A 55,471-nucleotide genomic window follows, 5' to 3' on the forward strand; every position below is an offset into this window, starting at 1 on the left:
GTACGGCGAGCGCGGCCAGCAGCAGCAGCCGCCGCGCTACGGGCAGCAGGACCAGCAGCAGTACGGGCAGCAGCAGTACGGGCAGCAGGACGACCGTCGGGCGGACTCCCCGACCTGGGGTGAGCACCAGGGCTCGCACCAGCCGTACGCGGCGTCGTCCGCCCCGGCCAGTGCCGGGGGCCCGCCGTGGCACCAGGCCGAGGAACCGAAGCGCAAGAAGAAGACCGTCGGCGTCGTGGCCTTCGTCCTCGGGCTCGCCTCGCTCGTCCTCGGCGTCGTCGGCGGGTACCTGATGGGCACCGCCCTCGCCAGCAGCAACGTCCTCGGCGAGATCGCCCGCAACGGCAGCAACGGCTCGGTGGAGCAGCAGCAGCAGCTCCAGCAGCAGCTCATGAGCGACCCCGCCGTGATGGGCCAGCTCGGCGGCGGCCTCGTCGTCGTCGGCATCGCCGCGATCCTCGGCCTCTGGGCGCTCGTGCAGGGCATCATCGCCGCCGTGGTGAACCGCGGCCGTGGCTGGGGCGTCTTCGCGATCGTCCTCGCGGTGGTCGCCACCATCGCGACCTTCGGCACGTACATCGGCGTCGCCGCCGCAGCGGCGGTGAACGGCGCGAACTGAGCGTCCGCACACGCGTCCCCGACGGCCCGTCCCGCAGCAGCGGGGCGGGCCGTCGATCCGTTCTCGTGCCCCCCGTGCGCGTGGCACCGCCCGCTCACGGGAGCACGCGGTTACCCTCGAACCGATGTCCCTCCCGCCCGACGACAGCCAGCAGCCCGACCGCGCCGACCGCGCCCGGGAACCCCGTCACGCCGCACCGGCCGGCTCGGCGCCCGTCACTGCGGGCGTGAGCCCGGGGAGCACCTTCGCGCCGATCAGCCTGCGGCCGGCGGTCGACGCCGACGCCGTGCAGCAGCGCCTCCGTGACCTCGGCCAGAGCCGGAGCACGGACGCCCTGGCCGAACGTGCGGAGCTGCTCCGACTGCTCGGCCGACTCGACGAGTCGCTCGTGGTCGCGGAGGAGGTCTTCCGCCTGACGATGTTCACCGGCGAGCGGTCGGACAAGGTCGCGGCCCGCATCCGTCGTGCGCACGTGCTGCACGACCTCGGCCGACACGAGCGCGCCGCCACCGAGGCCGCGATGGCCCGCGACACCGCGCGGACCGAGGAGTGGCCGGAGCTCGAGGGCGCCGCCGCCGAGCTCGAGGGCTGGTCGCTGTTCGAGCTCTCCCGCTTCGAGGAGGCCCGCTCCGCGCTCTCGCGGGCGTACCAGGCCTTCCGCCAGGCCGGCGCCCCGTCGGAGCGCACCGAGGCGCTCCGCACCGCGGTCGAGGCCGCGCTCCGGGCCTCGGTCGCCCAGCCGAAGGCAGCCGACGACCGGCCCCGCAGCGCCCGGGACGTCGCGGCACGCCGAGCCGAGGACGACGCACCGTCCGCGCGTGCGGCAGAACCCGTGCAGCAGGACCCGCCGGTCCGCCGTCGTGTGCTCGGCGCACCGGACGCGGCACGCACCGAGGCCGACCAGCTCTGGGGGCGCATCGCTGCCAAGGCCGCGCAGAAGGGCCAGGCGCCGCGCGACGACCCGGACGCCGACGGTCGGTGACCGCCCGTCCCGCGGCGGTCACCGCGCTCGAGCACGTCCGCGAGCGCGCCGAACAGCTGCTGGCGGTGCACCTCGGTCCGGGTGACTGGACCTTCGCGTTCGACCACGCCAAGACCCGCGCCGGCCAGTGCGACTTCGCCCGCCGGCGCGTCACGGTGAGCCGGCACATCGCGGCCCGGGTGTCGGCGGACGACGTCGAGCAGGTCCTGCTGCACGAGGTCGCCCACGCCCTGGCCGGACCCCGGGCCGGGCACGGACCGGTGTGGCGGCGGACGGCGGCGGCGATCGGGTACACCGGGTCCCGGCTGTACGACGGCCCCATCGCGTCCGAGCTCGCGCCGTGGGTCGGCACCTGCCCGGCCGGGCACGAGCACGTCCGCTACCGAACGCCCACGCGGCCGTTGGCGTGCGCCCGGTGCTCGCGACGGTTCGACGGGCGCAACCTCATCACGTGGCAGCGGCGGGGAGCGGCGACGGCCTGAGCCGCCGCGTCGGGTGCCGTCGTGCCGGCGGGAGCCGCTCGGTGCGGCTGCCGACACCGCACGGATACCGCTCGGTGCTGCCGCTGATACCGCACGGATGCCGCTCGACCGGGAGGCGCGCCGGAGAGCCGTTAGCCTGGACGGATGCACACGGGGCAGCACATCCGGACCGACAGCGGGTCGTCGTGGTTCTTCGACGCCGGCCGGATCGCGCTCGACTTCGCCCACACCGGCGGGTTCGCGGACGACCCCGACGCACGCCGCCCGCGGGCCCGCCTCGGTGAGCTGCTGGTGACCCCCGCCGACCTGGACGAGTGGCTCGGCGACCACACCGAGCCCATCGACCTCGGTGCGACGGCCCGTGAGCTGCAGGACGCCCGGGCGCTCCGCGCCGCGATCGGTCGGCTGGCGGTGGCGGCGGCGCCGGCACCCGCGGCCTCGACGGACCCGGCCGCGCGCACCGCGGTCGCCGCCGGACTCCGCGCCGGCACCGGTCGGACCCGTCCGGCACCGGACGACATCGACACCGTGAACCTGTTCGCCGCGCTGCCGGACGTCCCGCCGGCGCTGCCCGGCGGTCGCCGCCGCGCCGGGGCGAACCGCGTCCGGCTGGCGCAGGCGCTGTCGAGCGTGGCCCGCGACGCCGTGGCGTTGTTCACGGAGGTGGGGTTCGACGACCTCGCCGCGGACGGTCAGCCCACCCGCTTGAGCCGCTGCTCGGCCGACGACTGCGGCCTCGTGTTCTACGACTCGTCGCGCGGCGGGACCCGTCGGTGGTGCTCCATGCAGCGGTGCGGCAACCGGGCGAAGGTCCGCGCGCACCGTGCCCGTCGCGCTGCGGCCTGAGCGGAGCCGCGGGGACCGCTCGGGCGCCGACGACGCCCACGACTGCCCGGACGCTGGAGCCCGCCGGACGCGACGAGGGGCCCCGCGGTCGCGGAGCCCCTCGTGTGTCCGGTCGCGCTCGCGACCGGCTGCGGGTCAGAAGGCCAGGTCGGACTCGACCGACTTCGCCTTCATGCGGGCCAGGGCGAGGTTCGCCTTCGCGCGGTCCAGCACGTAGTAGATGAAGACCTCGGGGTGCGAGGCCAGCGGGCGGATGATGTGGAACTGCGACGACAGCGTGATGAGGATGTCGTCGATCGAGTCGGCGAGGCCGAGGGACCGGGCGGTCTTCAGCTTCGCGCGGACGACCTCGGTGTTGCCCGCGGCCGCGAGCTCCAGGTCGATGCCGCTGCCGGCGCCGCCGAGCAGCATGCCGGAGCCGCTGTCGACGACGGCGGCGGCCATCGCGCCGTCGACGGTCAGCAGGTCGTTGAGGGAGTCGTGCAGGGTTGCCATCTGGGGTTCCTTCTCGGGTTGTCCGGTGTGTCGGGTGTACGGGCAGGGGTCGCCGGGGCTGAGCCCCGGCGGGACGGGAGACCCGGGTGCGGTCTGCCGTGGTCCGGGTGTGGTGCGGCTGCGGTGCGGGTCAGACCAGGCCGGCGACGGCAGCCGCGCGGGCACCGGCTGCGGCGTGCGCGGCCAGCTGCTCGCCGAGGCGGGCTGCGGAGCGCCGGGACACGGTGAGGGCCTTGCCGAGCATCTCGTCCGTGTCGAAGAGCGCGGCGAGCACGATGGTCGAGCCGGGGATGCGCATCTGCACCAGGTGCCCGCGGTCGGCCGCGATGATGACGTACTCGCCCGTGCCCATCGGCAGCTCGCGGGCGACGGCCTCGCTCAGCGCCTGGATCGAGCTCGCCATGCTGGCGAACCGCGCGCCGTCGGTGGTACCGGCGGCACCCTCGGCGACGCGGACGACCTCGAAGCCGTCGTCGGTCAGGAGCGACGCGGTGAGCATCGAGCTCGACGAGGACCGGAGCGCCGCGAGTTCGGCGCTGCCGAGTCCGACGACGACGGGGTCCAGGTGCGGGGCGAGGGTCATCAGTGCACTTCCTGGGCGGCGGTCATCGCCGCACGCATCTCGATGTTGGCGACGAGGGTCAGCAGGACCGTCGTCATCTGGTCCGTCTGGCGCGGGTCGACCGTGAACACGGGGACGAGCATCTCGGGGTGCGCGGCCTGCAGGGCGTCGGAGAACACGCCGGGGCCGGGGCCGTCGACGACGTCCGAGCGGGTCACCCCGACGACCACGCCACCGCGGTCGTGCAGGTCGCTGAACTCGTCGAGGTACTCGAGCATGCTGGCGACCGGGTCGGGGGCGTCGGCGTTGACGAGCACGACGAGTCCGCGGGCGCGCTCCTTGAGGATCTGCCACATGAAGTCGAAGCGTCGCTGCCCCGGGATGCCGTACAGCCGCACCTTGTCGGAGTCGCCGACGGTGATCTCGCCGTAGTCGAGCGCGACCGTGGTCGTCGCCTTGTCTGCGGTCTCGCGGTCGGTGTTCGCCGCCTCGGTCCGGACGACGGGAACCTCGCTGAGCGCCTCGATCGCGGTCGTCTTGCCGGCACCCATCGGGCCGGCGAACAGGATGACGTGCTCAGCCATCAGCGGGCCAGCCGGTCGAGCAGGCGACGGAAGAGGCCGCTCCGCTGCTGCACGGGCGCCGCGGTCGGCACCGGCCGGTCGAAGGCCGGGCGCGCGAGGGTGATGTCGGGCGTCTGCGAACGGAGGATGCGCATGAGGCTGAAGGCGTTGATGAGGCGGCGGGCCTCGGCGGGCGCGACGTTCGCCTGCTCGGCGAGCTCGTCGACCGTCAGGGCGGCGTACCCGAGGAGCGAGGTCATCCGCACGTGGTCGGGGGTGTGCGCCAGCGTGGTGAAGTTCGGCCACCGCTGCAGGCGGTAGCGGTCGTCGCGCTGCAGCCACCAGGCCAGCTCGCCCGGGAAGGAGTGCAGCCCGATGTGCCAGAGCAGGCCGTGCAGCTCGTTGCCCGGTCCGAGGTCGACGGCGGCCTCGACGTCACGGTCCTCACGGCCGACGCGCACGTCCTCGGGGTCGATCGGCAGGTCGCCGAGCGGGGTGGACCACCAGTAGGAGTCCGAGGCGACGTCGATCACGAGCGGCCCGTGCCCGGCGATCTCGACGCGCAGCACCTCGCCGTGGGTCTCCCACAGCGGGCGGAGCGCCATCGCGACCCGGGTCCAGCCGAACCTCGGCATGGGTGTCGGGTCGATGGTCTGGGCCTCCGGGTGGACGAGCTCGTCCCCCGGTCGTCGCGATGCATCCATGCCTCGGTCACCTTCCTGGTACCGGTCCCCCGGCTGTCGTCCCGCGGCGGTTCACCGGCCGCGCGGACCCTCCGATCCAACTGGAGGCGAGGGTGCGTCAGGTAGCCCCCGTCTGGGCGGCACCTGTCGGGGAGGCATGCGCGCAAGTTCCGAAACCGAGGATTCGGCCCGCCGAATCCTCTGGCATGCTGGGCGGGTGACCGACACCGCAGCCAGCCGCCGACCCCGCTCCGGACGCCCGCACACGGCGCCGGACCGTGGGCCCGGCGGTCCCCGGCGCCGAGCGGCCGGCCTCACCCTGCTCGGTCCCGCGTTCGTCGCCGCGATCGCCTACGTCGACCCCGGTAACGTCGCCGCGAACCTGACCGCCGGTGCGCAGTACGGCTACCTGCTGCTCTGGGTGCTCGTCGCGGCGAACGCGAGCGCGGTCGTGGTGCAGTACCTCTCGGCCAAGCTCGGCGTCGTCACCGGCCGGTCACTGCCGGAGCACCTCGGGCTCCGCATGCGGCGCACGCCCCGGCTGCTCTTCTGGGCGCAGGCCGAGGTGGTCGCCGCCGCCACCGACGTCGCCGAGGTGATCGGCGGCGCACTCGCGCTGCACCTGCTGTTCGGACTGCCGCTCGTCGCCGGCGGCGTCCTGACCGGCGTGGTGTCGATGGCGATCCTGCTGCTGCACAGCCGACGCGGCACCCGCACCTTCGAGGCCGTCGTCACGACGATGCTCGCCATCCTGACCGTCGGGTTCTGCGCCGGGCTCCTCTTCGCACAGGTGTCCCCCGGCGAGCTCGTCAGCGGCCTCGTCCCCCGCTTCGAGGGCTCGCAGTCGGTCCTGCTCGCCGCGTCGATGCTCGGCGCGACGGTCATGCCGCACGCGGTCTACCTGCACTCGGCGCTCGCGCGCGACCGGCACGGCGACGTGCCCGCGGGTCCGGAGCGCCGACGGGTCCTCGTCGCGACGCGGTGGGACGTCGGACTCGCGCTCGTCGTCGCCGGCGGGGTGAACGTGTGCATGCTCGTGCTCGCCGCGGCGACGCTGCCCGGGGTCGCGGGGACGGACACCATCCCCGGCGCACAGCGGGCGATCGAGGCGAACGTCGGCCCGGTCGTCGGCGTCCTCTTCGCGGTCGGCCTGCTCGCGTCCGGACTCGCCTCGACCTCGGTCGGCTGCATGGCGGGCGCGGAGATCATGCACGGCCTGCTACACGTGCGCGTCCCGGTCGTCGCGCGGCGGGTCGTGACGCTCCTGCCCGCGGTGGCCCTGCTCGCCCTCGGGGTCGACCCGACGATGCTCCTGGTGCTGAGCCAGGTCGTGCTGAGCTTCGGGATCGCCTTCGCGATCGTGCCGCTGGTGGTCTACACGTCCCGTCGCAGCATCATGGGCACCGACGTCAACGCCGTGCCCACCCGCGTCGTCGCGGGGGTCATCGCATCGGTGATCGTCGCGCTCAACGTGGCCCTCGTGGTGCTGACCCTGGCCGGCTGACGGCGCCCGTCCGGGTGCCGCCGCCCGCCGGCCGGGTCGGCGTGCCGGGTGTCAGTCGACGACCCGGACGTCCTTCCAGAAGGCGTAGTAGCCCGAGTAGTCCTTGCCCACGCGGTCGAAGGACGACGGGATCGGGGTCGGGTACGACCACGCGCGGTCCGGCAGCGGCTGGCCGTCGACCGTGACGGTGTAGTACTGCGTGTCGCCCTTCCACGGGCAGTGGTACTGGGTGTCGCTCTCCGAGAAGAACTCCGGCTTCACGCTCGACGGCGGGAAGTACCAGTTGCCCTCGATCTGGATGAGGTCCTCCTGCGGGGCCTCCGCGATCACGGTGTCACCGACGACTGCCTTCATGACGTGCTCCTTGCGATCCACGGCGTCCAGGCGACGCCTGCGATCCGGAACGCTACGCCGCAGCGCTCGATTCCCGCAGGACGACCAGGTCCGGTCCCGCGGCGAGCGCCCCGCGCACCGTCTCGGGGTCGAGGTCCGACGCCCCCTCCGCCGCGCTGACCAGGTGCCGCACCGCGCGGCGCAGGCCCGTGTACGCCGCACAGGCCACCGCTGCCTCGGGCGAGGTGTGGTCGATGCCGGTGGCGATCAGGGCGTCGACGACCGCGCCGGCCGCGAGCAGGTCCTCCACCGTGCTCTCCGGCACCTCGGCGGTGTCCGTCGGCTCGCCGGCGTCGTCCGCCACGTCGGCTCCGCCACCCGTCGAGCGCCCCGCGGCCACGACCGCGACGACGCACCGGTCGCCCCGCTCGGCCTGGAGGCGCGTCACCCGGTCCGCCACCGCCGTCGCGTTGCCGAGGTGGCCGAGCACGACCTCCGGACCGTCCGGCAGCAGCGCTGCCGCGGCCCGTGCCAGCGCGGTGCCGTCGGTCCCGCGGGAGGCGGCACGGCCCGGCTCCGGGAGCACGTCGACCCAGACGACGAGGTGGGCGTCGCGGGCGATCCGCCCGGCGCCGCCGACGCCCCACGCGAACCGGACCTGGTACTTCCCCTGGGTGCCTGCTGCCACCCGACCACGATAACCGGGCACGTGCCCTGTCCGTCCTCACAGGTGGGCGTCGACGGGCGGTCCGGCCGGTGCCGCGACCGTAGGATCGAGGACCATGGAGATCGCCACCGTCCCCACCCTGACCGGCGACCGTGTCACGCTCGAGCCCCTGGCCGCCGAGCACGCGGACGACCTGCGCGCGGCGGTGACGGACGGCGACCTCTGGCGCACCTGGTACACCTCGGTGCCCGCGCCCGACGCGGTCGACGACGAGATCGAGCGCCGGCTCGGCGAGCACTCCGCGGGTCGCATGCTGCCCTTCGCCGTCCGTGACCGTCCGACGGGTCGCGTGGTCGGGTCGACGACCTTCATGAACGTCGACACCACGAACCGCCGCGTCGAGATCGGGCACACGTTCCTCGCCCGGGCAGCCCAGCGGACCGGCATCAACACCGAGGCGAAGCTGCTCATGCTCTCGCACGCCTTCGACACGTGGCAGTGCATCGCGGTCGAGTTCCGCACGCACTGGCACAACCACCAGTCGCGCGCGGCCATCGCGTCCCTCGGCGCGAAGCAGGACGGCGTCCTCCGCAGCCACTCGATCGGTCGCGACGGCACCCTCCGCGACACGGTCGTCTTCTCGATCACCGCCGCCGAGTGGCCCACCGTGCGGCTGGCGCTGACCGAGCGGCTGCGCACGCGCGACCGGGCCGAGGGGTCCCGACGTCGCGCAGCCCGGCACGCCTGAACCGCCCGCACGGCTGACGCACTCCGTCCCCCGCACGGGCAGCGACCCCTCGGTGCCCCGGGGTACCGTCCGGGGCATGCACGTCGGTCTCCGCATCGTCCTCGACGCCCCCGTCGACGCCGTCCGCGACGCCCTGCTCTCGCCGTCGGTGATGGTCGCCGTCACGAAGCCGTTCCTCGTCTACCGGTCACGCTCCCCCGAGGGCCTGCCCGAGCGGTGGACGCCGGGCGTCCCGCACCCGATCACGGCGGACGCCTTCGGCATCGTGCCGAGCGGTGACACGCACGTCGACCTCGACCTGTACGAGGTGGAGGGGGTCCCGGTGCAGCGCGACAACGGCGGCGGTGTCTCCGGCCTGTTCGGTCGCATGACGATGCGGCACCGGATGGCCACCGTGGACCTCGGCGACGGCAGGACCCTGCTGCTCGACCGACTGTCCTACCGGATGCGTCCCGCTGCGCTCGGCGCCGCGCTCTGGCCCGGCATGTGGGTCATCTGGCAGTGGCGTGCCCTGCGGATGCGCCGACTCGCCCCGTCCTGGCGCTAGTCCTCGCCGCGCGTGCCGAGCATCGGGTCGTACGACGTCGAGCCCGCCGACCTCCGGCGTCCGGTGGCGTGGGGCCTCGGCGCCGTCGCGACGCTCACGGGCGTCCTCGCGGTGATCGGGTGGCCGCTGCCCGTGGTGTCGCGGTACGGCAGACCGTCGGACGCGTGGGACCGGACAGTGTTGCTCGTGCAGGAGTGGGCGGCGCACGACGGGTGGCGGATGTCGGGAGCTTCCTGGCTCTGGGGCGGCCTCGCGGTCGCGGCGACCGTCGGGGCCGTCGTCGTGCGGGCCTCCCGGCCGGGACACGCGCTCAGCCGGCGGGCGTCGCTCGCGGTCCTGCTGCCCGGAGGGGTCACCGCGGTGACGGGACCGGTCGTGCAGGCCGCGCTGGGCGTCCCGTGGTCGAACTACTCGGCTCCCGAGGTCGACCGGCCCGCGGTCGTCGTCGCCGTCCTCGTCGTCGCGGGGGTCCTGGCACTCCCGCTCCTGCAGCGCCGGGTCGCCCGAGGACGTCCGTCGGCTGGGTCCTCCGCGGGTGAGCGGCACGGACGGGCACCCCGTCCCTAGGCTGCACCCGTGACGACCGTTCCCCCGCACCACCCCGCCGCCGAGGTCGAGCAGGCGCTCCTCGCCCTGAGCGACGGGACCCACCCCTTCGAGGTCCGGAAGGAAGACGACCGGATCGTCGCGGTCTGGCGCCACCGGCTCCAGGGCGCCCAGCTCGCCTGGGGCAAGGCCGAGTGGCGCTACCGCGTCACGCTCCTCGGCGACAGCGGGGAGTACACGACGAGCGTGGTGCAGAAGAACTGGGACGGGGAGAACACCGCCTTCTCGTTCCGGTCGAGCGACGTGACCGGACCGGTGGACGACGTCCTCGCCCGCGCCGGTTGGACGAAGCGACGGAGTGCGGTGGGACGGCTGCTCGGCAGGGTCCTCGGCCGCGACTGACACGGCCGGCTCCGTCCACGGACCGCGGCCGGTCGCTGGCGGGTCCGGAGGAGCCGGGCGTACGCTCGCCGTGTGAGCCAGACGCAGGAGCCGAGGACCCGGGACCGCGTGCACAGCACGCTCGCCACCGTGGACTGGCGCCGGATGACGTTCGACCTGTACCGCCGCGTGCGCGCCACGTCAGACCCCGAGACCGCCCACGCGATGTGGCGCGAGACCCGCGACGCGATGTTCGGCGAGCACCCGGCCAGTCCGCTGCTCGACGAGGACGCGCGCGACTTCGAGGCGCTGCCCGTGCCCGACTACGACCCGGAGTGGCGCTTCCGCGCCCGGATCGAGGACGCGGAACCGCAGGCGATGGACGTCGAGACCGGCACCGACGGGATCGTGCACTTCGACCGGCTCGGCGTCGTCCGGCTGCCGGGCATCGGCACGCTCGACGTCTGGTCGCACGGCGGGTACGCGGGCGGGATCTTCGTGCCGGTGAAGGACGCCAGCGCCGGCAGGGCTCGTGGCACGTACGGCGGCGGGCGCTACCTGCTCGACACGATCAAGGGTGCGGACCTCGGCGGCGACGACGGCGAGCTCGTCCTCGACTTCAACTTCGCGTACAACCCGTCGTGCGCGTACGACCCGGCGTGGGCGTGCCCGCTCGCACCCCCCGGCAACACCGTCGCCGTGCCGATCCCGGTCGGCGAGCAGTACGACTTCTGACACCGACCAGCAGACACGCAACGGACAGGACGCAACGGTGGAGCGCATGACGGGACTCGTGGCCCTCGACGTGGGCGGTCGAGTGCCGCCCTTCGAGCAGGTCCGCTCGCAGATCGCCGCGCAGATCGCGGCCGGCTACCTGGTGGACGGGGAGCGCCTGCCGAGCGTGCGGGCCCTCGCCGAGGAGCTCGGCCTGGCTGCCGGGACGGTCGCGAAGGCCTACCAGCTGCTCGAGGAGACCGGACTCGTGCACACCGCACGCGGCGCCGGGACCCGGGTCATCCGGCCCGCCGCGGTGCCGGACGCCGTCGCCGACGCCGCACGCGCCCTGGTGGCGGCGGCGAAGGAGGCGGGGCTCTCCGCCGACCAGGCCGCGGCAGCCCTGCGCGAGGCCTGGCCCGCCTGAGGCGACCACCCGGTCCGAGGCGACCGGCTCGTCCGAGGCGACCGCCCCGTCACGCGACGCGGGCGCCGGAGACGAGCCGGGCCTCCCGGCCGTCCGTCCCCACCGCACCGCCGCGGCGAGCGCTCAGCAGTGTTCCGAGACGTACGCGTCGTCCGACGGGGTGACCAGGTCGCGGTCCCGCAGGATCGTCATCGCCGGACGGTCCCGCAGCGCGCACACCGACGACCACGAGCGGTCGAGGGTGTCCGCGTACTCGATGTCGATCACGCGCTTCCCGTAGACCTCCGTGTAGGCCGAGCACTCCTGGTACTGCACGCACTCCTCGGCGACGACGAAGTCGAAGCCCGTCGTCTGCCGCCCGGCCGTCCCGAGCTGCGGCGTGTTCTTCTGCCCGACGGCGAGCCCGTGCGCGTGCCCGACCCGGACGAGCGACGCGGCGAGCGCGAGGTTCCCGGACCGGGTCAGCCGCTTCCCGGAGCGCGTCCACGAGTCGAGGTTGTCGAACTCGACCGCGTCGAACCCCCGGTCGGCACACCGGGCGACCGACCTGGTCAGGACCTTCGTGATCGCCGTCCGCTTCGCCGCCGTCCGGGTGTCGAGGAGCACCTCGTCCGGCCAGCCCGGGTCCGACACGGTCTTCCCCGCCGCGTCGCGGAGGAGCGCCGACGGTGCTGCGCGCTGCCACTCGGCCAGCGTGCCCGGCTGCGTCTGGAAGCCGTTGACGTAGCAGATGCCGTACGTCCCGGGCGCCGGCCGGTCGGTGCTGTCGCGCTCGACGATCGTGACGCCCCGAGCCGGGGTGTACCCGCCGCCGAGCTGGTAGTCCGGACGGCCCGACGTCGGCAGGTTCGCGTACGACGCCGCCGGTGCGGTGGGCGCGGTGGCGGGGGCGGCACCGGCCGCGCAGCCCGTGCTGCCGAGCACGGCGACCAGGGCGACCGCGGCGGTCAGCAGGACGGATCGGGTGTGCACCACGGGATCATCGCACGCGCTCGGCGAACGGTCCGGCCCGGATCCGGCACCCGCACGCTATGCTGGAGGTACTCGAGGCGCCGATCGCCTCGTGCGTCGTACGGACGCCCCCGACTCCCGACCCTCATCCGGTCGATGATCGCGCACCGACATCCCGGTGCCAGGCTCTCTGCTGCGGCGACCGCGTCAGCCTCTGCTGACGCGGGGTTCCCGCCCGCGCGCCACATGCCAGCGCGCCCACGGCCGGCACGAGCCGGCTCGAAAGGTCACCATGACCAACCAGGACATCCGTTTCACCGATCTCGGCGTCCCCGCGCCGATGGCCCAGGTCCTCGCCCAGCAGGGCAAGGAGACCGCCTTCCCGATCCAGGCCGACACGCTCCCCGACTCCCTGCAGGGCAAGGACGTGCTCGGTCGCGGCCGCACCGGCTCCGGCAAGACCATCGCGTTCGCGATCCCGCTGGCCGCCCGCCTCGCCGCGAGCCGCCGCCCCCGTCGTGCCGGCCGCCCCCGCGCGCTCGTGCTCGCCCCGACGCGTGAGCTCGCGACGCAGATCGACGCGACCCTCGCGCCGCTCGCGAAGTCGATGGGCCTGAACACCACCACGATCTTCGGTGGTGTCGGCCAGGGCCGTCAGGTCGACGCCCTGCGCGCCGGCGTCGACGTGGTCGTCGCCTGCCCGGGTCGCCTCGCCGACCTCATGCAGCAGGGCCACGTGCACCTCGGCGACATCGAGGTCACCGTCCTCGACGAGGCCGACCACATGGCCGACATGGGCTTCCTGCCCGGCGTGACGAAGATCATGCAGGCGACGCCCGAGCAGGGGCAGCGTCTGCTCTTCTCCGCCACGCTCGACAACGGCGTGGACAAGCTCGTCAAGAAGTTCCTGCACAGCCCGGTGATGCACTCCGTCGACGACGAGACCAGCCCCGTCGAGGCGATGACCCACCACCTGTTCGAGGTCGCCGACGCCGACGCGAAGAAGGACCTCGTCCGCGTGCTCGCCTCGGGCACCGGTCGTCGAATCATGTTCATGCGCACGAAGCACCACGCGAAGCGCCTTGCCAAGCAGCTCAGCTCGCAGGGCATCCCCGCGGTCGACCTGCAGGGCAACCTGTCGCAGGGCGCCCGTGAGCGGAACCTGGCGAAGTTCTCCTCCGGCGAGGCCCTCGTGCTCGTCGCGACCGACGTCGCCGCCCGTGGCGTGCACGTCGACCACGTCGAGCTCGTCGTGCACGTCGACCCGCCGACCGAGCACAAGGCGTACCTGCACCGCTCGGGTCGCACGGCCCGCGCAGGCTCCTCGGGTGACGTCGTCACCGTCACGATGCCGGCCGAGCGTCGCGACGTCGCGCAGATGATGCGTGCGGCCGCGATCAAGGTCACGCCGCAGCAGGTCACCGCGACCTCGCCCGCCGTCACGACGCTGGTCGGCGAGGTCGCCCCGATCCGCCACGTCGAGGAGGCCCCGGTCCAGCAGCAGCGCCAGCGCCAGCCGCGTGCGGCCGAGTCGTCCCGCTCCGAGACCGCGGGCAGCGGTCGTCGCCGTGGTCGCGGCGGACGGTCGGGAGGCGCGGCACAGGCCCCCGAGACCGCCTCGGCCGGTCGCGGCTCGGGTCGGAACGGCGGCGGTCGCGGTGGTCGTCCGGTCACCGAGGGCGCCGGCGCTGCCGGTTCCCGCGGCGGTTCGGCCCGTGGTGCGTCGGCGGGCGGTGCCGCTGCCGGCGGTCAGCGCCGTTCGGGCGGCAGCCGCCGGGCGTCGAGCGACGTCGTGCGCGGTGGGTCCGCTCCGGTGTGGTCGTCCGAGGGCGGCTACGCGGCGGGTCGTGGTGCCGGCTCCGAGTCCGGTGGCGGTCGTCGCGGCGGCTCGCGTCGCGCCTCCCGTCCGGCGGGGGCGGCCGACCGCCACTGAGGTCGCGCTCCACGCCGGGATCCGAACCTGGACGGTCGCTGCGCGCAGCGCGACTCCGGACGCGTACGTTCTGGTTCACCGAAGGCCGCGCGAGTGGCCGACGGGGAATCGTCCGTCGTTGGAAGGAGACCGTATGGCTGGCAGCGAAGAGAACCACACCGGCGAGAAGCTCGGCGGGAAGCTCAAGGAAGGCATCGGCAACCTGACCGGCAACGACAAGCTGAAGGCCGAGGGTCAGACCGACCAGGCCAAGGCGTCTGCCAAGCAGGGCGTCGACGACGTGAAGGACGCGGCGCACGGCGTCGCCGACAGCCTCCGCGACGAGAAGCACTGAAGCCGGTCCACGACCGCGCTGCGAAGCCCCCGGATCCGATCGGATCCGGGGGCTTCGTCGTGCGTGCGGTGGTGGCTAGTGCAGGGCGCCGACCGAGGCGAGGCCGGCGCGGAGCAGGGTGCCGCGACCACCCTCCATCTCCTCGGCGACGGCGTCGGAGGCCGCCTCCATCGGGCTCATCCACGTGAGCTCGAGGGCGTCCTGCCGCGGCTCGCACGTCCCGGTGACCGGGACGACGTACGCCAGCGAGATCGCGTGCTGCCGCTCGTCGGTGTAGACCGAGGCGCCGGGCAGCGGGAAGTACTCCGCCACCGTGAACGGCGTCGGGCTCGAGGGGAGCTGCGGGAAGGCCATCGGGCCGAGGTCCTTCTCGAGGTGCCGGAAGAGCGCCGTCCGGATCGACTCGCCGAACATCACGCGCCCGGAGACGAGCGTCCGGGCGATCGAACCGCTCGGGGACACCCGGAGCAGCACGCCGACCTCGGTCACGACACCGAGGCCGTCGGTGCGGACGGGGAGTGCCTCGACGTAGCAGATGGGCAGCCGACGGCGGATGTTCGCCAGTTCCTCGTCGGACAGCCAGCCGGAGTCGGGGTCGGGGGTGCGCAGCGAGGCCATGCACCGTGTCTACCAGGCACCGCGGCGAGTTCGACGCACGGCGCGGTCACTGTGGACGGCTAGCGTCGTGCACATGATCGATGCGGACGTCGTGCAGTGGACCCGATCGGCCGACGAGCGGGCCGGCACACCGCTGCTCGTCGCCCTGCACGGGGTGGGGTCGAACGAGCGGGACCTGCTCGGACTGGCCCCGGCGCTGCCGCCCGCGTGGACGGTCGCCTCGCTCCGCGCACCGATGCCGTGGGGGCCGGGGTACTCCTGGTACCCGCTCGGGACACCGGGGTCGCCGGCGCTCGGACCGGTCGACGCCGCGGTGGACGAGGTCCTCGACTGGATCGACGCCGTCGCCGCGGAGCACAACCGGGTGGGACTGCTCGGGTTCTCGCAGGGCGGGTCGATGGCGCTGCAGCTCCTCCGCGCCCGGCCGGAGGCCTTCGCGTTCGCGGTGTCCCTGTCGGGGTTCGTCGTGCCGGGTGTGACCGACGCACGCGACCAGGCCGTCGCCGCCGTCCGCCCGCGGGTGTTCCTCGGGCACGGCGACCTCGACCCGGTGATCCCGCCGGAGGCCACCGCCCGCACGCAGGTCTGGGCCGCCGCGCACACGGACGTGACCGACCGGTCCTACGCGGGACTGCCGCACGCGGTGTCGGCCGAGGAGCTCGGCGACGTGGCCGAGTTCATCGGGGCCGAGCAGTCGACCAGGTGACCGGACGACGGACGGGAGGCGCGTGGCGGGCCCGCCACGCGCCTCCCGTCCGTCGGTCGGTGCGTCGAGACGCGTGCCGCTAGTCGGCGAGGATCTGCAGCAGGTCCTTGCGGAGCTGGTCGATCTTCGCGGTCGCGGCCTTCGTCTGCTCGTCGTCCGCGTTCGACCGGTAGACGTGCAGCACGCCCATGGTCTTCCGGAGGGCCTCGACGAACTCGCGCTGCGTGTCGGGCATGCCCGGTGCTGCGTCGAACGCGGCGGTGATCTCCGCCGCCTTCGCCTCGGCCTCGGCCCGGCCGGCGTCGGTGAGTCCGAAGAGCGTCTTGCGGCCGTCACCGGTCGAGACGACGAGGTCTTCGTCGACGAGCTGCTGGAACGTCGGGTAGACCGAGCCGGGGCTCGGCTTCCAGGCGCCGCCGGTGCGCTCGGCGATGGTCTTGATCACGGCGTAGCCGTTCTGCGGCCCCTCGGCGAGGAGGCCGAGGATCGCGAGGCGGACGTCGCCGCGACGGCGACGCTCGCGGCCGAAGCCGGGGCCGAAGCCGGGGCCGAAGCCTGCGCCGGGTCCGAAGCCCGGGCCGAAGCCGCGTCCGGGGCCGAAGCCGCCCCGTCCGCCGTGGTCGTGGTCACCGCGGTCGCGTCCGGGGAAGCCGTTGCCGTGGTGCTGCCGCGCGCCGCCGAAGCGGGGGCCGCGCGGACCGGAGCCGCGCTGGCCGCGGCGGGGCGTGGTGCTGTCGAGGTCATCGTACGAGGGGCGCATGATGACTCCTTCCTGTCGGTGGTGAAGTGGGCTCGCGATCCGTTCCGTTCGTATCGCGATGCAGTAACGATAGATCGCTACCGATCGGCTTGTCAAGCGGTCGGTCGCACTCGGTCTGCTGTCGGTGGCGGCGGGCAGGATGGGACGGACCATGACGGACGTCCTCGAGCGCTTCTCCCCCGCGACCGCGGAGTGGTTCCGCGGCGCGTTCCCCGCACCGACCGCCGCGCAGGCCGGCGCCTGGGACGCGGTCTCCACCGGGCAGCACGCCCTGGTCATCGCGCCGACCGGGTCGGGCAAGACGCTCGCGTCGTTCCTCTGGTCGATCGACAGGCTCATCAGCGCGACGGACCGTCCGCCCGCCAAGCAGCGCACCCGCGTGCTCTACGTCTCCCCGCTCAAGGCGCTCGGCGTGGACGTCGAGCGCAACCTGCGCAGCCCGCTCGTCGGCATCACGCAGACCGCCCGCCGGCTCGGCACCGAGCCACCCGAGGTCACGGTGGGCGTCCGGAGCGGTGACACGCCCTCGTCCGACCGGCAGCGCCTGCTCCGCCAGCCGCCGGACATCCTCATCACGACGCCCGAGTCGCTGTACCTGATGCTCACGTCGAGCGCGCGCGAGACCCTGGTCAACGTCGACACCGTCATCGTGGACGAGGTGCACGCCGTCGCGTCGTCGAAGCGCGGCGCGCACCTCGCCGTCTCGCTCGAGCGGCTCGACGACCTGCTCGAGAAGCCCGTGCAGCGCATCGGCCTGTCCGCGACGGTGCGTCCGGCGGAGGAGGTCGCGCGCTTCCTCGGCGGCCGCGCACCGGTCACGATCATCGCGCCGCCGGCGCAGAAGACGTTCGACCTGCGGGTCGTCGTGCCGGTGGACGACATGACCGAGCTCGGCGCCCCGCCCGTCGGGGCCGACGCGACCGAGTCGCCGACGAACGGGTCGATCTGGCCCCACGTCGAGGAACGGGTGGTCGACCTCATCGAGGAGCACCGCTCGACGATCGTGTTCGCGAACTCCCGGCGGCTGGCCGAACGCCTGACCGCCCGGCTCAACGAGATCCACGAGGAACGGGTGCTCGCGGCCGCGGAGACCCCCGTCGCGGTGGCCGCCGGTGGGGCCCCGGTCACGCAGTCCCCGGGGCGCGCCTCCGCGCACGCACCGGTCGCCCAGCCGAAGCGCCCGCCGGCGCAGCTGATCGGGCAGTCCGGGCAGACCGAGGGCGGCGGGTCCGACCCCGCCGTGCCGGTCCTCGCCCGGGCGCACCACGGTTCCGTGTCGAAGGACCAGCGCGCGATCATCGAGGACGACCTGAAGTCCGGACGGCTCCGCTGCGTGGTGGCGACGAGCTCGCTCGAGCTCGGCATCGACATGGGCGAGGTCGACCTCGTCGTGCAGGTCGAGGCCCCGCCGTCGGTCGCCAGCGGCCTGCAGCGCGTCGGTCGCGCCGGGCACCAGGTGGGCGAGATCTCCCGCGGGGTGCTCTTCCCGAAGCACCGCGCCGACCTCGTGAACAGCGCGGTGACGGTCGAACGCATGGTGTCCGGGCAGATCGAGTCGATCTCGGTGCCCGCGAACCCGCTCGACGTCCTCGCGCAGCACACCGTCGCGGCCGGGGCGATCGACACCGTCGACGTCGAGCACTGGTTCGAGCTGGTCCGCCGCAGCGCCCCGTTCAGCTCCCTGCCCCGCTCGGCGTTCGAGGCGACGCTCGACCTGGTGACCGGTCGCTACCCGAGCGACGAGTTCGCCGAGCTCCGCCCGCGCCTGGTGTGGGACCGCGTGCACGGCACCCTGACCGGTCGTCCCGGCGCCCAGCGACTCGCGGTGACGAGCGGTGGCACGATCCCCGACCGCGGCATGTTCGGCGTGTTCATGGTCGGCGAGAAGGCGTCCCGCGTCGGCGAGCTCGACGAGGAGATGGTCTACGAGTCCCGCGTCGGCGACGTCTTCGCCCTCGGCGCCACGAGCTGGCGGATCGAGGAGATCACGCACGACCGCGTGATCGTCAGCCCGGCCTTCGGGCAGCCCGGACGCGTGCCGTTCTGGAAGGGCGACGGCATCGGTCGGCCCGCCGAGCTCGGCCGCGCGACCGGCGCCTTCGTGCGCGAGGTCGACGCCGCGTCCGACGACGACGCCCGGGTCCGCGTGGCCACCGCCGGCCTCGACGACCGCGCCGTCACGAACCTGCTGACCTTCCTCCGCGACCAGCGCGCGGCGACCGGACACGTGCCGAACGACACGACGCTCGTGGTCGAGCGCTTCCGCGACGAACTCGGCGACTGGCGGCTCATCCTGCACTCGCCGTACGGCATGCAGGTGCACGCGCCCTGGGCCCTGGCGGTCGGGGCGCGCCTGCGCGAGCGACACGGCATCGACGGCGACGCCATGGCGGCGGACGACGGCATCGTCGTCCGCATCCCGGAGACCGACGCGGAGCCGCCCGGCGCCGACCTGTTCGTGTTCGAGCGCGACGACCTCGAGGCCCTCGTCACCGACGAGGTCGGGGGCTCGGCGCTGTTCGCCGCACGCTTCCGCGAGTGCGCCGCGCGGGCGCTCCTCCTGCCGCGCCGGAACCCCGGACAGCGCTCCCCGCTCTGGCAGCAGCGCCAGCGGGCGTCGCAGCTGCTCGAGGTCGCCCGGAAGTACCCGACGTTCCCGATCGTGCTCGAGACCGTGCGCGAGGTCCTGCAGGACGTCTACGACGTGCCGGCACTCCTCGACATCTCGGACCAGATCGCCGAACGGCGCATCCGCCTGGTCGAGCGCGAGACCGAGCAGCCGTCGCCGTTCGCGCGGTCGATCCTGTTCGGGTACGTCGCCGCGTTCATGTACGAGGGCGACTCGCCCCTCGCCGAGCGGCGGGCCGCCGCCCTGTCGCTCGACTCGACCCTGCTCGGGGAGCTCCTCGGCCGGGCGGAGCTGCGCGAGCTGCTCGACCCCGCCGTGATCGCGTCCGTCGAGCGCGACCTGCAGCGACTCTCGCCGGATCGACGGGCGCGCGATGCCGAGGGCGTCGTCGACGTCCTGCGGCTCGTCGGGGCCCTCGAGCTGTCCGAGGTCGTCGAGCGGAGCTGGCTGGCCCCGTCCGTTGCGGGGGACGCTGCAGGTGGCGCCGATGCTGCCGGTGCCGACGCTGCGGAGGACGCAGGCGTCGCGGACGGCGCGACCGCCGCCACCACGCTGCGCAGCGCGCTCGAGACGCTGGAGCGCGACCGGCGCGTGCTGTCGTTCTCGCAGGGCGGCACCACCCGGTGGGCCGTGATCGAGGACGCCTCCCGCCTCCGTGACGCCCTCGGTGTCCCCCTGCCGATCGGCGTCCCCACCGCCTTCGTCGAACCCGTCGCCGATCCGCTCGGCGACCTGGTCGGCCGGTACGCCCGATCGCACGGCCCGTTCTCCGCGCAGGAGGCCGCCACGCGCCTCGGCCTCGGTGTCGCCGTCGTGCAGGACACCCTGCGGCGCCTCGTCGCCGACCGCCGTGTCGTCGAGGGCGAGTTCCGCCCGGACCGCCAGGGCGCCGAGTGGTGCGACGCCGAGGTCCTGCGCCGCATCCGCACGAAGTCGCTCGCGGCGCTCCGGCACGAGGTCGAACCGGTCGCCCCGGACGCCCTCGCCCGGTTCCTGCCGGCGTGGCAGCACGTCCAGGCGCCGGGCACCCGCGGGGGGCTGCGCGGCGTCGACGGCGTGCTGCAGGTCATCGACCAGCTCGCCGGGGTCGCCCTGCCGGCGAGTGCGTGGGAGACCCTCGTGCTGCCGTCGCGCGTGACCGACTACTCCACGAGCATGCTCGACGAGCTGACGGCGACGGGCGAGGTCCTGTGGTCCGGCGGCGGCACGCTGCCGGGCAACGACGGCTGGGTGCGGCTGCACCTCGCCGAGTCCGCGGCGACCACGCTGGCCGAGCCGGCGGGCGACGAGACCACCGAGCTCCAGCGTGACGTGCTCGGCGCCCTGGCCGGCGGCGGCGCGTACTTCTTCCGACAGCTCGGCCAGGCCGTCGGGAGCACCGACGACCAGGCACTGACGACCGCGCTCTGGGACCTCGTCTGGGACGGGCAGATCACGAACGACACCTTCGCGCCGCTGCGGGCGATGCTCGGCGGCAGGGCGAAGAGCACGAGCGCGCCGCGGGCACGGGCCTACCGCGGTCGTCGACGCCCGACGCTGCCGTCCCAGTCCGGGCCACCCTCGGTCGGTGGACGCTGGTCGATCCTGCCCCTGGCGGAGTCCGACTCGACCCTGCGTGCGGCCGCCACCGCGGAACAGCTGCTCGAGCGCTACGGGGTCGTCACCCGCGGCGCCGTGCAGGTCGAGGGCGTCCGCGGCGGGTTCGCCGGCGTGTACCGCGTCCTCAGCCGCTTCGAGGAGTCCGGACGAGCCCGACGCGGGTACTTCGTCGAGGGGCTCGGCGCGGCGCAGTTCGCGACCGGCCCGACCATCGACCGCCTCCGCACCTACGCCCGCGACCTCGAGGACGACGAACGCGCCGACCCGGACCGCGAGCGCCAGGCACTGACCCTCGCGGCGACCGACCCGGCGAACCCCTACGGTGCCGCGCTGCCGTGGCCGTCCGAGGACGCCCCGGCCGATCCGGACGCCGAACCCGGTTCGGACCCGGCACCGGCGGCGACCACGACGACCGGCCGCGGCCACCGTCCGGGGCGGAAGGCCGGTGCACTCGTCACGACGGTGGACGGGCGACTCGCGGTCTACGTCGAGCGCGGGGGCAAGTCGGTGCTGACCTTCACCGACGACCCGGCGGACCTGGCGGTGGCGGCGCGTTCGATCGCCGGTGTCGTGCGCAGCGGGCTCCGGAAGCTCGCGGTCGAGCGGGTGGACGGTGACTTCGTGCTCGAGTCGCAACTCGGGTCGGCACTGCGGGAGGCGGGGTTCACCGCGACCCCGCAGGGACTGCGGCTGCGTGTCTGAGGCGACCAGGGCCTCCCGACCGGACGAGCGGGACGCACGACGACGGACGGAGGTGCGCCGTGCCCGAGGGTGACACCGTCTTCCGCGCCGCCCGACGTCTGCACGAGGCGCTGGCCGGCAAGGTCCTGACCCGGTCGGACTTCCGCGTCCCCGCGTTCGCGACGCTCGACCTGGTCGGCCGCACCGTCGACGAGGTCGTGCCGCGCGGGAAGCACCTGCTGCACCGCATCGGCGACCTCACGGTGCACTCGCACCTCAAGATGGAGGGCCGGTGGGACGTCTACGCCCCCGGGGAGCGCTGGCGACGGCCGACCCACCAGGCGCGTGTGGTCCTCGACGCGGCAGACGTCTCGACTGTCGGGTTCACACTCGGGGTGCTCGAGGTCGTCCCCCGCGACCAGGAGTCCGAGGTCGTCGGACACCTCGGGCCGGACCTGCTCGGCCCCGACTGGGACGCCGACGTGGCACTCGCCAACCTGACCGCCGACCCCGAGCGGCCGATCGGGCTCGCCCTGCTCGACCAGCGCGTGCTCGCGGGCCTCGGCAACGTCTACCGGAACGAGCTCTGCTTCCTCCGCGGCGTCCTGCCGACGCGACCGGTCGGCCAGGTGCAGGACCCGGCGCGGGTGATCGCGCTCGCCAGCCGGCTCATCACGACGAACCGCGACCGGAGCCACCGCGTGACCACGGGCGTTGACCGCCCGGGGCGGCGGTTCTGGGTCTACGGCCGGGCGGGCAAGCCGTGCCTCCGCTGCGGCACGCCGGTGCGGCGCGGTGAGCTCGGCGACTCCGAACTCACCCTGCGGGACACCTACTGGTGCCCGCGCTGCCAGAGCTGACGGACCGGCAACGAGCGCTCAGCGGCTCAGCGGCTCAGCGGCTGCGGTGCCTCAGCGGTCGGCGGCCTCGACGGCGCAGCTCTCGGCGCGCTTGGCGGCGTCGGAGTCGGCGCTGAACGAGCTCGGCGCCGGCGATGCCGACTGCGACTCGTCCGCGGTGGCCTCCTTCGCCGTCTGGTTCACCGCGTAGATCGTGCCGTCGAAGTCCTCGGCGGTCGGGTCCGACGTGGTGGCCCAGATCGTGAGCTCGTCGTCGTTCGCGTCCTTGCTGTCCGACGGGACGATGGACGCCGCCAGGTACCAGCCGCCGTCACCCTCGGCCACGCTCGCGATGTCGGTGGTGTCGTGCGGGCCCACCGCGGTACCGATGGCGTCGACGGCGTTGCTCGAGGCGACCGCGCAGTCGGCGGACTGCGACTTCTCCTGGTCGCCGGGGACCTTGCCCACCGGGTCGATGTTCTGCGCGCCCCCGGGGTCGCACGCCGTCAGGAGCAGGGCGAGGGTGGCAGCGCCGAGCAGCGCGGTGGCGGTCTTGGCTCGCGTGGTCATGCCGTGCACGGTAGGCCGTCACACCCGAGCAGGACCCCAGCCCGTCCGCGAAGCGAACGTCCGAGCGGGACCCCGGGCCGCGCGGAGCAGCGGCCCGGGGTCCCGGGGTCTCAGCCGCGGGTCATGATCCAGGCCAGCAGGTACGACCGGGTGTTCGCCGAGTCGATCACCGCGTCCGGCAGCCGCTCCGCCGCCGTCAGCGCCGCCGCCGCCTCGGCCTTCCCGCCGAGCGCCCGGTACATGAGCAGGTAGTCCCCGAACTGCACGTCGTAGCGACCGTCCGGCACGGCCTCGTCGAGCACCCGCTGGATCTGCCGCTGCCCGCCGGCGCCGACGTACTCGCCGGCCATCGCGGGCATCGGGATCAGCTCGATGCCCGCCGGGGCCGCCGCCGCCGCGCTGAACCAGGTGGCGTGGTCGCGCTTGCCGCCCCAGGTCAGCGAGACCACGCGGTGCGTGAACCCGGGGAACGCCGACAGGTCCGGGTCGAGCACGTCGCGCTGCGCGGAGGCCGCCTCGTTGGACAGCAGCCAGGTGCCGGTCGACTCGAGGGACGACGAGCCGGACACCGCACCCCACCGGGCGACACCGTTCCAGGCCGAGACCGCCTCGGACGACGACTCCTGGTTGTTGCCGTCGGCGAAGGGCGAGTACCCGGACGCCCACGAGTGCTGCGCGTACGGGTCGTAGACGCGGAGCGCCGGGAACGACTCGGTCGCGGTGGGCGAGGCGATGTCCGCGGCCACGAGGTCGGCGACGGTCCGCCACCGGGACACGAGCCCCTCGTCGCCGTCCGCCACCATCGCGGCCGCCGACAGCAGGTACCCGTAGTGGAAGTGGTGATCGTTGAACTCGTCGGACCCGAAGGACGCCTGCTGCCCGACGAGACCGTGGACGGTGGGGTCGGCGAGGAAGCACCGCGCGGTGCGGTCCCCGCAGCCGGCCGGGTCGAACCACTGGTCGAGCTCGCCGACGATCGAGGTCCGGAGTGCCGAGGCCTGGTCGTCGAGGCCGAGGGACACCGCCAGGCGGTACAGGGTCGCGACGCGGTACAGGTCCTTGCCGCCGCCGTAGGTGTCCGCGGCGTACGACGACGCATCGACCTCCGCGGCGTCCTCCCGGACCTGTGCCGCCAGGGTCTCGCGTTCGCCGGACGACAGCCCGGACAGGTCCAGCCGGTCCGAGGGCATCACGGTGTCGACGGCGAAGCGCAGTGCAGTCCCCGTGCACACCGGCGCCGGGCCCATCAGCGTCGCGACCCGGAGTCCGGTGCACCGGAGGCCCGTCGTGCCCTGCCCGGGCTGCGGGACGAGCACGCCGTCGCCGCCCGCGAAGTCGTACGACAGCGTCGTGCGCTGCGACCCACCCGACGCGCGGCGTTCGAGGTTGGACCCGCCGAGCGGCCGGGCGGCGTCACGGAGCGTGGCGACCTGCGCGGCCGACGCGCCGTCGGGCGTCGGCAGCAGCACCACCGAGCCGCCCCGCCGCAGCGTGACCCCGGTGGTGTCGAGTGACCCGTCGCGGACGACGACCTGCCAGGTCCGCCCGCCGCCGGACAGGGTCGCCGTGTCGTCGCCCGTCGGGGTCATCGGCGACGTGGCCGTGATCGTCTCGCCGCGTGCGGCCGTGTAGGTGACGAGGGGCGAGCCCTCGGCGACCACCGAGTGCCCGAGGACCGTGTCGCCGTCGCGGTGCTCGACGGTCACCGAGACCGCGTCGTACGCCGACACGAGCGTGCTCGTCGCACCGAGGTCGAACCCGACCTGCGGCACCGCGCCGGCGGCGATCGTCTTCTCGGTGGCCGTGACGTCCGGCAGCCCCGCGGCGAAGCCGCCGCCGGTGACCTGCCACGAGATCGGCGTGGGGAACACCGGCTGCGGGGCGTCGCCGAAGACGAGTCCCGAGAACCAGCGGTTGGTGGGCGGGGTCAGCCCGTCCGCCAGGCGCATCGTGCCGACCGTCGACGTCGCCACGTCGCCCAGGGCGGCGACCGCGCGCGCCTGGGCGGCCCCGTCGGTGGTGGTGGCCGCGTCGGAGGCGGCGGCCGACGAGGTCGGGTGATCCGCGCCTCCCGGCCCGGTGCACGCATTGGCGAGCAGGGCGACGGCGGTCAGCACGGGGACGAGCAGGAGCGGACGGGAGGCGCGGCGAGCGCCCGCAGGGCGGCCTGCGGTCCGGTGGGGGCGACGCACCGGCTACAGCCCGATCTGCCGGGAGAAGTCGCGGACCATGTCCGAGACGCCGGCGAGCGCACCGTCGTCACGCAGGTGCAGCGTGGCGTCGACGGGGGTGCCGGGGCTCGTGATGCCGGAGGACGGCGAGGCGGACAGCTCGGGGCTCTGCACGTCGACGGTGGTCTTCGCCCGGCCGTCGTCGCTCGTCTCGACGCTGACGCTCTGCACCGTGCCGCGGACGGTGCGGTCGTCGGGCAGGCGCAGGTCGACCTGGGCACCGTTGCGGATGCGGCCGTAGTCGCGCGCGGTGACGGTGAAGGTCGAGGTGACGAAGAGGCTGTCCTCCTTGTGGATGGTGCCCAGCTCCGAGCCGGCCTGCACGTAGCCGCCGGTCTTCACGTCGACCTTCGCGACCGTGCCGGAGACCTCGGCCTTGAAGGTGATGAGGCCGTCCTCGCCGATGTCGTAGGCGCTCGTCTGCGTGTCCGCGCCGACGACGCCCTTCCGGATGTCCTGCGCGAGCTGCAGGCTCTGCACCTGCAGGAGCTTCGCGCCCTTCGTGACCGAGTCGCCCTCCTCGACGTACTCCTCGGTGACCGTTCCGCCGTAGTCGGTGCCCACGGCGTACTCCTGGGCGGCGATCGCGGCGGAGGTGCTCGCGACGGCGCTCTGGCGCTGGTTGAAGACGAGCGTGCAGGCGGCGACGATCACGAGCACGACCACGAGGCCGCCGAACAGTCGGAGTCGGTTGGTCCAGGTCATGCGCGGTGTCCGTCCTGCATCGCGACGCCGGCGATCGCGGCGCGCTGGGGTTCGAGGGTGTCGGGCCGGACGACGGTCGTCCGGACGGGGCTGGCCGGGGCCTGCGCCAACGGGGTCGCCGGGTGGACCGCCTCGCCGGGGGTCTGCGCGCGGTCGGCGACGCGGTTCCGGGCCTGCTCGCGGAACGCCGCGACGATGAAGGCGGCGAAGACGAGCGTGTTCGTGATGTTCCAGGCGGTGGCGAGCGTCAGCTGCCCGTTGCCGAGGTCACGCCAGACGGCGACCACGCTCGTCAGCGTGAGGAAGACGAAGACGAGGACCTGCGGCACGATGAAGTTGAAGGGCGACGGGGTCCTGCCACGGTCGGCGCCGGTCACGTGCCACGCCTGCTCCTTGCCGCACAGCACGTTCCAGAGCGCGCTCGCGTAGATCGGGAACGACACCGCGGCGAGCAGGAGCGTCTCGTACCGGAAGGACCCGAGGGCGTAGAACGCGAGCAGGACCTGCGTGAAGTAGAAGCCGAGGTAGAACAGGACCCACTCGCCGGCGCCGATCGACAGGTTCATCGGGCGGAGGTCGAAGTAGATCTCGAGCGGCGGCACGAGGAGCAGCAGCCCGGGGACGATGCCCGTCAGGTAGAAGCTCGCGGTGACGAGGTACTGCAGGCGCTGGTCCATCGTCAGCCGGTGCTCCGGGTTGAACGGGAAGTGCGTGAGCAGGATCTCGAAGCCGCCCGTGGCCCAGCGCAGCTGCTGCTTGGTGAAGCCCTCGATCGTCTCCGGCGCGTCGCCGACGGCCAGGGTCATCGGGATGAAGACCGACTTCCAGCCGCGCTCGTGGAGCATCAGGCTGGTCCAGACGTCCTCGGACTTCGAGTCGGTGTGCATCCCGCCGATGTCGTCGATCGCACTGCGGCGGAAGATGACGTTCGTGCCGACGCAGAACGCGGCGTTGAAGCGGTTCCGGCCGGGCTGGATGAACTTGTAGAACACCGTCTGCATGTAGCCGGCGCCGCGGGAGACGAGGTTGTGCAGGTTGCCGTAGGTCTGCGGCGTCTGCACGAACGCGATCGAGTCGTCGGCGAAGAACGGGACGGTCTCGAACAGGAAGTCCGGTGCCGGCACGAAGTCGGCGTCGAACACCGCGTAGTAGTCGCCCTTCGCCAGCGTCAGGGCGTGGTTGATGTTGCCGGCCTTGGCCCCGTGCGAGGACAGGCGGCGGACGTACCGGGCGCCGAGCTCGGCGGCGAGCGCCTGCACCTCGTCGCTCCGGCCGTCGTCGAGCACCCACGTGCGGTGCTCGCCGCGCATCGCCACGGCGGCCTGCACGGTCGCAGCGATCTTCGACAGCTCCTCGCCGTACACCGTGATGAAGACGTCGACCTCGACCTGCTGCCCGCGGACGTGCATCGGCCAGCGGTGCGGCTGGTCGGCGAGCCCGTCGTGGCTGATCGCGTCGCGGTCGAACAGGGTGTCCTGCGTCTGGTGGAAGGCGAAGTCGCGGGGGTCGGCACCACCGGACAGGATCGTCCACATCGACAGCAGGGCCTGGCCGACGAGCACGCTCTCCGCCACGATCACGAGCCCGTAGGGCAGGAAGTCGCCGCGGTTCGCGGGGTCGAGCAGGAACACGGCGTACGCCATCACGCCGAGCGTGGCGACGAGCACGATGAGCACCATGACGGGGCTGTGCGCGCGGCTCTCGGAGCGCGGGCGCACGTTCGGCACCTGCACGGAGGCGCGGCGACGACGTGCTCGGTCGCGGTCGCGGGTGACGAGCTGCTGCGGGAGCGCCGTGCCGACGTCGCTGCCGGGCAGCAGGGCCGGGACGTCGGGCGACTGCGGCGGGACGCTGCGGCGGGCCGGCACCGGGGTCGGCGGCGCAACGGTGGCGGCGTGCTGGTCGGCGGCGTGCGTGCTGACGGCGTGCTTGCTGACGTCGTGCTTGCTGACGTCGTGCTTGCTGGCGTCGTGCTTGCTGGCGTCCGTGCGCGAGCGACGGACGTCCGTGGGTGCGGACATGCGGGTCTCCAGTCGGGTCGGGAGAGACTCGCGGGCCGCGGGCAGGGACGCCGGTGGAACGCGAGACGGGCGTCGGCGGCTGTGGCGACATGGGTCGGACCCCGGAGGGTCGCATCCGGCGGGGCTTCGAGGCCCACGCCGGGGTCCGCGACCGAGGGTGCGGTCGCGGTGTTCGGTGTGTCGGAGCGGTCGTGCGTCGACGGCCCGTCGCCGTCGGTCGTCCCGAACACTACGAGCCGACCGACCGGCTCCGCGCCTGCCCCCGGAGAAGTCGGCACGGTCCCGCCGCTTCTTGCGGGATCCCGCAAGACGCAACGTCGGCGGTTCCTCGCAGCGGGATGGCGCTGCGAGGAACCGCCGACGTTGCGTTCTGCGGAGGGGGACGGGGTCAGACGGCGGCGGGGCGCTCGGCCATCGGGCGACGGCGGAGCTCGGGGCGGAGGAGCGCCGGCGGCTCGTACTGCTGGTCGAGGCGGGAGACGTCGGCCCCCGGCGGGACGATCGCGTCGATCCGGTCGAGGACCTCGTCCGTCAGCGTGACGTCGGCGGCGGCGAGCAGGTCCTCGAGCTGCTCCATCGACCGCGGCCCGATGAGCGCGCTCGTCACGCCGGGGTGCGCGATCGCGAAGGACAGCGCGAGGTGCGTCATCGGGATGCCCGTGTCCGCGGACAGCGCGGCGACCTGCTCGACGGCCTCGATCCGCCGCTCGTCGCGGTTGTGCCGGAACATGCCGACCCGGGCCAGGTCGCTCTCCTGCCCGCGCCGGAAGCGCCCGGTCAGCATGCCGCCGGCGAGCGGGCTCCACACGAGGGTGCCCATGCCGTACCGCTGCGCGACCGGCAGGACCTCGCGCTCGATGCCGCGGTTGAGGATCGAGTACGTCGGCTGTTCGGACCGGAAGCGCTCGAGTCCCCGACGCTCCGAGGTCCACTGCGCCTCGACCTGCATCGAGGCCGGGAAGTCCGACGAGCCGATCGCCCGCACCTTGCCGCTCCGGACCAGATCCGTGAGCGCCGAGAGCGTCTCCTCGAGGTCGACCGTGTCGTCCGGCCGGTGTGCCTGGTAGAGGTCGATGTGGTCGGTCTGCAGCCGGCGGAGCGACTCCTCGACCGCGGCGGTGATCCACCGCCGGGAGTTCCCGCGCCGGTTCGGGTCGGTGCCCATCGGGCCGTTGAACTTCGTGGCGAGGACGACCTGGTCGCGGCGGCCCTTGATCGCCTTGCCGACCAGGACCTCGGAGCCGCCCTGCGAGTAGCGGTCGGCGGTGTCGATGAGGTTGATGCCGGCGTCGAGCGCGCGGTGGACGATGCGGACGGAGTCCTGCTCGTCGCCGTTGCCGATGCTCCCGTCGGTGCCGAGCATCATGGCGCCGAGCGCGAGGGGACTGACCTGGATGCCGGTCCGGCCGAGGGTGCGGTACTGCATGTGGTGCCTCCTGTCGGTGGCGTCCCGGGGCCCGTCGCGGTATCGTGGTCCAAAGCGGAACGCTCTTCCGGAAGGATACGGAACGGCTTTCCGTTTCTGCAACCCCCGATCGGAGGACCCGTGCGCGCTGACGCCCGCCGCAACCTGGACGCCCTGGTCGACGCCGCCCGCGAGGTCTTCGCCGACCAGGGGGTGGACGCCCCGGCGAAGGTCGTCGCCGATCGTGCCGGCGTCGGCGTCGGCACGCTGTACCGGCACTTCCCCCAGCGCTCGGACCTCGTCGTCGCGGTCTTCCGCCAGGCCGTCGAGGAGTGCGCGGACGCCGCCGACGAGCTCCGTGCCGCCCACGCGCCGGACGAGGCGCTCGCGCTCTGGCTCCGGCGCTTCACCGGGTTCGTCGCCACGAAGCGCGGGCTCGCCGCCGCGCTGCAGTCCGGCGACCCGGCGTTCGAGGGGCTGCACCCGTGGTTCATCGACCGACTCGGGGGCGCGCTCACCGAGCTGCTCGACGCCGCGTCGGCGGCGGGGAGCATCCGGAACGACCTCGATGCGGGGCAGCTGCTGCGTGCCGTCGCCGACCTCTGCCACGGGGCGCCGACGACCGAGCAGAGCCAGCACCTGGTCGGCCTGCTCGTCGACGGGCTCCGCTGGCGCGCGACCGCCTGACCCGCCTCAGGCCGGCGGGTGGAGCCGCTCGCGGGCGGTGGTGCGGACTGCGTCGGTGACCCGCTCGAGCAGGGGCGACGCCAGGTTCCACCGCTGCCACCAGAGCGCCACGTCCGCACGACGGCCCGGCGTGAGCTCGACGAGCTCCCCGGTGCGCAGGCCCGCGAGGCACTGGGCCTCGGGCAGCATCCCCCAGCCGAAGCCGAGCGACACCGCGCGGGCGAAGTCGGCCGAGGTCGGGACGAAGTGCCGCGGACCGCGAGGAGCGTGACCGAGCACCCGGCGGAGGTACCCCTGCTGCAGGTCGTCGTCGCGGTCGTAGTCGACGAGCGGGACCCGGTCGAGCCGGTCGGTCATCCGACGCTCGGTGTCGGCGCCGGCGAGGTAGCGGTCGACGAACGCCGGTGATGCGACGGCCCGGTACCGGTCGACGCCGAGCGGGACCGAGGAGCACCCCTGCACCGGGTCCGCCTCCGCCGTGACCGCGGCCATCACGGTGCCCGCCCGGAGGAGCTCCGCCGTGCGGTCCTGGTCCTCCCGGTGCAGGTCGAACACGACCTCGGTGTCGGCCCGCACGAGGGCGAGGGCCTCGAGGAACCACGTGCCGAGCGAGTCGGCGTTGACCGCGAGCGGGATCGACGGCACCGCCGGGCCGTCCGCGCCCCCGACGGCTCCGAGCGCCCGGGCGGTCTCGTCGTCGAGCAGACGTGCCTGCCGTGCGTGCCGCAGGACGACCTCGCCGTCGGCGGTCGGCGCCACCGGGGTGGTGCGCTGGAGGAGCACCCGTCCGAGCTGCTGCTCCATCGCCTTGATGCGCTGCGAGACCGCCGAGGGGGTGATCGCGAGCGCCCGCGCCGCGGCGTCGAGGGTCCCGTGGTCGACCGCGGCCAGGAGGGTCTCGAGGTGGTCGCGTTGCAGACGGAGCATGCAGCGCAGCTTACGACGCTGCAGCAACGTGAGCTGGACTGCAGGTCGGGCCGTGCCTAGCGTCGAGACCGTGACCGCACTGCTCCCCCTGCTCGCCGGACTCGGCACCGGCCTCGCCCTGATCGTCGCGATCGGCGTGCAGAACACGTACCTGCTCCGGCTGGCCGTGAGCGCCTCCGTCCGGGTCGTCACCGCCGCGGTCGTCGTGTGCGCGGTGTCGGACGCGGTCCTCATCGTCGCCGGGGTGCTCGGCGTCGGGGTCGTGGTCGAACGGTTCCCGGCGGCGCTCGTGGTGGTCCGGTTCGTCGGGGCGGCGTTCCTCGTGGTCTACGGCGTGCTCGCCGCACGGCGGGCGCTGCGGCCGTCGGGCGACGTCATGCGGGTCGAGGAGGACGCCGCGGACGACGGTGTGGTGGTGCCGGCCGCCGCCGCGTCGGCGGTGGGCGCGCCCGGGCACGCGACCGACGGACCGGAGCCGGCGGGGCGGACGCGGGCCGTGCCTCCCGTCCGGTCGGCCGTACCGGTGCCGTCGCTGCGGACGGCCGTCCTGACCATGCTCGTGTTCACGTGGGCGAACCCGCACGTGTACCTCGACACCCTCGTGTTCCTCGGGTCGGTGGCGAACCAGCAGGGCCCCGAGGACCGCTGGTGGTGGACCGTCGGCGCGGTCGCGGCGAGCTGCGTGTGGTTCGGTGCGCTCGGGTACGGCGGCCGGCTGCTGCGCCCGCTGTTCGCGCAGCCGACGACCTGGCGGGTCTTCGACGGCCTGGTCGCCGTCGTGATGCTCGGCTTCGGCGTCGCGCTCGCCGTGGGCGCGTAGCCGACGAACCACGGAACCGACGTGGAACCAGCCCCGGGAGCTGGTTCGACGTCGGTTCCGTGGTTCGGAGCAGCGAGCGGCCGCTACTGCAGGCCCTTGCCCACCCGGCTGTGCCGACGGCTGTAGCCGAAGTAGATCGTGAAGCCGATCGCCAGCCAGACGATGAACCGCAGCCAGGTCTCGACCTCGAGGTTGAGCATGAGCCAGAAGCACAGCACGGCCGACAGGATCGGCAGCACCGGCACCCACGGCACCCGGAAGGCACGCGGTGCGTCGGGGCGGGTCCTCCGGAGCACGACGATGCCGATCGACACCAGGACGAACGCCGACAGCGTGCCGATGTTGATCATGCCCTCGAGCTTGTCGACCGCGGTGAACCCGGCGATGAACGCGACGACGACGCCCGCGACGACCTGCACCCGGACCGGGGTCTGCGTCTTCGGGTTCGTCTTCGAGAACCAGCGCGGCAGCAGGCCGTCGCGGCTCATCGAGAACACGATGCGGGACAGGCCGAGCAGCAGCACCATGACGACGGTGGTCAGGCCGATGAGCGAACCGATGGCGATGATGCCCGCGGCCCACGGCAGTCCGACGATGTCGAACGCCGAGGCGAGGGACGGCGCGTCCTCCTGGGCCAGGCGCTGGTAGGACACCATGCCGGTGATGACGATGCTGACACCGACGTAGAGCAGGGTCACGATGCCGAGGCCGATGAAGATGCCCCGCGGGAGCGTCTTCTGCGGGTTCTCGGTCTCCTCGGCGCTGGTCGCGACGACGTCGAAGCCGATGAACGCGAAGAACACGAGCGACGCCGCGGCGAGCAGGCCGAAGACGCCGTACTGCGCGGGCGCCTGACCGGTGACGAAGGACACGAGCGACTGCGTCAGCACGCCGCCCTCGGCGCCCTTCGACGGCTCGGCCGGGGGAACGAACGGGGTGAAGTTCGCGGCCTTGACGAAGAACGCGCCGGCGACGATCACGAAGACGACGATCGCGACCTTGATGACCGTGATGACGGCGGAGACGCGGGACGACAGGCGCGTGCCGAAGGCGAGCAGCACCGTGAAGACACCGACGATGAGGACCGGCCCCCAGGTGAAGCCGATCGGGCCGAGCTGGATCGTCGACGGCAGGTCGATGCCGAACACCCCGAACGCGGTGCTCAGGTAGATGCCCCAGTACTTCGCGATGACGGCGCTCGCGGTGAGGGTCTCGAGGATGAGGTCCCAGCCGACGATCCAGGCGAGCAGCTCGCCCATGGTCGCGTACGTGAAGGTGTACGCGGAGCCCGCGACCGGGATGGTCGAGGCGAACTCGGCGTAGCACATGATCGCCAGGCCGCACGTGACGGCGGCGAGCAGGAACGACAGGATGACGCTCGGCCCGGCGAAGTTCGCGGCGGCGTTCGCCCCGACCGAGAAGATGCCGGCGCCGACGGCGACCGCGATGCCCATCGCGGCGATGTCGAAGGTCTTCAGGGACCGCTTGAGGGAGCGGCCCTGCTCCTCGGAGTCGGCGAGGGAGGCCTCGATCGACTTGATGCGCAGGGGTGGTGCCATGGGGGATCCCGTCGTCGGCTGGCGGTGGACCCCGTGAGGGTACTGGTGTACCACCCCGGCTCGCAAAGTGTGTGACCGGCGGGTCGACGGCCGGGAGGCCCGGTGCCGGCCCGGCAGGACGGCGCACCCGGACCGCGGTGCGGGTCAGGCCCCGCGGCGCCAGTCCGCCAGGAAGCGTGCGCCCGCCTCGTCGTGGATCACGCCGTCGGGCGCCGTCAGCACCGGGTACGGCGTCGCGGGCACCCCGTCGGCAGGACGCACGTCGACGTGCGCGACGTCGTGCCCGTTCGCGTGCAGCCAGTCCGCCATCGCGTAGTCGCTGCGCGAGTCGCCGACGGTCCGCCAGGTCACGGGCAGCTCGCCGTCCTGCGCGAGCAGCTCGAGCGCGCGCTCGGCACCCATGTCCTTGCCCGACCGGTCCGACTCCACGTCGGTCGAGATGATCGTCGGGTCGACGCGCCACTGCACGGCGCCGTCGGCGTCGGGCCGGACGTCGTCGAGCCGGCGGACGCCGAGGCCCCGTCGCTCGAGCGCCGCCATCGCCTTCGCGTCGAACTCGGCCTGGCGGGCGAGGTAGGCGGCGTTCGGGACCTCGACCAGCTGCTCGATCGACACCATCGCGTGCTTCGTCTCGTCGAAGAACACCAGGTCGGCGTACTCGGCACGGACGAGCTCGCGCATCTCGTCGGCGAAGTCCCGCGGCAGGGCGAGGTCCTCGGCGATCGCGAGGTCGCTCATCCCGCCCTCGTACTGCGGCCCGATCGAGCACCACACCGCGCCCTTCTCGCACACGGCGTGCACCCGACCGCCGGCAGCCAGACCGCCGTCGAGGAGCGGACCGACGACCTCCTGCCGGATGAACGCGTCGCTCCGGCCCGTGTTGAAGACGATCGGGACGCCCTCGGCGGCGAGCGCGACGAGGTCCGCCACGATCGAGGGGATCGCGATCGTCCGGGTCACCGGGCTCGCGATGGGTCCGTCGACGTCGAGCAGCAGGCCGAGGCGGGGAGCAGTCACGTCCTCATCCTCTCGCACGGACGACCGCCGGACCTCACTCCGCGGCGGGGACCTCGGCGAAGCGGTCCACGAGGTCGCGGAGCACGCGCGCGTCGGGCACGTGCGCCTGCCCGGCGACGACGAGGTGGTGCGACCCCGGCAGCGCCTCGGCAAGGGCAGCGGCCGCACCGCGCATCCACTCGGGGTCGCCGTCGCCGGACGCGACGAGCACCGGCACCCCGATCGAGGCGACCACGCGCTCCGGTACGGACAGGCCGTTGAGCACGCGGACGTCCCGCGCCAGGACGTGCGCGTCGGCGAGGAGCGCCCGCCACAGCCCCGGCTTCAGCCGTGCGGCGGCGATGAACGGGATCGGGACGCCGAGCACGCGGGACAGGAACGCGCGGACCGCCTGCGCCCGACGCCCGGCGGCGACGTGACCGTCGAGGAAGTCGGCGAACAGGACGTCGTCGCCGTGCGGGTCGACCGTGGCGCGGTACGGCGGCTCCCAGAGCACGGCCCGACCGAACGGCACGCCGGCCGCGAGCCCGCGGAGCACCACGCCGGCCCCGACGCAGGAGCCGACGGCGTCGACCGGCCCGTCCACCGAGGCCACGACGGCCGCGAGGTCCTCGACCTCACGGTCGATCGACCAGGGCGCGGTGTCGCCGCTCGCGCCACGACCGCGGCGGTCGTACGTGACGACCCGGTAGCCGTCCCGCAGTGCCGCGACGATCTTGTCGACCGCCGGGGTGCCGTGGTGGTCCCACGCGCCGCCGACCACCACGAGCGCCGGACCGGAACCGGTCTCGGAGACCGCGATGGGGGTCCCGTCGGCGGACACCACCGTGCGGTCGACGTGGTCGGGTGCCCCGCCGGAAGGGGGGGTGCTGGTCGGGGTGCGTCGATCGGGGCATGGGTCCTCACGAGGTGGTGCGACGGCGCTGCGTCGGGTCCTCGGGACGGACCGTGCGGGTCGGTACCCCGAGCATGGCAGCCCGGGTCTCGCCCGTCACCACCCGCAATGAGGGGGAGCGCTCCAGCACCCGACCGGCCGACCGGCCGCGGTCACATGGGTCGTGCCGAACGGACCGGTGTCACACGAGTGCGGTGACGCCGACCGACTCCCGCTCGAGGAGCGAGCGCTTCACGTCGAGCCCCCAGGCGAAGCCGCCGAGGGTACCGTCCGAGCGGAGCACCCGGTGGCACGGCACGAAGAGTGCGGGGGCGTTCCGTGCGCAGACGCTCGCCGCCGCCCGCACGGCGTCCGGCCGGGCCATCGCGGCCGCGAGCTCGGTGTACGTCAGGACGGTGCCCGCCGGGACCGCGCGGAGCTGCCGCCAGCCCTCCGTGAAGAGCTCCGTACCGTGCTGCCGGACCGGCACCTGCATCGCGTGCTCGACCTCGCCCGCGTAGTAGGCGTCGACCGCGTCGGCCGCGGCGACCCGCCCCTCGGTGACCCGCTCCGGCCGGTGCCGGACGGCCAACCGCCCGAGCAGCCGCGCGGGGTCGTCGGTCCACCCGGAGGCGAGCACGCGCCCCTCGCCGTCCTCGAGCACCGAGAACGGCCCGTCGGGGGTGTCCAGCGTCTGCAGGGTCGCCGTGTCGGTCCCGGCCGGCCGTCCCGTCGTCGTCGTCGTTGGGGTCATCGTTCGTCCTCCTGGTGGTTCGTCGTGGCTGCCGCCGCCTCGGCCGTCGCGCTCGCGCGGTCGACGATCGGACGCCAGCAGTGCATCGTCAGGTAGCTCCGCCACGGCGCCACCTGCTCCGACCGTAGGGAGAGCTCGCGCACGCCACCGGGCAGCCCGAGTTCCTGTGCACCGTTGCGTACCGCGAGGTCGCTGTGCAGGAAGACGTCGGGGTGGTGCCGCACCCGCAGGGCCACGTAGTCGGCGGTCCAGGGTCCGATGCCCTTCACCGCGAGGAGCCCGGCGCGCAGGTCCGCGAGCGACTGTCCGCCGTCGACGACGAGCGACCCGTCGGCGAGCGCGCCCGCGACGCGCAGGATCGTGTCGACGCGGGCGGCCGGGCCGCGGAGGACCTCGTGCCCGCTGTCGGCGATCACCGTGGCGGTCGGGAAGAGCAGGCCGCCCTCGGCCAGCGCCGGGTCCACCGCCTCGCCCAGCGCCGTCACGAGCCGGGTCTGCGCGGTCCGGGCGGCGGCGACGGAGACCTGTTGGCCGATGAGGGTGCGGAAGACGACCTCGTGCGCGTCGACCGCGCCCGGCAGCCGGATGCCCGGGACGCGGGCGACGGCCGGGGCGAGGACGGGATCGGTGCCGAGGACGGCGTCGACCGCGACCGGATCGGCGTCGAGGTCGAACAGGGCACGCACCCTCGCCACGAGCGTCGGGAGGTCGGAGAGCGTGGTGAGCCGGACGCGGAGGGCGAGTCCGGGGCGCCCCGCGCCCGAACCGGCCGTGCCGGGGACGGGGGCCGAGGCGGTGAAGCGGGCCGGGCCTCCCGGCAGGGTGAGCAGGCGACCGTACGCGGTGACCCGCCCCGTCGCGTCGCGGTCGACGTGCTCGAGCCCGGGCAGGGCGTGGAGCGCGTGCCAGTCGAGCATGCCCTGCAGGTCGAACGGCGGTCGGGCGGGCAGGTGGACGTGCAGCCAGCCGTCGTCGGCGGTCGTCGGCGCGGCCGTCCGTCGGGCACGGAGCTCGGTGGGGGTGAGGGCGAAGACCTCGCGCACCGTGTCGTTGAACTGGCGGACGCTGGTGAACCCCGCGGCGAAGGCGACGTCGGCGACGGGCAGGTCGGACGAGGTCAGGAGCGTGCGCGCCGTCTGGGCGCGGTGGGCGCGGCTGAGGGCCTTCGGTCCGGCACCGAGCTCCTCGGTCAGGATTCGCCCCAGCTGCCGCTCGGAGTAGCCGACGCGTGCGGCGAGGCCGGGCACACCCTCCCGCTCGACGACCCCGTCGAGGACGAGTCGGACGGCGCGGCCGGCGACGTCCTCGCGGAGGTCCCACTCGGGGCTGCCGGGCGACGCCTCGGGCAGGCAGCGCTTGCACGCGCGGAACCCGGCGAGGTGGGCGGCGGCGCTCGTCCGGTAGAACGTCACGCCCTCGGTCCGCGGGGTGCGGGCGGGGCAGCTCGGGCGGCAGTAGATGCCGGTGGAGTGCACGGCGGTGACGAACTGCCCGTCGAAGCGGGCGTCCCGCGAGGCGACGGCGCGGTACCGCTCGGCGTGGAGCGCGGCGCGGTGGGCCTCTGGCGGTGCGGGGTCGGTCACGCGGCCAGCCTGGCACGGGCGACCGACAGGCACTGGCGGGAATCGGACACGGCAGCGGCGGGCGGCGGGCGGGTCGGTCGAGCGGGGGCGGGTGGTGAGCGGGGTCGGTCGGGAGGCGCGACTACCGTGGGCACCGTGACCTCCGTCGACGACGTGGCCGGGCCCGCCGACCTGCCGTACCGCACCGACGTCGAGGTGGTGGTGCTGCTCGTGTCCCCGCGGCACCGCTACGAGGGGCGGCCGGCGGACGGGGCGCTCCCCGCGGACGGGCCGGAGCTGCGCGACCGGGTCGCGGTGCGGGCCGGCCTCGGCATCGTCGGCGACCGGTACTTCGCCGCCCGGGCGCACGTGCACGCCACGGTCACCGTGATCGGTGTGGAGGGCCTCGAGGACGTCGGGCGCGCGCTCGGCACGACGGTCGACCCCGCTGCGACCCGGCGCAACGTGGTCCTCCGCGGCGCCGACGTCGAGGCGCTCCGGGGCGAGCCGTTCTCGCTCCAGGTGCCCCGCGAGGAGCCCGTGCTGTTCCGGGGGTACCGCCCGGCGAACCCGTGCGCGTGGATGGACCACGAGGTGGCTCCCGGCGCCTTCCGGGCGATGCGCGGGCGGGGCGGTGTGCGCTGCGACCCCGAGTCCGACGGCGTGCTCGCCCTCGGTCCCGCGGTCCTGCGGACGGCCCGTCCGGTCGCGCGCTGAGCCCCGCCCCGCTTCCGCTCGCGGTCCCGCGAAACGCAACGTGGGCGGTTCCTCGCAGCGTCATTCCGCTGCGAGGAACCGCCCACGTTGCGTGTTGCGGAGGGGTCGGTGCGTCAGGCGGTGAGCGCCTGCTCGATCGCGTCGACGAAGGCCGGCAGGTCGTCGGGGTTGCGCGAGGTGATCAGGCCGCCGTCGACCTGGACCTCCTGGTCGACCCACTCGGCACCGGCGTTGCGGACGTCGGTCTGCAGCGAGGGGAACGAGGTGATGGTCTTGCCCTGCAGGACACCGGCCTCGATGAGGGTCCACGGGCCGTGGCAGATCGCCGCGACGGGCTTGCCGGCCTCGGCGAACGCCTTGACGAGCGCGACCGCGTCGGAGTCTTGGCGGATGGTGTCCGCGTTGATCGTGCCACCGGGGACCACGAGCGCGTCGTAGTCACCGGCGCCGTCGACACTGCCGATGGTGGTGTCGACGGACACCGACTTGCCCGGGTCCTTGTCGCCGACGAGGGTCTCGATCGAGCCGGACTCCTGACCGGCGACGGTCACGTCCGCGCCGCGCTCACGGAGCTGGTCGGTGGGGACGACGATCTCGTCCTGCTCCACGCCGTAGTTCGTCGCGATGACGAGGATCTTCTTGCCGTCGAGGGCTGCCATGGTCGCTCCTTCTCCGGGCCGGGATCGTCCGGCCGCACCAGCGGTCGAGGGTTCCGACCGCGGACTCCACGGTCGTCGGGTGCGGCTGGAGGTGTTCGCAGTCCGGAGCCGGCGTTCAGCCCCGGATGCGGAAAGCGGATCCTTCGCGCGTGACCTCGAGTCCGTCGTACCCCGCGATGCGCGGCAGCCCCGCGGTGACCGGCGCCTCGAGCGTCCAGACGACGACGGTGGTCGCGCCGGAGGCGACGGCGGCCTCCACCCCGGCGGGGGCGTCCTCGAACGCCAGGCAGCGGTCGGCCGGGACCCCGAGCAGGGCGGCGCCGCGCAGGTACCCCTCGGGGTGCGGCTTGCTGCGCTCGGCGTCCTCCGACGGTACGAGGGCCTCGGGGACGGGCACGCCGGCTGCGATCATCCGCTTCACCGCGAGCTCCCGAGGGGCGCTGGTCACGAGGGCGACGGGCACGCCTGCGTCGACCAGGCGCTGCACGAAGGCCCCGGCGCCCGGCACCTCGACGATCCCCTCGGTGTAGTCGATCTTGGCGGCGATCATCGTGTCGACGATCACGCGCTGCTCGTCGGGCGTCAGGTGCGGCAGGAAGCGCTGCACGGTGTCGATCGTCTGCCGACCGTGCGAGAACCCGAGGATCTCGGCCGGGTCGATGCCGTGCTCGGCGCCGAAGCGGCTCCACGCGGCCTCGACCACGGTGGTCGAGTCGACGAGCGTCCCGTCCATGTCGAACAGGACCCCGGACACCACGACGTCGATCACACGCCCGACCCTAGCCGCCGCGAGACTCGGCCAGGCGGACAAGACTCGGGCCACGCGCCGCGAGTCTCGTCCGCCACGCCGAGGCTCGGCCACGCGAGCCGCACCAGCACGCGCGCCGGCACCTACCGCGCACGCACCCACCGCGTCAGGAGCACCCCGCCGTCGCCGAGCAGCACGTGCACCGGCCGCATCCGCCGGAGCTCCGGCGACGAACCCGTCGCGATCCGTGGTCCCTCGCCGCCCTCGAGCGACGGGTCGATCGTCAGCGTCAGCTCGTCGACCGCGTCCGCCGCGACGAGCGCCCCCAGGAACGACGGCCCGCCCTCGCAGTGGATCCGGTCGAGGCCCCGAGCAGCCAGGGCGTCCCGCACCGCACCCACGTCGACAGCGGCGGGACCGCACTCCACCACGTCGGCGACCGACGCCAGGGCCCGTCCGGACGACGACGCGGCCCCGTCCGCCGAGGTCAGCACGACCGGCCGCACCGGCGCCTCGGTGAACACCCGCGAGGACGCGTCCAGCGACCCGGAGTTCGTGACGATCGCGAACACCGGGTGGTCCGGCATGCCGTGCTCCCGACGCCACGCGACGTCCTCGTCGCGCAGCACCATCGGCCCGTACTCCTCGTCACGCACGGTGCCCGCGGCGACGAGCACCACGTCGGCCACGCGGCGGAGCAGGTCGAACACGCGCAGGTCGTCATCGCCGCCGAGCGATGCGGTGCGACCCGATGCCGAAGCCGAGCCGTCGAGCGTGGCCACGAAGTTCACGCGCAGCCAGGGGCCGTCCGGCACGCCGTCCGTGTAGTGGTCGAGCAGGTCGTCGTCGGACAGGTCCGCGATCGACGGGGGCAGGACGGTCACGTGTTGTGCCTCGCTTCCAGGGGCTCGCGCCAGCCGAGGACGGCCTCGACCATGCGCATCGCGTCGACGCTCTCGACGACGTCGTGCATCCGGACGATCCGGGCCCCGAGCATCGCGCTGACGGTGGCGGCGGCCAGCGACCCGGACAGCCGCGAACCGCGGGGGCGCCCGAGGGACTCCCCCACGAAGTCCTTGTTCGACACCGCGGCGAGCACCGGGTAGCCGAGCGCGACGACCTCGGGCAGCCGCCGGGTCAGCTCGAGCGTGTGCACGGTGTTCTTGTTGAGGTCGTGCCCGGGGTCGACCACGATCCGCGACTCCGGGATGCCCGCGGCGAGCGCCCGGTCCACCCGCTCGCGCAGGAAGTCCACGACCGAGCCGGTCACGTCGTCGTACGTCGGGGGCGTCGGCAGCTCCTGGCGCGGTGGCGCGGTCGAGTGCGTGATGACGATGGTCGCGTCGGAGTCCGCGACCACGGACGCCATCCGCGGGTCAGACAGGCCGGTGGTGTCGTTGACGACGCTGGCGCCGGCGGCGATCGTCACCGCCGCGACCTCGGGCCGGAACGTGTCGACCGAGATCACGACGTCGGACTGCTCGGCGAGCTGTGACACGACCGGCAGGACCCGGTCGATCTCGTCCTCGGCGGACAGCTCCGGGCCGGGCGCGAACTTCACCCCGCCGATGTCGACCCAGTCCGCCCCCTGTTCGGCTGCGCGGACGGCGGCCTCGACGGCGCGGTCGAGCGCGAAGGTGGCGCCCTCGTCGTGGAACGAGTCCGGTGTGCGGTTCACGATCGCCATGACGGCGATGCGGTGGTCGAAGTCGAAGGTGCGCCGACCGATGGTGCGGACCGGGTCGCGCAGGTCCGGCACGACCCAGCCCGGTCGGTCGGCCGAGAGGCTCGGGGTGCGCTGCTCGCTCGTCACGCGTCCGCCCCGTGGTCGGCTGCGTGGTCGTGCCCGGTACCAGCGGCAGCGCCGACGCCCGCCCCGATCAGCGCGATCGCCTCGGCCCGCCCCGCCGCGTCCGCCAGGGTCCCGGTCGCCGCCACGGTGACCGTCGACGACCCGGACTGCCGCTCGCCGCGGGCGGTCACGCACTGGTGGATGGCGTCGAGCACGACGAGCACCCCGGCGGCGTCGAGCCCCTCCGCCACGGCCTCGGCGACCTGCTCCCCCAGGCGCTCCTGCAGCTGCGGCCGCGAGGCGACGGCATCGAGCACGCGCGACAGCGTCCCGAGTCCGATGAGCTGCTGCCCGGGCGCGTACGCCAGGTGCGCGACACCGGTGAAGGGCAGCAGGTGGTGCTCGCACATCGATCGGAACCGCACGTCGCGGACGACGACGAGCTGCCCGCGCTCCCCGTCCTCCGAGTGCACCGCTCCGGACCGGGCGATCGCGGTCGCGTCGACCCCGATGCCGGCGAAGAACTCGACGTAGGAGTCCGCGACCCGGGCCGGCGTGCGCTCGAGCTCGGGGCGGTCCGGGTCCTCACCGACGGCGAGGAGGAGTTCGCGCACGGCGGCTTCGATGCGCACGCGGTCCAGGCGTTCGTTCACGCGACCATCCAACACCGTCGGTCTGGCGGCAGAGCGCGACCACCTGCCGGAGGTGCCGAGGTGCGCCCGGGTGGGCCGCGCCTCCCGGCCGGACGGGTGACCGGCCTACCAGGGCGACGCGCCGCGCTCCCAGCGTTCTGTAAACTCCTTCGGTGAGCGCCCAGCAGACCGACACCCCGCCCCGCAACCGCTTCGCATCCGGCCTCGACCGCTTCTTCTCCATCACGCAGCGCGGATCGAGCATCCCCCGCGAGGTCCGTGGTGGCCTCGTCTCCTTCGTGACGATGGCGTACATCGTCATCCTCAACCCGCTCATCCTCGGCGGGTTCAGCCAGGACCAGGCGCCACAGGACGTCCTCGGCGGCTGGCTGCAGAACGCGCAGGTCGCCGCCGCGACCGGTCTCGTCGCCGGCGTGATGACGATCGCGATGGGCCTCATCGCGAACCTGCCGTTCGGTATCGCCGCGGGCCTCGGGATCAACTCGTTCCTCGCCGTGAGCGTCGTGCACCAGGTGACGTGGGCCGAGGCGATGGGGCTCGTCGTCATCAACGGCGTCGTCATCGTGGTCCTGGCGCTGACCGGCATCCGGACGATGATCTTCACCGCCGTGCCCGCACAGCTCAAGGCCGCCATCACGGTCGGCATCGGTCTGTTCATCGCCTTCATCGGGCTCGTCGACTCCGGCTTCGTGCGGACCACGAAGAACGCCTCGCCGCCGCTGCAGCTCGGCGAGGACGGCTCGATCGCCGCCCTGCCGACCATCGTGTTCCTGATCGGCCTGGTCGTCATCGGGACGCTCATGGCGCGCCGGGTGAAGGGCGCGCTGCTCATCGGCATCGTCGGCACGACGATCGTCGCGATCATCCTGCAGGCGATCTCCCAGGTGCCCACCTCGGTCGACTCCCCCACCGGGTGGAACCTCAACGCCCCGGGGCTGCCGAGCGCGTTCTTCGCGGTCCCCGACCTGTCGCTCGTCGGGCACGCGGACGTCTTCGGTGCGTTCACCCGCATCGGTCCGATCGCCGCGTCGATGCTCGTCTTCACGCTCGTCTTCACGAACTTCTTCGACGCCATGGGCACGATGACCGGTCTCGCGAAGGCCGCCGGCGTCGCGAAGCCCGACGGCACGTTCCCGCGGCTGAAGTCGGCGCTCGTCGTCGAGGGTGCCGGTGCGATCGCCGGCGGCGGTGCCTCGGTGTCGTCGAACACGGTCTTCATCGACTCGGCGTCCGGCATCGGCGAGGGCGCCCGCACGGGCATGGCCTCGGTCGTCACCGGACTGCTGTTCCTGGCGTCGATGTTCCTCACGCCGCTGACCCAGGTCGTCCCGCTCGAGGTCGCGGCCGCCGGGCTCGTCGTCGTCGGTGCGCTCATGGTGGCGCAGGTGAAGGACATCGACTGGACGGACTTCGGCGCAGCGCTGCCGGCGTTCCTGACGATCGTCGTGATGCCGCTGACCTACTCGATCGCGAACGGCATCGGCGCCGGCTTCATCAGCTGGGTGCTCATCAAGCTGCTGTCCGGCCGCGGCCGCGAGGTCTCGTGGCTCCTGTACGTCGTCGCCGCCGGCTTCCTGCTGTACTTCGCGCGCGGGCCCCTGGAGGCGCTGCTCGGCGTCGGGTAGGCACGCGCCTGCCGAGACACCCCTGCATCCGCGAGACGCCCCCGAATCCGGGGGCGTCTCGTGTGCAAGGGGGCGTCTCGCATGCAACGGGGCGTCCTGCCGCCCCGGCCGGGAGGCACGGCGTCAGTCCGACACGTCCGCCGGCTTGGCCTCGTGGCGACGACGGCCCGGGGTGCGCCGGTCCTCCTTCATGCTCGCCTCGAACAGGTGGCGCTTCCCGCCCACGAGCTGGTCGCGGGCGGTCTGCTCGAGCTCCTTCGCGAGGGCGTAGTAGTTGTCGTCGTAGTCCTCGACGATCTGGAACGTCCACCGCCCGTCGATCACGTTGCGCCCCACCAGCTCGGTGTCGATCCGCTCCGCGAGCTCGGTGTGGCCGGCCTTCCGGAGCTGCTCGACGGCGTCGCCGAGGTTCAGGTCGGCGGTGCCGGTGAGCCGGTGGAACCCGTAGAGGAGCCCGCGCGCGTGCTCGAGCACCTCGAGCGCGGCCGACAGCGTGCCGAGGGCCTCGACGGTCGCCTCGGACACCCCCTCGGGCACCACGTGTGCGTCGTCTGGACCCTGGCCGTCGTCGTGTCGCTCGTCAGTCATGCCCCTCGTCTACCGGAGCGTTCCTCGACCCGCTCCGAGCGAGTGCGGGTCCCGGTTCCCCGGCCGATGCGACCCGCGGCCGCTCCATCAGCCGCCAGCTCCCACCGAGCAACGGCGACAGCGTCACCACCGTGTAGACGACGGCGACCACACAGAACGTCGTCGTCACCCCGATGCCGTCCGCCGCGATGCCGCCGAACAGTCCGCCGAGCGGGATCCCCGCCCACGAGCCCGCCGACAACAGCCCGAAGACCCGCGCGCGCATCGCCGCCGGGATCCGCTCCAGCTCCACGGCACCGAGGATCGGGTTGAGCGCGCCCGCGGCGAGCCCGGACACCACGCACGCGCCGAGCACCCAGGGCAGCCCGAGCCCGAGCGCGGGCACGACGAGCGACGGCCCACCGGCGAGGGCGAAGCAGACCACGAAGGTGATCCGTCTCGGGACCCGGTGCGCCACGTACCCGAAGACGAGGGACCCGAGGAATGCGGCACCACCGAAGGTCCCGCTGACGATGCCGAGCGACTGCGCGCCGTCGAGCAACCGGTCCGCGTACAACGGCAGCAGGGCCGTGGACCGCGCCGCGTCGAGCAGGTTCGTGACGAGCACGAGCGCGATGACCAGCCGGAACAGGGGGTCGCGCGCGCAGAAGCGCAGCCCGGCACCGAGGTCCCGCCAGTACCCGGCCGAGGGCTCGACCGGAGTGTCCTCCGTCGCCGGCGCGACCGTGGCACCGCGCAGGGTGAGCACCGCGAGCAGCGCCGCAGCGGTGAACACCGCGGCCGTCACCGCGAGGGCCGGCAGCGGTCCGACCGCCCCGACGAGGAGCCCTGCGGCCGGGGCGCCCAGCAGCACCGAGAAGCGCACCGACGCCTCGAAGTGTCCGACCGCCCGCTCGAGCGGGATCCCGGCCGCATCGGCCAGGCCGGGCAGCAGGACCCGGCGGCCGGACTCCCCCGGGGTGTCGAAGAGCCCGCCGAGGAACACGAGCGCGAGCAGCGCCCAGCTCGGCAGACCGACGGTCCACGCCAGGAGCGGGATCGCGACGAGCGTCACCGCGCTGACGAGGTCCGATGCGACGCTCGACCGCACGAACCCGAAGCGCTCGACGAGGACGCCGCCGAACGCGCCCCCGAGCACGATGGGGACGGTGGCCGCGAACGCTGCGATCCCGACGTCGGTCGCCGACCCGCCGCGGGACAGCACGACGAAGGGCACGGCGATGGTCGTCGCGACGTTGCCCGTCCGCGACACCACCTGGACCGCCAGGAGCGACCGCAGTCGCCAGTGCGCGTTCACGGTCGGGCCGAACGGTAGCTCTGCACGACGGCGGTGACGCGCTCGGACCCGTCGCCCGGCTCGTGGTCGGCGCTGACCGTCTCCCACCGGTCGAGCACGCCCTGCAGTTCCGCGCCGAGGGCCCGCAGCTCGTCGACCGTCAGGCGGAGGGCACGGTCGCTGCTGTTCGAGGCCGCGACCCACTCCCGCCCGAGCGCCGGCACGGCGTCGATGAACGCCGTGTACTCCGCGGCGTACGCCTGCGCGACGGTGTGGTCGAGTGCGGTCGCGGCGAGCATCCGGTCCGGGTCGTCGAACGCGTCGGCGAGGTTCCAGGACGTGTGCTGCGCGACCGCCCGCCACCACCGCTCGCGACGGTCGGTGCCGATCTCCGGGGCGGGCTCGATGAAGCCCGCCTCCGCCAGCCGCCGGCAGTGGTAGCTGATCGTCCCCGGCGCCTCGTCGACCTGGTCGCCGAGCATCGCGGCCGTCTGCGGCCCACCCGTCCGGAGGAGACCCACGAGCCGCAGCCGGGTCGGGTGGGCGAGCGCGCGCATCTGCGCCGCGTCGTCGAGTCGCTGCACGTCCATGCCTCGACCGTAGATGCACAAGACGCGTTGCGCAACAATGCTTGTGGATCTGTCGGGAGGCTCGCCCTGCGTCACCGACGCGCGCTACGGTTCCGACATGGCCGGGTGGATCGCGCTGCTGCGCGGGGCGAACGTGAACGGGATCACGATCCGGAGCGCGGACCTGGCGGCACTGTTCCGCGGTCTCGGGTACGGGGACGTCCGGACGGTGCTCGCGTCCGGCAACGTGGTGTTCACGGCCGACGGCGACGCCGCGAGCATCAAGGGTGCGATCGAGCAGGGCCTGGGTGACCGCTTCGGGTACGACGCGTGGATAGTCCTCGTCCCGCACGGGGCCCTGGCCGCCGTGGTCGACGCCTTCCCGTTCCCCTCGGACGCCGACCGCCACGACTACGTCGTGTTCGGGTCCGACGACACCGTCCTGGACGACCTGGTGGCCGACCTCGCGCTCGACGAGACGGTCGAGCGGGTCGCCCGCGGGGACGGCGTCGTGTACTGGTCGTGCCCGAAGGGCTCGAGCACCGACACCGTCTTCGCGAGACGGGCCGCCGCGGCGCGCTTCAAGCGCACGACGACGACCCGCAACACGAACACCCTCCACAGGCTCCTGTGAGCCGCGGGGCGCGACCTCAGGACTGCGCGGGCTGCCCGTTGCTCGCGGTGGTGCCGCCGTCGACCGGCAGGACCGCACCCGTGATGTAGCTCGCCGCGTCGCTGGCGAGGAAGAGGATCGCCGCGGCGACCTCCTCCGAGCGCCCGCCCCGGCCGAGCGACACCCGCTCGGCGAAGGCGTGCTGCAGTTCCTCGTCCTCGGCCTGCTGCTGTGTCATGTCGGTCCAGATCAGCCCGGGAGCGACCGCGTTCACCCGCACGCCGAACTGCCCGTTGTCGAGAGCGGCGGCCTTCGTGAAGTTCGTCACGCCGCCCTTCGCCGCGTTGTACGGGCTCATCCGCCAGTCGGCGTCCATCCCGGAGACCGACGAGGTGTTCACGACGGAGCCCTTCGTCTCGCGGAGGAACGGCAGCGCGGCCCGCGTGCCGAAGAACACGCTCGACAGGTCGGTGTCGATCACGCGTCGCCACTCGTCGGGTTCGATGTCGGTGATGTCACCGGAGGTGAAGGTGCCGGCGTTGTTCACGAGCACGTCGATCCGGTCCCACCGGTCGACGGCGTCCGAGACGATCGTCTCCCACGCTGCCGGGTCGGCGACGTCGGCCTGCAGCGCGACCGCACGACCGGTCGGCAGGCTGTCCGCGACGGCCCGGACCTTCTCCTCGACGCTGTCGACGAGCAGCACGTCGGCGCCCTCGTCCACGAAGGCGCGGGCGGTGGCCTCGCCGATCCCCGATCCCGCTCCGGTCACGATCGCGACCTTGCCTGTGAAGCGCTCGTCCATGGGTGTCTCCTCTCGTTGCACGGTGTGTACCGCAGGAGACGCCGTCGGCCCGGGGGCACGGGAGACCACGGTGCCCGGTGCCGGCTGGACGCGCGTGGAGCCGGAGGGGGGCAAACGACCCGCACCGGCCGGGAGGCGCGGTGCGGGTCCGACCCGCACCGCGCCTCCCGGCCGGCGTCAGTCCGCGGGCCGTCGTCAGGCCGTCAGGCCGTCGTCTCGTCGACGTCGAAGTCCCGGTCGAGGGAGATCATCGGGATCGACGCCGTGATCACCGACCCGTCCGCCCGCAGCGTGCCCTGGATGTCGCTCGTGGTCGGGGCGTGCCCGGTCATGCGCGGACCGTGGTGCGGCATCGGCACGACGGTGGGTGCACCGGCGGTGATGTCCCACTGCTGGTTGTGCACCCACGCCGAGAAGCCCTCGCCGGTCTCGACCGTGAACGTCATCGTGTCCTCCTCGAGGTCGACGCGGACACGCGAGCCGTGCACCTGGATCCGGTACGTCAGGCGTTCCCAGTCCATCGGCAGCCGCGGGTTGAACGTCATGCGGCCGCCGTGGTCGCGCATGCCGCCGAAGCCGTTGACGAGCGCTCCCCAGATGCCGCCGGTCGACGCGATGTGCACGCCGTCCGAGGTGTTGCCGTGCAGGTCCGCCAGGTCGACGTAGAGCGCGGTGAGGAAGTACTGCGCGGCCAGGTCGTGGTAGCCGACCTCGGCCGCCATGATCGACTGCACGACGGCGGACAGCGTCGAGTCACCCGTCGTGAGCGCGTCGTAGTAGTCGAAGTCGCGGCGCTTCTCGGCCGCCGTGAACTCGTGCCCCTGGAGGAACAGCGCGAGCACGACGTCCGCCTGCTTGAGCACCTGGAACCGGTAGATGACCAGCGGGTGGTAGTGCAGCAGCAGCGGGCGCTTCGAGTCCGGCGTGTTCTCGAGGTCCCAGAGCTCCTTGTCGAGGAACTGGGCGTCCTGCGGGTGGATGCCACGGTGCGGGTCGAAGGGGATCTCCATCGACTCGGCGGCGTGCTCCCAGTCGGTCACCTCGGCGTCGTCGAGCCCGGTGCGCCGGACCATCCGGCCGTACTCCTCCGGGTCGTCGACGGCGAGCTGCCGCGTGGCGTTGACCGCGAACCACAGGTTCGCCCGCGCCATCACGTTCGTGTAGAGGTTGTCGTCGACGACCGTCGTGTACTCGTCCGGGCCGGTGACACCGTCGATGTGGAACTTCTTGTCGCCGTTCGACCGCCAGAAGCCCAGGTCCGACCAGAGCCGCGCGGTCTCGACCAGGATGTCGATCGCGCCGCGCTTCAGGAAGTCGGTGTCCCCGGACGCGCGGACGTACTGCATGAGCGCATGGGCGATGTCCGCGTCGATGTGGTACTGCGCGGTGCCGGCTGCGTAGTACGCGCTCGACTCCTCGCCGTTGATCGTCCGCCACGGGAAGAGCGCACCGCGCTGGTTCAGCTCGCGCGCCCGCGACCGTGCCGAGTCGAGCATGTTGTAGCGGAAGCGCAGGGCGTTCCGGGCGACGATCGGCGCCGTGTACGACAGGAACGGCAGGACGTAGATCTCCATGTCCCAGAAGTAGTGGCCGCCGTAGCCGGAGCCGGTGACGCCCTTCGCGGCGATGCCGTGCCCGTCGGTGCGGGCGGTCGCCTGGGCGAGCATGAAGAGGTTCCAGCGCACGGCCTGCTGGATCGCCGGCTGCCCCGGGATCTCGACGTCGCTGCGGACCCAGTAGTCGTCCATCCACGCGCGCTGCTTCGCGAACGTCTCCTCCACCGTCTCGGCGCGGGCGCGGTCGAGCGTGCGGTCGCAGCGGTCGGCGAGCTCGCGGGCCGGCACGCCGCGGGACGTGTGGTACACCATGTGCTTCACGAGCCGGATCGGGACGCCACGACGGGCCTGGATCCGGTAGACGTGCTTCGCGAGGTCGTCGTCGATCGACGAGGCCTCGTCCCAGTGGTTCTCGGTCTCCAGGTGGTGCTCGACGCCGACGCAGATCGTCATGCCGGAGCTCGACGCCTGGTAGCCGAGCAGGGAACGCCCACCGGTGCTGCGCTTGAGCTTGGGGTCGAGCACGCGCTCGGTGAACGCCTCGGCCTTGCGCGGGTCGAAGGCGTTCGCCGCGGCACGCATGCCGGCGTGGTACTCGTCCTGCACGTCCTGACGGTTCAGGATCTGGCTGGACAGCAGGATCGAGGCGTCCCCGTCGAGCACGGTCACCTCGTAGTCGATGACGGCGAGGTGCCGGTCGGTGAAGGACACCAGGCGGCGCGCGCGGATGAGCACCCGCTTGCCGGACGGCGTCGACCACTCGGTCTCGCGGTAGAGGTACCCGCCGCGGAACTCGAGGCGCCGCGTGTGGCGCAGGATGTCCGCCTCGGCCAGGACGAGGGGCTCGTCGTCGACGTAGAGCCGGATCACCTTGGCGTCCGGCGCGTTGATGATGGTCTGCCCGGTCTTGGCGAAGCCGAAGGCGTCCTCGGCGTGCCGGATCGGCCAGGTCTCGTGGAAGCCGTTGACGTACGTGCCGTACTGCACGCCGCCACGGCCCTCGTCGAGGTTGCCGCGCAGGCCGAGGTACCCGTTGCCGACGGCGAAGTTCGTCTCCGCGACGCCCTGCTCGTCCGGCGTGTACTCGGTCTCGACGAGTGCCCACTCGTCGACCGGGTAGCGGACGCGGTCGAGGGGGTCCGAGGTGATGGGGTTCATGCGGTTCTCTCCGTGGGGAGGGGTGGGTGTCTCGGGGAGGTCAGGCCGGGAGCTGGTCGACGAGCTCGGCGAGGTCGCGCACGACGACGTCGGCACCGTGCTCGCGCAGGGCGTCGGCACCGGCGCCGCGGTCGACGCCGACGACGAGCCCGAAGACACCGTTCCGACCGGCTTCGACCCCGCTCGTGGCGTCCTCGACCACGACGCACTCCGCCGGGGTCAGGTCGAACCGGGCGGCGGCGTCGAGGTAGGTGTCCGGCGCGGGCTTGCCGGCCAGGCCGTCCTGCCGCGCGACGAGCCCGTCGACGACCACGGGGAAGCGGTTGAGGATGCCCGCGGTGCGGAGCACCTGCGTGGCGTTCGCGGAGCTCGACACGACGGCGACCCGCATGCCCGCGTCGATCGCCGCCGTCAGGAACCGCAGCGAACCCGGGTACGGCTCGACGCCGTGCTCGGTCAACTCGGCGGTGAACTCGGCGTTCTTCCGGTTGCCGAGCGCGCAGACGGTGTCGCTGCCCGGGGCGTCGTCGGGCGTGCCCTGCGGCAGGTCGATGCCGCGCGCCTCGAGCAGTGAGCGGACGCCGTCGTACCGCGGCTTGCCGTCGATGTGGTCGAAGTAGTCCTGCTCCGTGTACGGCGCGACGCCGTGCTCGGCCAGGAACGGGGTGAAGAGGCGGCTCCACGCGCGCATGTGGACGTCCGCCGTCGGGGTGAGGACCCCGTCGAGGTCGAACAGGAGCGCTCGCGTGTCGGCGAGTCGCGCTGGGGTGTGCCGGTCCGGCGTCGTCATCGGGGTTCCTCTGCTCGCGGTGGTCGGTTCGGCTCCGGTCGAGTCTAGGACCGCTCCAGCGCGGACGCCCAGGCTCGCCGGGCACCCGTGGAGAACCGTCCACCCGGGAGCCGACCGCGCACGGTGGACCTTCCGGGAGGGCCTGCACCACCACCCGCGGAGCGTCGACCGCGACGGAAGGCACCACCATGAGCACCACCACGACGCACGAGCCCTCCGGCTCGAAGCTCAAGCAGGCGATCACCGGCCCGCTCCTGTTCCTCTTCATCCTCGGCGACGTGCTCGGCGCCGGCATCTACGCCCTGATGGGCACCCTGTCGAAGGACGTCGGCGGGGCGCTCTGGGCACCGCTGGTCCTCGCGCTGCTGCTGGCCCTGCTCACCGCCGGTTCCTACGCCGAGCTCGTGACGAAGTACCCGAAGGCCGGCGGCGCCGCGGTGTTCGCCGAGCGGGCCTACAAGACGCCGATCGTGTCGTTCCTGGTCGGCTTCAGCATGCTGGCCGCCGGCGTGACGAGCGCCGCGGGCCTGTCGCTGGCCTTCGCGGGCGACTACCTCGGCACCTTCGTGGACGTGCCGCCGGTCCCCACCGCGATCGTGTTCCTGGCGCTCGTCGCGTGCCTGAACGCCCGCGGGATCTCGGACTCGCTGCGGAGCAACGTCGTCATGACGATCATCGAGGTGTCCGGTCTCGTGATCGTCATCGTGGTCGTCGCGGTGATGCTCGGCGGCGGTGGCGGCGACGTCGCGCGCATCGGCGCCTTCCCCGCCGAGGCGAACCCCGCGCTGGCCACCCTGAGCGCCGCGATCGTCGCCTACTACTCGTTCGTCGGGTTCGAGACCTCGGCGAACATCGCCGAGGAGGTCCGCGACGTCCGCCGCGTCTACCCCCGCGCGCTGTTCGGGTCCCTCGCCACCGCCGGTGTCGTCTACGTGCTCGTCGCCCTCGCGAGCTCGATCGCCCTGCCGGCGTCGGAGCTGTCCGGGTCGAGCGGTCCGCTCCTGGCCGTGGTGTCGGCCACCGGCGTCCCGGTCCCCGACTGGGTGTTCAGCCTCATCGCCCTGGTCGCCGTGGCGAACGGCGCGCTCCTCACCATGATCATGGCGAGCCGGGTGACCTACGGCATGGCCGAGCAGCGACTGCTGCCCGCCCTGCTCGCGAAGGTCCTGCCGAACCGGAGGACCCCGTGGGTCGCCATCGTCGCCACCACGGTCGTCGCGATGGCCCTCACCCTGGTCGGGGACGTCGGCACGCTCGCCGAGACCGTGGTGCTCCTGCTCCTGTTCGTGTTCATCAGCACGAACATCGCCGTCCTCGTGCTGCGGAAGGACCGGGTCGAGCACGACCACTTCCGGGTGTGGACGTGGGTGCCGGTGCTCGGCGTCGCGTCCTGCGTGCTGCTGCTGACGCAGCAGAGCGGGCAGGTCTGGCTGTACGCGGCGCTGCTGCTCGCCGTCGGCGTGGTGCTGTACTTCGTCGCCCGGGCGACGGGCCGCCGCAGCGGTCGCGACCACGAGGCGGGCCGCATCCACTGAGCGGTCGCGGGACCACCTGACGGACGGGAGGCGCGGTGCCGGCTGGCACCGCGCCTCCCGTCCGTTCGGTCGCGTCAGCGGAGCGTGCGCACCCAGTCATCGATCGCCGCGCTGATCTGCTGGCGAGCGTCCTCGCGCGAGATCGTCGCCATCCGGTCACCCGGCTGGTCGCCGTACGCACCGAAGTCGGCGTGGTTCGCTCCCTCGATCTCGACCATCCGCGCGGTGGACGGGAGCTCGTCACGTGCGGCGGCGACCTTCTCCGGCGTCGACAGGCCGTCACGGGAGCCGGAGACGCTGAGGACCTGGACGTACGAGCGGGCGATGTCGTTCGCGCAGTAGCTGCCGAGCAGCAGCAGCCCGTCGGCGTCCTGGGCGAGCTGGCACGCGCGGACCCCGCCGAGCGAGTGCCCGCCGACGGCCCAGGTCGTTACATCGGGGGCGTGCGCCTCGAACGTCGCCAGCGGACGGGTGTCGAAGAACGCGAGGTTGAGCGTCGGCTTCGTGATGACGACCGTCGTGCCGCTCGCGACCACCTGCCGGAACGTCGCCAGGTACGCGTACGGGTCGACCTTCGCACCGGGGATGAACACGATCCCGGTGCCGTCGGCGGTCCCGGTCGGGGTCATCACGACGCTGTCGCCGGCGTCGCGGACGGCCACGCGGTCGTCGCGCCAGACCTGGAGCGCGGCGCTCCGGGTGCCCTGCATGACGATGTTCGCGTACACCAGGAACACGAGCGCGAGCAGCACCACGACGGCGACGACCCAGGCGGTCCAGCGGAGTGCACGGTTCACGGTCGGTCCTCCTCGTCCGGACGGTCCCCTTCCGGCCGACGGGCCGTCACGGTCAGCCAGCGCTCCTCGGCGCCGGGGCGGGTGGTCTCGCGCACGTCGACGGCTGCCCACCCGGCGCTCGTGACGGCAGCGGCGAGGGCGTCCTCGTCCCAGTACGTGAACCACCGAGGGTCGTCGAGCCCGCGATCGCTCCAGCCGTCGCCGTCGCCCCGCTTCACGGTCGCCGCGAGGATCCCGCCGGGCCGGACCGCGTCTCGTGCGCGCTCGAGCACGGCACCGGTGTCCGACCGCGGGACGTGCAGCAGGACGGCGTTCGCGAAGACGGCGTCGTACGGGCCGCCCCAGCCGTCACGGCGGACGTCGAGCACGCGGGCGTCGTGTCCAGCCGAGCGGAGGCGGTCCACGAACGCGACGCTGCCGTCGGTGCGGTCGACGCGCAGGCCCGCCGACTCGAGTGCGTCGGCGTCACGCCCGGGGCCGGAGCCGAGCTCCAGGACGCGGGCGCAGGCGGGCACGAGGGCGAGCAGGTCGTCGACCAGCCCCGCGCGGTGGTCGTCGGTCCGATCCGTGTAGCGGTCGGCGCCGCGCTCGTAGGCCAGGAGCGTGCGCTCGGCGGTGAGGTCGCGGCGCATGACCGTCTCGTACCGACCGTCCGGCAGCCGGTCGCCGAGGGTGCCCGTCGCGGTGAACCCGATGCGCTCGTAGGCTCGACGGGCGCGGTCGTTGTCGGGCATCACGGACAGCTCGAGCTGCTCCACACCCTGCGCGGTGAGCGACCGGGCGATCGCGTCCACCAGGAGTGCGACGGTCCCCCGGCCACGTGCGTCCGGGGCGACCCACATCGAGACGAGCTCGGCGAGTGCTGGGTCGTCCGCGTCCGGGACCCCGCTCGCCATCCCCACGACGTCGTCGTCCTCGACCGCGAGCAGGTCGACCGCTCCCGGCAGCGACAGCCGTGTGCGCCACCGGTGCTCCGGCGCGTCCTGCCAGTCGCCGAGGCGGGAGCCGAACGCCTGTGGGGCGTCGGCCAGGGCGGCGAGGCGGACCGGGCGCCAGACGGCCCAGTCCTCGGCGGTCACCCGGCGCAGCTCGATCGTCACGGATCGACGGTACCGCCCGGCCCTGTCCGGAGGACGCGGGCGGCACCGGCGGTGTCCGAGGTCAGGAAGACGGCGTGAGGTCGTACATCGTGACGCCGTCGACCGTCGTTGCCTCGAAGTGGCCGGCGACCCATTCGGCGATCTGCTCGGCTGCGTCGCTCCCGCTGCTGCTGCCCGCACCCGACTGCGCGCCACCGATGAACCAGTGGATCTTCCCCGCGGCGACCAGGGCCCGGAACGCCGCCAGGGTCGGGGCCGGGTCGGTGCCGTTGTAGCCGCCGATCGCCATCACCGGGTCTCCGGTGGCGAGCTGGTACGCGGCGGCGCTGTTCGACCCGACGGTCGCCGCAGCCCACGTGAAGGCGTCGGCGTCCGTGGTGAGCGCGGCCACGACCTGGTCCGAGACCTCGGTGGAACCCCCGAGGAGGTTCATGCCGCCGCCGCCACCACCACCGCCAGCAACCGGTCCGACGCCTCGGCCGTTCGTCGCCTGGCCGGGTGCACCCTGCCCACCGGGACCCGCCTGCCCTGCCTGTCCGCCGGGCCCGCCCTGTCCGCCGGGGCCGCCCTGGGCGCCCTGACCACCGGGCATGCCACCGCGACCGCCGCCGGACCCACTCGTCGTGACGCTCGGGCCGGCCGTCGGCAGCGCCCCCGTGTGCCCGACCGTGGTGGTCTGCACCGAGAACGCCGTGGGCCCGAGCAGCGCCGCGACGAGCACCGCGGCCACCGTTGCCCCAGAGAGCCCCCGGCCACGCGGCGGCAGCAGGACGAGCACCGCTCCGACGATCGTCGTCGCCAGGACGACCCAGCGGATCCACGGCTGCCACGACGATGCCTGGGACAGCAGCGCGAACGACCACCCACCGGAGAGCGCGACCACGCCGGCGGTGACGGTGCGCCAGGCGAACACCTCGCGTCGTTGCCACAGGAGCCCGGCGCCGATGCCGACCAGCCCGGCGACGTAGGGCGCGAGCGCCACCGTGTAGTACGGGTGGAAGATCCCGCCCATGAAGCTGAACACCAGGCCGGTGACGAGCAGCGAGCCGCCGAGCACCAGGACCGTGGCCAGCCGCGGGTCACGCCGCCGACGCACCCCGACGGCGACGAGCGCCACGACGAGCAGCACGAGCGCGGTCGGCAGCAGCCACGTCACCTGCGTGCCGAACTCCGAGCCGAACAGCCGCGTCAGCCCGGTCGAGCCCCACG

56 protein-coding genes (2 of these 56 running past the window's edge) are annotated in these 55,471 nt (G+C 73.4%); 22 read left to right on the forward strand and 34 right to left on the reverse strand.

Annotation, left to right across the window (positions count from 1 at the left end; all coding sequences use genetic code 11):
• From QUG92_RS05630 to QUG92_RS05645, 4 genes are all read left to right on the forward strand, one after another.
• Positions 1-619, forward strand: the 3' portion of a protein-coding gene (locus QUG92_RS05630) for a hypothetical protein (protein ID WP_289458003.1). It extends 185 nt beyond the left edge of the window; 619 of the gene's 804 nt are visible here — the last part of the coding sequence; the start codon falls outside the window, past its left edge; it ends in the stop codon at positions 617-619.
• Positions 620-743: 124 nt separating this feature from the next.
• On the forward strand, positions 744-1,601 hold the full coding sequence (locus QUG92_RS05635; RefSeq protein ID WP_182045368.1) for a tetratricopeptide repeat protein: 858 nt from the start codon (positions 744-746) through the stop codon (positions 1,599-1,601).
• Positions 1,598-2,083, forward strand: coding sequence for a SprT-like domain-containing protein (locus tag QUG92_RS05640; protein ID WP_289458004.1), 486 nt, complete (start codon positions 1,598-1,600; stop codon positions 2,081-2,083). Before QUG92_RS05635 ends, QUG92_RS05640 begins: the two co-directional genes overlap by 4 nt.
• A 144-nt stretch (positions 2,084-2,227) precedes the next feature.
• Entirely contained in the window at positions 2,228-2,929 is a 702-nt protein-coding gene (locus tag QUG92_RS05645) for a CGNR zinc finger domain-containing protein (RefSeq protein WP_182045366.1), read from the forward strand.
• Positions 2,930-3,064: 135 nt separating this feature from the next.
• Here the strand turns inward: QUG92_RS05645 and QUG92_RS05650 are convergent, their stop codons facing one another.
• From QUG92_RS05650 to QUG92_RS05665, 4 genes are all read right to left on the reverse strand, one after another.
• Complete coding sequence (locus tag QUG92_RS05650) at positions 3,065-3,424, reverse strand: hypothetical protein (protein WP_069712780.1); 360 nt, start codon at positions 3,422-3,424, stop codon at positions 3,065-3,067.
• A 130-nt stretch (positions 3,425-3,554) separates the two neighbouring features.
• On the reverse strand, positions 3,555-4,007 hold the full coding sequence (locus QUG92_RS05655; RefSeq protein ID WP_069712779.1) for a roadblock/LC7 domain-containing protein: 453 nt from the start codon (positions 4,005-4,007) through the stop codon (positions 3,555-3,557).
• Positions 4,007-4,570 (reverse strand): GTP-binding protein, encoded by a 564-nt coding sequence (locus QUG92_RS05660; protein ID WP_289458005.1) that lies wholly within the window; start codon positions 4,568-4,570, stop codon positions 4,007-4,009. The genes QUG92_RS05655 and QUG92_RS05660 overlap by 1 nt, the downstream gene beginning before the upstream one ends.
• The gene (locus tag QUG92_RS05665) at positions 4,570-5,253 is read right to left on the reverse strand and encodes a hypothetical protein (protein ID WP_182045364.1); all 684 of its coding nucleotides are present in this window, start codon (positions 5,251-5,253) and stop codon (positions 4,570-4,572) included. Before QUG92_RS05665 ends, QUG92_RS05660 begins: the two co-directional genes overlap by 1 nt.
• A gap of 196 nt (positions 5,254-5,449) precedes the next feature.
• On the opposite strand from QUG92_RS05665, the gene QUG92_RS05670 reads away from it, so the two are divergent.
• Positions 5,450-6,736 carry an Nramp family divalent metal transporter gene (locus tag QUG92_RS05670; protein WP_259346015.1) on the forward strand — a complete coding sequence of 429 codons (1,287 nt, stop codon included), beginning with the start codon at positions 5,450-5,452 and terminating at the stop codon, positions 6,734-6,736.
• Between the two features lie 51 nt (positions 6,737-6,787).
• On the opposite strand, the gene QUG92_RS05675 is transcribed toward QUG92_RS05670, so the two are convergent.
• Positions 6,788-7,111, reverse strand: a complete 324-nt coding sequence (locus QUG92_RS05675) for a DUF427 domain-containing protein (protein ID WP_491700633.1) — start codon at positions 7,109-7,111, stop codon at positions 6,788-6,790.
• Positions 7,112-7,142: 31 nt separating this feature from the next.
• Positions 7,143-7,757 (reverse strand): 2-phosphosulfolactate phosphatase, encoded by a 615-nt coding sequence (locus QUG92_RS05680; RefSeq protein WP_289458006.1) that lies wholly within the window; start codon positions 7,755-7,757, stop codon positions 7,143-7,145.
• A gap of 94 nt (positions 7,758-7,851) precedes the next feature.
• Between QUG92_RS05680 and QUG92_RS05685 the strand changes: the two genes are divergently transcribed.
• The 6 genes from QUG92_RS05685 to QUG92_RS05710 all read left to right on the forward strand — a co-directional run bounded on the left by QUG92_RS05685 (position 7,852) and on the right by QUG92_RS05710 (position 11,099).
• On the forward strand, positions 7,852-8,484 hold the full coding sequence (locus QUG92_RS05685; protein WP_289458007.1) for a GNAT family N-acetyltransferase: 633 nt from the start codon (positions 7,852-7,854) through the stop codon (positions 8,482-8,484).
• A 76-nt stretch (positions 8,485-8,560) separates the two neighbouring features.
• Complete coding sequence (locus tag QUG92_RS05690; RefSeq protein WP_289458008.1) at positions 8,561-9,031, forward strand: hypothetical protein; 471 nt, start codon at positions 8,561-8,563, stop codon at positions 9,029-9,031.
• Between the two features lie 12 nt (positions 9,032-9,043).
• Positions 9,044-9,598: a hypothetical protein gene (locus tag QUG92_RS05695; RefSeq protein WP_289458009.1), complete on the forward strand. Its 555-nt coding sequence runs from the start codon at positions 9,044-9,046 to the stop codon at positions 9,596-9,598.
• A gap of 9 nt (positions 9,599-9,607) precedes the next feature.
• Positions 9,608-9,979, forward strand: a complete 372-nt coding sequence (locus QUG92_RS05700) for a hypothetical protein (protein WP_289458010.1) — start codon at positions 9,608-9,610, stop codon at positions 9,977-9,979.
• A 144-nt stretch (positions 9,980-10,123) separates the two neighbouring features.
• Positions 10,124-10,693 carry a DUF1684 domain-containing protein gene (locus QUG92_RS05705; protein ID WP_289458387.1) on the forward strand — a complete coding sequence of 190 codons (570 nt, stop codon included), beginning with the start codon at positions 10,124-10,126 and terminating at the stop codon, positions 10,691-10,693.
• A gap of 46 nt (positions 10,694-10,739) precedes the next feature.
• The gene (locus tag QUG92_RS05710) at positions 10,740-11,099 is read left to right on the forward strand and encodes a GntR family transcriptional regulator (RefSeq protein WP_259346014.1); all 360 of its coding nucleotides are present in this window, start codon (positions 10,740-10,742) and stop codon (positions 11,097-11,099) included.
• A 123-nt stretch (positions 11,100-11,222) separates the two neighbouring features.
• Here QUG92_RS05710 and QUG92_RS05715 read toward each other — a convergent pair whose 3' ends face one another.
• Positions 11,223-12,071 carry an endo alpha-1,4 polygalactosaminidase gene (locus QUG92_RS05715; RefSeq protein WP_289458012.1) on the reverse strand — a complete coding sequence of 283 codons (849 nt, stop codon included), beginning with the start codon at positions 12,069-12,071 and terminating at the stop codon, positions 11,223-11,225.
• Between the two features lie 271 nt (positions 12,072-12,342).
• On the opposite strand from QUG92_RS05715, the gene QUG92_RS05720 reads away from it, so the two are divergent.
• Together QUG92_RS05720 and QUG92_RS05725 are read left to right on the forward strand one after the other, a co-directional pair.
• Positions 12,343-13,983, forward strand: coding sequence for a DEAD/DEAH box helicase (locus QUG92_RS05720; RefSeq protein ID WP_069712768.1), 1,641 nt, complete (start codon positions 12,343-12,345; stop codon positions 13,981-13,983).
• Positions 13,984-14,116: 133 nt separating this feature from the next.
• Positions 14,117-14,317 carry a CsbD family protein gene (locus QUG92_RS05725; RefSeq protein ID WP_069712767.1) on the forward strand — a complete coding sequence of 67 codons (201 nt, stop codon included), beginning with the start codon at positions 14,117-14,119 and terminating at the stop codon, positions 14,315-14,317.
• Positions 14,318-14,392: 75 nt separating this feature from the next.
• Here QUG92_RS05725 and QUG92_RS05730 read toward each other — a convergent pair whose 3' ends face one another.
• Positions 14,393-14,935, reverse strand: a complete 543-nt coding sequence (locus QUG92_RS05730; protein ID WP_182045354.1) for an NUDIX hydrolase family protein — start codon at positions 14,933-14,935, stop codon at positions 14,393-14,395.
• Between the two features lie 73 nt (positions 14,936-15,008).
• Between QUG92_RS05730 and QUG92_RS05735 the strand changes: the two genes are divergently transcribed.
• Positions 15,009-15,641: an alpha/beta hydrolase gene (locus QUG92_RS05735; RefSeq protein ID WP_289458014.1), complete on the forward strand. Its 633-nt coding sequence runs from the start codon at positions 15,009-15,011 to the stop codon at positions 15,639-15,641.
• Positions 15,642-15,720: 79 nt separating this feature from the next.
• Here QUG92_RS05735 and QUG92_RS05740 read toward each other — a convergent pair whose 3' ends face one another.
• Positions 15,721-16,401, reverse strand: a complete 681-nt coding sequence (locus tag QUG92_RS05740) for a PadR family transcriptional regulator (protein ID WP_289458015.1) — start codon at positions 16,399-16,401, stop codon at positions 15,721-15,723.
• Between the two features lie 151 nt (positions 16,402-16,552).
• Between QUG92_RS05740 and QUG92_RS05745 the strand changes: the two genes are divergently transcribed.
• Both QUG92_RS05745 and QUG92_RS05750 read left to right on the forward strand, forming a co-directional pair.
• Positions 16,553-21,331, forward strand: a complete 4,779-nt coding sequence (locus tag QUG92_RS05745; RefSeq protein ID WP_289458016.1) for an Lhr family ATP-dependent helicase — start codon at positions 16,553-16,555, stop codon at positions 21,329-21,331.
• Between the two features lie 59 nt (positions 21,332-21,390).
• Positions 21,391-22,170, forward strand: coding sequence for an Fpg/Nei family DNA glycosylase (locus QUG92_RS05750; RefSeq protein ID WP_182045338.1), 780 nt, complete (start codon positions 21,391-21,393; stop codon positions 22,168-22,170).
• Between the two features lie 51 nt (positions 22,171-22,221).
• Here QUG92_RS05750 and QUG92_RS05755 read toward each other — a convergent pair whose 3' ends face one another.
• The 5 genes from QUG92_RS05755 to QUG92_RS05775 all read right to left on the reverse strand — a co-directional run bounded on the left by QUG92_RS05755 (position 22,222) and on the right by QUG92_RS05775 (position 29,102).
• Positions 22,222-22,719 (reverse strand): hypothetical protein, encoded by a 498-nt coding sequence (locus QUG92_RS05755; RefSeq protein WP_069712761.1) that lies wholly within the window; start codon positions 22,717-22,719, stop codon positions 22,222-22,224.
• Positions 22,720-22,829: 110 nt separating this feature from the next.
• The gene (locus tag QUG92_RS05760; RefSeq protein WP_289458017.1) at positions 22,830-24,836 is read right to left on the reverse strand and encodes a glycosyl hydrolase; all 2,007 of its coding nucleotides are present in this window, start codon (positions 24,834-24,836) and stop codon (positions 22,830-22,832) included.
• A gap of 78 nt (positions 24,837-24,914) precedes the next feature.
• Complete coding sequence (locus tag QUG92_RS05765; protein ID WP_069712756.1) at positions 24,915-25,655, reverse strand: efflux RND transporter periplasmic adaptor subunit; 741 nt, start codon at positions 25,653-25,655, stop codon at positions 24,915-24,917.
• Positions 25,652-27,676 (reverse strand): glycosyltransferase family 2 protein, encoded by a 2,025-nt coding sequence (locus QUG92_RS05770; RefSeq protein ID WP_289458018.1) that lies wholly within the window; start codon positions 27,674-27,676, stop codon positions 25,652-25,654. Before QUG92_RS05770 ends, QUG92_RS05765 begins: the two co-directional genes overlap by 4 nt.
• Positions 27,677-28,064: 388 nt before the next feature.
• Positions 28,065-29,102 (reverse strand): aldo/keto reductase, encoded by a 1,038-nt coding sequence (locus tag QUG92_RS05775; protein ID WP_289458019.1) that lies wholly within the window; start codon positions 29,100-29,102, stop codon positions 28,065-28,067.
• Between the two features lie 120 nt (positions 29,103-29,222).
• Between QUG92_RS05775 and QUG92_RS05780 the strand changes: the two genes are divergently transcribed.
• Positions 29,223-29,768, forward strand: coding sequence for a TetR/AcrR family transcriptional regulator (locus QUG92_RS05780; RefSeq protein WP_182045331.1), 546 nt, complete (start codon positions 29,223-29,225; stop codon positions 29,766-29,768).
• 6 nt (positions 29,769-29,774) lie between these two features.
• Here the strand turns inward: QUG92_RS05780 and QUG92_RS05785 are convergent, their stop codons facing one another.
• Positions 29,775-30,695: a LysR family transcriptional regulator ArgP gene (locus tag QUG92_RS05785; protein ID WP_289458020.1), complete on the reverse strand. Its 921-nt coding sequence runs from the start codon at positions 30,693-30,695 to the stop codon at positions 29,775-29,777.
• 70 nt (positions 30,696-30,765) lie between these two features.
• On the opposite strand from QUG92_RS05785, the gene QUG92_RS05790 reads away from it, so the two are divergent.
• Positions 30,766-31,515, forward strand: a complete 750-nt coding sequence (locus QUG92_RS05790; protein WP_289458021.1) for a LysE/ArgO family amino acid transporter — start codon at positions 30,766-30,768, stop codon at positions 31,513-31,515.
• Positions 31,516-31,598: 83 nt separating this feature from the next.
• Here QUG92_RS05790 and QUG92_RS05795 read toward each other — a convergent pair whose 3' ends face one another.
• From QUG92_RS05795 to QUG92_RS05815, 5 genes are all read right to left on the reverse strand, one after another.
• On the reverse strand, positions 31,599-33,074 hold the full coding sequence (locus QUG92_RS05795) for an APC family permease (protein WP_289458022.1): 1,476 nt from the start codon (positions 33,072-33,074) through the stop codon (positions 31,599-31,601).
• A 144-nt stretch (positions 33,075-33,218) separates the two neighbouring features.
• A complete protein-coding gene (locus QUG92_RS05800) occupies positions 33,219-34,091 on the reverse strand; it encodes a hypothetical protein (protein ID WP_289458023.1) in 873 nt (290 codons plus the stop codon).
• Between the two features lie 34 nt (positions 34,092-34,125).
• Positions 34,126-34,914 (reverse strand): alpha/beta fold hydrolase, encoded by a 789-nt coding sequence (locus QUG92_RS05805; protein WP_289458024.1) that lies wholly within the window; start codon positions 34,912-34,914, stop codon positions 34,126-34,128.
• 253 nt (positions 34,915-35,167) lie between these two features.
• The gene (locus QUG92_RS05810) at positions 35,168-35,719 is read right to left on the reverse strand and encodes a methylated-DNA--[protein]-cysteine S-methyltransferase (RefSeq protein ID WP_289458025.1); all 552 of its coding nucleotides are present in this window, start codon (positions 35,717-35,719) and stop codon (positions 35,168-35,170) included.
• Positions 35,716-37,302 carry a DNA-3-methyladenine glycosylase 2 family protein gene (locus QUG92_RS05815; protein WP_289458026.1) on the reverse strand — a complete coding sequence of 529 codons (1,587 nt, stop codon included), beginning with the start codon at positions 37,300-37,302 and terminating at the stop codon, positions 35,716-35,718. Before QUG92_RS05815 ends, QUG92_RS05810 begins: the two co-directional genes overlap by 4 nt.
• Positions 37,303-37,437: 135 nt before the next feature.
• Here QUG92_RS05815 and QUG92_RS05820 point away from each other — a divergent pair, with 135 nt between their 5' ends.
• Positions 37,438-37,998 carry a molybdenum cofactor biosysynthesis protein gene (locus tag QUG92_RS05820; protein WP_289458027.1) on the forward strand — a complete coding sequence of 187 codons (561 nt, stop codon included), beginning with the start codon at positions 37,438-37,440 and terminating at the stop codon, positions 37,996-37,998.
• Between the two features lie 113 nt (positions 37,999-38,111).
• Here the strand turns inward: QUG92_RS05820 and QUG92_RS05825 are convergent, their stop codons facing one another.
• From QUG92_RS05825 to folE, 5 genes are all read right to left on the reverse strand, one after another.
• Positions 38,112-38,657, reverse strand: coding sequence for a type 1 glutamine amidotransferase domain-containing protein (locus QUG92_RS05825; RefSeq protein ID WP_182045323.1), 546 nt, complete (start codon positions 38,655-38,657; stop codon positions 38,112-38,114).
• A gap of 115 nt (positions 38,658-38,772) precedes the next feature.
• Positions 38,773-39,426, reverse strand: coding sequence for an HAD-IA family hydrolase (locus tag QUG92_RS05830; protein WP_289458029.1), 654 nt, complete (start codon positions 39,424-39,426; stop codon positions 38,773-38,775).
• Positions 39,427-39,548: 122 nt separating this feature from the next.
• Positions 39,549-40,289 (reverse strand): pyrimidine reductase family protein, encoded by a 741-nt coding sequence (locus QUG92_RS05835; RefSeq protein WP_182045321.1) that lies wholly within the window; start codon positions 40,287-40,289, stop codon positions 39,549-39,551.
• Positions 40,286-41,218, reverse strand: coding sequence for a dihydropteroate synthase (folP, locus tag QUG92_RS05840; RefSeq protein ID WP_289458030.1), 933 nt, complete (start codon positions 41,216-41,218; stop codon positions 40,286-40,288). Before folP ends, QUG92_RS05835 begins: the two co-directional genes overlap by 4 nt.
• Positions 41,215-41,850 carry a GTP cyclohydrolase I gene (folE, locus tag QUG92_RS05845; RefSeq protein ID WP_289458031.1) on the reverse strand — a complete coding sequence of 212 codons (636 nt, stop codon included), beginning with the start codon at positions 41,848-41,850 and terminating at the stop codon, positions 41,215-41,217. The genes folP and folE overlap by 4 nt, the downstream gene beginning before the upstream one ends.
• A 152-nt stretch (positions 41,851-42,002) precedes the next feature.
• Here folE and QUG92_RS05850 point away from each other — a divergent pair, with 152 nt between their 5' ends.
• A complete protein-coding gene (locus QUG92_RS05850) occupies positions 42,003-43,475 on the forward strand; it encodes an NCS2 family permease (protein ID WP_289458032.1) in 1,473 nt (490 codons plus the stop codon).
• A gap of 123 nt (positions 43,476-43,598) precedes the next feature.
• Here the strand turns inward: QUG92_RS05850 and QUG92_RS05855 are convergent, their stop codons facing one another.
• From QUG92_RS05855 to QUG92_RS05865, 3 genes are read right to left on the reverse strand one after another with little or no spacing between them, the layout of a single operon-like run.
• Entirely contained in the window at positions 43,599-44,063 is a 465-nt protein-coding gene (locus QUG92_RS05855) for a hypothetical protein (protein ID WP_182045318.1), read from the reverse strand.
• Complete coding sequence (locus QUG92_RS05860) at positions 44,056-45,360, reverse strand: MFS transporter (protein WP_289458033.1); 1,305 nt, start codon at positions 45,358-45,360, stop codon at positions 44,056-44,058. The genes QUG92_RS05855 and QUG92_RS05860 overlap by 8 nt, the downstream gene beginning before the upstream one ends.
• Positions 45,357-45,929 (reverse strand): ArsR/SmtB family transcription factor, encoded by a 573-nt coding sequence (locus QUG92_RS05865; RefSeq protein WP_289458034.1) that lies wholly within the window; start codon positions 45,927-45,929, stop codon positions 45,357-45,359. The genes QUG92_RS05860 and QUG92_RS05865 overlap by 4 nt, the downstream gene beginning before the upstream one ends.
• Before the next feature lie 97 nt (positions 45,930-46,026).
• Between QUG92_RS05865 and QUG92_RS05870 the strand changes: the two genes are divergently transcribed.
• Positions 46,027-46,542 (forward strand): DUF1697 domain-containing protein, encoded by a 516-nt coding sequence (locus tag QUG92_RS05870; RefSeq protein ID WP_289458035.1) that lies wholly within the window; start codon positions 46,027-46,029, stop codon positions 46,540-46,542.
• Positions 46,543-46,558: 16 nt separating this feature from the next.
• Here QUG92_RS05870 and budC read toward each other — a convergent pair whose 3' ends face one another.
• The 3 genes from budC to QUG92_RS05885 form a co-directional block, all read right to left on the reverse strand.
• Positions 46,559-47,326, reverse strand: coding sequence for a meso-2,3-butanediol dehydrogenase (gene budC / locus QUG92_RS05875; RefSeq protein WP_289458036.1), 768 nt, complete (start codon positions 47,324-47,326; stop codon positions 46,559-46,561).
• 203 nt (positions 47,327-47,529) lie between these two features.
• Positions 47,530-50,040 carry a glycoside hydrolase family 65 protein gene (locus QUG92_RS05880; RefSeq protein WP_182045313.1) on the reverse strand — a complete coding sequence of 837 codons (2,511 nt, stop codon included), beginning with the start codon at positions 50,038-50,040 and terminating at the stop codon, positions 47,530-47,532.
• A 40-nt stretch (positions 50,041-50,080) separates the two neighbouring features.
• Positions 50,081-50,830, reverse strand: a complete 750-nt coding sequence (locus QUG92_RS05885; RefSeq protein WP_289458039.1) for an HAD family hydrolase — start codon at positions 50,828-50,830, stop codon at positions 50,081-50,083.
• A gap of 188 nt (positions 50,831-51,018) precedes the next feature.
• Here QUG92_RS05885 and QUG92_RS05890 point away from each other — a divergent pair, with 188 nt between their 5' ends.
• Positions 51,019-52,365 carry an APC family permease gene (locus tag QUG92_RS05890; protein ID WP_289458041.1) on the forward strand — a complete coding sequence of 449 codons (1,347 nt, stop codon included), beginning with the start codon at positions 51,019-51,021 and terminating at the stop codon, positions 52,363-52,365.
• Positions 52,366-52,439: 74 nt separating this feature from the next.
• On the opposite strand, the gene QUG92_RS05895 is transcribed toward QUG92_RS05890, so the two are convergent.
• The 3 genes from QUG92_RS05895 to QUG92_RS05905 all read right to left on the reverse strand — a co-directional run.
• Positions 52,440-53,162: an alpha/beta hydrolase gene (locus tag QUG92_RS05895; protein ID WP_289458043.1), complete on the reverse strand. Its 723-nt coding sequence runs from the start codon at positions 53,160-53,162 to the stop codon at positions 52,440-52,442.
• Positions 53,159-54,262, reverse strand: a complete 1,104-nt coding sequence (locus tag QUG92_RS05900; protein WP_289458044.1) for a GNAT family N-acetyltransferase — start codon at positions 54,260-54,262, stop codon at positions 53,159-53,161. The genes QUG92_RS05895 and QUG92_RS05900 overlap by 4 nt, the downstream gene beginning before the upstream one ends.
• A 61-nt stretch (positions 54,263-54,323) precedes the next feature.
• Positions 54,324-55,471: the 3' portion of a glycosyltransferase family 39 protein gene (locus QUG92_RS05905; RefSeq protein WP_289458045.1), read on the reverse strand. The gene runs 928 nt beyond the window's last position; only the last 1,148 of its 2,076 coding nucleotides appear in the window; its start codon lies off the right edge, out of view; it ends in the stop codon at positions 54,324-54,326.

The sequence above is a fragment of the Curtobacterium citri genome (assembly GCF_030362955.1).
In the GTDB taxonomy this organism is placed as follows: Bacteria; Actinomycetota; Actinomycetes; order Actinomycetales; family Microbacteriaceae; genus Curtobacterium; species Curtobacterium citri.

What these genes read in the sequence shown, in the direction of transcription:
- QUG92_RS05765 (WP_069712756.1), bottom strand. Translation starts at nt 25,655, where the DNA reads ATGACCTGGACCAACCGACTCCGACTGTTCGGCGGCCTCGTGGTCGTG.
- QUG92_RS05885 (WP_289458039.1), bottom strand. Translation starts at nt 50,830, where the DNA reads ATGACGACGCCGGACCGGCACACCCCAGCGCGACTCGCCGACACGCGA.
- QUG92_RS05690 (WP_289458008.1), top strand. Translation starts at nt 8,561, where the DNA reads ATGCACGTCGGTCTCCGCATCGTCCTCGACGCCCCCGTCGACGCCGTC.
- QUG92_RS05710 (WP_259346014.1), top strand. Translation starts at nt 10,740, where the DNA reads ATGACGGGACTCGTGGCCCTCGACGTGGGCGGTCGAGTGCCGCCCTTC.
- budC (WP_289458036.1), bottom strand. Translation starts at nt 47,326, where the DNA reads ATGGACGAGCGCTTCACAGGCAAGGTCGCGATCGTGACCGGAGCGGGA.
- QUG92_RS05855 (WP_182045318.1), bottom strand. Translation starts at nt 44,063, where the DNA reads ATGACTGACGAGCGACACGACGACGGCCAGGGTCCAGACGACGCACAC.
- QUG92_RS05890 (WP_289458041.1), top strand. Translation starts at nt 51,019, where the DNA reads ATGAGCACCACCACGACGCACGAGCCCTCCGGCTCGAAGCTCAAGCAG.
- QUG92_RS05635 (WP_182045368.1), top strand. Translation starts at nt 744, where the DNA reads ATGTCCCTCCCGCCCGACGACAGCCAGCAGCCCGACCGCGCCGACCGC.
- QUG92_RS05770 (WP_289458018.1), bottom strand. Translation starts at nt 27,676, where the DNA reads ATGTCCGCACCCACGGACGTCCGTCGCTCGCGCACGGACGCCAGCAAG.
- QUG92_RS05810 (WP_289458025.1), bottom strand. Translation starts at nt 35,719, where the DNA reads ATGACCCCAACGACGACGACGACGGGACGGCCGGCCGGGACCGACACG.
- QUG92_RS05795 (WP_289458022.1), bottom strand. Translation starts at nt 33,074, where the DNA reads ATGGCACCACCCCTGCGCATCAAGTCGATCGAGGCCTCCCTCGCCGAC.
- QUG92_RS05740 (WP_289458015.1), bottom strand. Translation starts at nt 16,401, where the DNA reads ATGCGCCCCTCGTACGATGACCTCGACAGCACCACGCCCCGCCGCGGC.
- QUG92_RS05730 (WP_182045354.1), bottom strand. Translation starts at nt 14,935, where the DNA reads ATGGCCTCGCTGCGCACCCCCGACCCCGACTCCGGCTGGCTGTCCGAC.
- QUG92_RS05705 (WP_289458387.1), top strand. Translation starts at nt 10,124, where the DNA reads ATGACGTTCGACCTGTACCGCCGCGTGCGCGCCACGTCAGACCCCGAG.
- QUG92_RS05785 (WP_289458020.1), bottom strand. Translation starts at nt 30,695, where the DNA reads ATGCTCCGTCTGCAACGCGACCACCTCGAGACCCTCCTGGCCGCGGTC.
- QUG92_RS05870 (WP_289458035.1), top strand. Translation starts at nt 46,027, where the DNA reads ATGGCCGGGTGGATCGCGCTGCTGCGCGGGGCGAACGTGAACGGGATC.
- QUG92_RS05720 (WP_069712768.1), top strand. Translation starts at nt 12,343, where the DNA reads ATGACCAACCAGGACATCCGTTTCACCGATCTCGGCGTCCCCGCGCCG.
- QUG92_RS05665 (WP_182045364.1), bottom strand. Translation starts at nt 5,253, where the DNA reads ATGGATGCATCGCGACGACCGGGGGACGAGCTCGTCCACCCGGAGGCC.
- QUG92_RS05755 (WP_069712761.1), bottom strand. Translation starts at nt 22,719, where the DNA reads ATGACCACGCGAGCCAAGACCGCCACCGCGCTGCTCGGCGCTGCCACC.
- QUG92_RS05735 (WP_289458014.1), top strand. Translation starts at nt 15,009, where the DNA reads ATGATCGATGCGGACGTCGTGCAGTGGACCCGATCGGCCGACGAGCGG.
- QUG92_RS05655 (WP_069712779.1), bottom strand. Translation starts at nt 4,007, where the DNA reads ATGACCCTCGCCCCGCACCTGGACCCCGTCGTCGTCGGACTCGGCAGC.
- QUG92_RS05650 (WP_069712780.1), bottom strand. Translation starts at nt 3,424, where the DNA reads ATGGCAACCCTGCACGACTCCCTCAACGACCTGCTGACCGTCGACGGC.
- QUG92_RS05825 (WP_182045323.1), bottom strand. Translation starts at nt 38,657, where the DNA reads ATGGCAGCCCTCGACGGCAAGAAGATCCTCGTCATCGCGACGAACTAC.
- QUG92_RS05725 (WP_069712767.1), top strand. Translation starts at nt 14,117, where the DNA reads ATGGCTGGCAGCGAAGAGAACCACACCGGCGAGAAGCTCGGCGGGAAG.
- QUG92_RS05880 (WP_182045313.1), bottom strand. Translation starts at nt 50,040, where the DNA reads ATGAACCCCATCACCTCGGACCCCCTCGACCGCGTCCGCTACCCGGTC.
- QUG92_RS05685 (WP_289458007.1), top strand. Translation starts at nt 7,852, where the DNA reads ATGGAGATCGCCACCGTCCCCACCCTGACCGGCGACCGTGTCACGCTC.
- QUG92_RS05865 (WP_289458034.1), bottom strand. Translation starts at nt 45,929, where the DNA reads ATGGACGTGCAGCGACTCGACGACGCGGCGCAGATGCGCGCGCTCGCC.
- QUG92_RS05775 (WP_289458019.1), bottom strand. Translation starts at nt 29,102, where the DNA reads ATGCAGTACCGCACCCTCGGCCGGACCGGCATCCAGGTCAGTCCCCTC.
- QUG92_RS05745 (WP_289458016.1), top strand. Translation starts at nt 16,553, where the DNA reads ATGACGGACGTCCTCGAGCGCTTCTCCCCCGCGACCGCGGAGTGGTTC.
- QUG92_RS05645 (WP_182045366.1), top strand. Translation starts at nt 2,228, where the DNA reads ATGCACACGGGGCAGCACATCCGGACCGACAGCGGGTCGTCGTGGTTC.
- QUG92_RS05660 (WP_289458005.1), bottom strand. Translation starts at nt 4,570, where the DNA reads ATGGCTGAGCACGTCATCCTGTTCGCCGGCCCGATGGGTGCCGGCAAG.